The organism is Pseudidiomarina sp. (assembly GCF_033722695.1).
GTDB lineage: Bacteria > Pseudomonadota > Gammaproteobacteria > Enterobacterales > Alteromonadaceae > Pseudidiomarina.
Genome location: NZ_JAWVYM010000007.1, coordinates 1 through 55,071, shown reverse-complemented (window position 1 = coordinate 55,071; position 55,071 = coordinate 1). Strand labels below are relative to the sequence as shown.

General features: G+C 51.0%; 67 protein-coding genes (1 of these 67 only partly in view). 22 read left to right on the top strand and 45 right to left on the bottom strand.

Going from position 1 to position 55,071, the window contains the following annotated elements:
• Together hemH and R3196_RS04610 are read right to left on the bottom strand one after the other, a co-directional pair.
• Positions 1-704 carry the 5' portion of a ferrochelatase gene (gene hemH / locus R3196_RS04615; RefSeq protein WP_318935483.1) on the bottom strand. It extends 400 nt beyond the left edge of the window, so only the first 704 of its 1,104 coding nucleotides appear in the window; the start codon lies at positions 702-704; the stop codon falls past the left edge of the window.
• A gap of 10 nt (positions 705-714) precedes the next feature.
• Positions 715-1,782 (bottom strand): alpha/beta hydrolase, encoded by a 1,068-nt coding sequence (locus R3196_RS04610; protein ID WP_318935482.1) that lies wholly within the window; start codon positions 1,780-1,782, stop codon positions 715-717.
• Positions 1,783-1,950: 168 nt separating this feature from the next.
• On the opposite strand from R3196_RS04610, the gene xthA reads away from it, so the two are divergent.
• On the top strand, positions 1,951-2,763 hold the full coding sequence (gene xthA / locus R3196_RS04605) for an exodeoxyribonuclease III (protein WP_318935481.1): 813 nt from the start codon (positions 1,951-1,953) through the stop codon (positions 2,761-2,763).
• A gap of 27 nt (positions 2,764-2,790) precedes the next feature.
• Here xthA and yfbV read toward each other — a convergent pair whose 3' ends face one another.
• Complete coding sequence (gene yfbV, locus R3196_RS04600; RefSeq protein ID WP_318935480.1) at positions 2,791-3,204, bottom strand: terminus macrodomain insulation protein YfbV; 414 nt, start codon at positions 3,202-3,204, stop codon at positions 2,791-2,793.
• A gap of 182 nt (positions 3,205-3,386) precedes the next feature.
• Here yfbV and R3196_RS04595 point away from each other — a divergent pair, with 182 nt between their 5' ends.
• From R3196_RS04595 to R3196_RS04580, 4 genes are read left to right on the top strand one after another with little or no spacing between them, the layout of a single operon-like run.
• A complete protein-coding gene (locus R3196_RS04595) occupies positions 3,387-3,743 on the top strand; it encodes a Spx/MgsR family RNA polymerase-binding regulatory protein (protein WP_318935479.1) in 357 nt (118 codons plus the stop codon).
• Complete coding sequence (gene dapE / locus R3196_RS04590) at positions 3,740-4,876, top strand: succinyl-diaminopimelate desuccinylase (RefSeq protein ID WP_318935478.1); 1,137 nt, start codon at positions 3,740-3,742, stop codon at positions 4,874-4,876. Before R3196_RS04595 ends, dapE begins: the two co-directional genes overlap by 4 nt.
• Complete coding sequence (locus R3196_RS04585) at positions 4,870-5,595, top strand: M15 family metallopeptidase (protein ID WP_318935477.1); 726 nt, start codon at positions 4,870-4,872, stop codon at positions 5,593-5,595. Before dapE ends, R3196_RS04585 begins: the two co-directional genes overlap by 7 nt.
• Complete coding sequence (locus tag R3196_RS04580; RefSeq protein ID WP_318935476.1) at positions 5,583-5,738, top strand: DUF2897 family protein; 156 nt, start codon at positions 5,583-5,585, stop codon at positions 5,736-5,738. The genes R3196_RS04585 and R3196_RS04580 overlap by 13 nt, the downstream gene beginning before the upstream one ends.
• On the opposite strand, the gene purC is transcribed toward R3196_RS04580, so the two are convergent.
• From purC to dapA, 3 genes are read right to left on the bottom strand one after another with little or no spacing between them, the layout of a single operon-like run.
• Positions 5,735-6,448 carry a phosphoribosylaminoimidazolesuccinocarboxamide synthase gene (gene purC / locus R3196_RS04575; protein WP_318935475.1) on the bottom strand — a complete coding sequence of 238 codons (714 nt, stop codon included), beginning with the start codon at positions 6,446-6,448 and terminating at the stop codon, positions 5,735-5,737. The two genes, R3196_RS04580 and purC, sit on opposite strands and share 4 nt — an antisense overlap.
• A 38-nt stretch (positions 6,449-6,486) precedes the next feature.
• Positions 6,487-7,554, bottom strand: coding sequence for an outer membrane protein assembly factor BamC (gene bamC, locus R3196_RS04570; protein ID WP_318935474.1), 1,068 nt, complete (start codon positions 7,552-7,554; stop codon positions 6,487-6,489).
• 13 nt (positions 7,555-7,567) lie between these two features.
• On the bottom strand, positions 7,568-8,443 hold the full coding sequence (gene dapA / locus R3196_RS04565) for a 4-hydroxy-tetrahydrodipicolinate synthase (protein WP_318935473.1): 876 nt from the start codon (positions 8,441-8,443) through the stop codon (positions 7,568-7,570).
• 163 nt (positions 8,444-8,606) lie between these two features.
• Here dapA and bcp point away from each other — a divergent pair, with 163 nt between their 5' ends.
• Positions 8,607-9,074 carry a thioredoxin-dependent thiol peroxidase gene (gene bcp, locus R3196_RS04560; RefSeq protein WP_318935472.1) on the top strand — a complete coding sequence of 156 codons (468 nt, stop codon included), beginning with the start codon at positions 8,607-8,609 and terminating at the stop codon, positions 9,072-9,074.
• A gap of 10 nt (positions 9,075-9,084) precedes the next feature.
• On the opposite strand, the gene R3196_RS04555 is transcribed toward bcp, so the two are convergent.
• Positions 9,085-10,158 (bottom strand): AI-2E family transporter, encoded by a 1,074-nt coding sequence (locus R3196_RS04555; RefSeq protein WP_318935471.1) that lies wholly within the window; start codon positions 10,156-10,158, stop codon positions 9,085-9,087.
• Between the two features lie 141 nt (positions 10,159-10,299).
• On the opposite strand from R3196_RS04555, the gene R3196_RS04550 reads away from it, so the two are divergent.
• Positions 10,300-11,736, top strand: a complete 1,437-nt coding sequence (locus tag R3196_RS04550; protein WP_318935470.1) for a M48 family metalloprotease — start codon at positions 10,300-10,302, stop codon at positions 11,734-11,736.
• On the opposite strand, the gene R3196_RS04545 is transcribed toward R3196_RS04550, so the two are convergent.
• Positions 11,737-12,201 (bottom strand): TlpA disulfide reductase family protein, encoded by a 465-nt coding sequence (locus R3196_RS04545; protein ID WP_318935469.1) that lies wholly within the window; start codon positions 12,199-12,201, stop codon positions 11,737-11,739. It abuts the gene before it with no gap.
• Between the two features lie 46 nt (positions 12,202-12,247).
• On the opposite strand from R3196_RS04545, the gene arsC reads away from it, so the two are divergent.
• The 3 genes from arsC to R3196_RS04530 are packed head-to-tail and all read left to right on the top strand — an operon-like array spanning position 12,248 to position 13,568.
• Entirely contained in the window at positions 12,248-12,601 is a 354-nt protein-coding gene (gene arsC, locus R3196_RS04540; protein ID WP_318935468.1) for an arsenate reductase (glutaredoxin), read from the top strand.
• The gene (gene wrbA, locus R3196_RS04535; protein WP_318935467.1) at positions 12,598-13,173 is read left to right on the top strand and encodes an NAD(P)H:quinone oxidoreductase; all 576 of its coding nucleotides are present in this window, start codon (positions 12,598-12,600) and stop codon (positions 13,171-13,173) included. The genes arsC and wrbA overlap by 4 nt, the downstream gene beginning before the upstream one ends.
• A gap of 38 nt (positions 13,174-13,211) precedes the next feature.
• Positions 13,212-13,568 carry a DUF2069 domain-containing protein gene (locus tag R3196_RS04530; RefSeq protein ID WP_413242897.1) on the top strand — a complete coding sequence of 119 codons (357 nt, stop codon included), beginning with the start codon at positions 13,212-13,214 and terminating at the stop codon, positions 13,566-13,568.
• Here R3196_RS04530 and hda read toward each other — a convergent pair.
• Both hda and R3196_RS04520 read right to left on the bottom strand, forming a co-directional pair.
• Positions 13,565-14,242, bottom strand: coding sequence for a DnaA regulatory inactivator Hda (gene hda, locus R3196_RS04525; RefSeq protein ID WP_318935465.1), 678 nt, complete (start codon positions 14,240-14,242; stop codon positions 13,565-13,567). The genes R3196_RS04530 and hda overlap by 4 nt on opposite strands.
• Positions 14,239-15,309, bottom strand: coding sequence for a DUF2066 domain-containing protein (locus R3196_RS04520; RefSeq protein ID WP_318935464.1), 1,071 nt, complete (start codon positions 15,307-15,309; stop codon positions 14,239-14,241). Before R3196_RS04520 ends, hda begins: the two co-directional genes overlap by 4 nt.
• Before the next feature lie 149 nt (positions 15,310-15,458).
• On the opposite strand from R3196_RS04520, the gene R3196_RS04515 reads away from it, so the two are divergent.
• Positions 15,459-16,754: an MFS transporter gene (locus R3196_RS04515; protein ID WP_318935463.1), complete on the top strand. Its 1,296-nt coding sequence runs from the start codon at positions 15,459-15,461 to the stop codon at positions 16,752-16,754.
• A gap of 19 nt (positions 16,755-16,773) precedes the next feature.
• Here the strand turns inward: R3196_RS04515 and pgm are convergent, their stop codons facing one another.
• Complete coding sequence (pgm, locus tag R3196_RS04510) at positions 16,774-18,414, bottom strand: phosphoglucomutase (alpha-D-glucose-1,6-bisphosphate-dependent) (RefSeq protein WP_318935462.1); 1,641 nt, start codon at positions 18,412-18,414, stop codon at positions 16,774-16,776.
• Positions 18,414-18,935 (bottom strand): replication initiation regulator SeqA, encoded by a 522-nt coding sequence (locus tag R3196_RS04505; RefSeq protein ID WP_318935461.1) that lies wholly within the window; start codon positions 18,933-18,935, stop codon positions 18,414-18,416. Before R3196_RS04505 ends, pgm begins: the two co-directional genes overlap by 1 nt.
• An 81-nt stretch (positions 18,936-19,016) precedes the next feature.
• Here R3196_RS04505 and R3196_RS04500 point away from each other — a divergent pair, with 81 nt between their 5' ends.
• The 5 genes from R3196_RS04500 (at position 19,017) to R3196_RS04480 (ending at position 22,549) form a co-directional block, all read left to right on the top strand.
• On the top strand, positions 19,017-19,802 hold the full coding sequence (locus R3196_RS04500; RefSeq protein WP_318935460.1) for an alpha/beta fold hydrolase: 786 nt from the start codon (positions 19,017-19,019) through the stop codon (positions 19,800-19,802).
• A 44-nt stretch (positions 19,803-19,846) separates the two neighbouring features.
• Complete coding sequence (locus R3196_RS04495; protein ID WP_318935459.1) at positions 19,847-20,062, top strand: DUF2788 domain-containing protein; 216 nt, start codon at positions 19,847-19,849, stop codon at positions 20,060-20,062.
• Positions 20,063-20,091: 29 nt separating this feature from the next.
• Positions 20,092-20,616, top strand: coding sequence for a flavodoxin FldA (gene fldA, locus R3196_RS04490; protein ID WP_318935458.1), 525 nt, complete (start codon positions 20,092-20,094; stop codon positions 20,614-20,616).
• 80 nt (positions 20,617-20,696) lie between these two features.
• The gene (fur, locus tag R3196_RS04485; RefSeq protein ID WP_318935457.1) at positions 20,697-21,143 is read left to right on the top strand and encodes a ferric iron uptake transcriptional regulator; all 447 of its coding nucleotides are present in this window, start codon (positions 20,697-20,699) and stop codon (positions 21,141-21,143) included.
• A 122-nt stretch (positions 21,144-21,265) separates the two neighbouring features.
• The gene (locus R3196_RS04480; RefSeq protein WP_318935456.1) at positions 21,266-22,549 is read left to right on the top strand and encodes a DEAD/DEAH box helicase; all 1,284 of its coding nucleotides are present in this window, start codon (positions 21,266-21,268) and stop codon (positions 22,547-22,549) included.
• Between the two features lie 21 nt (positions 22,550-22,570).
• On the opposite strand, the gene glnS is transcribed toward R3196_RS04480, so the two are convergent.
• The 7 genes from glnS to R3196_RS04445 all read right to left on the bottom strand — a co-directional run bounded on the left by glnS (position 22,571) and on the right by R3196_RS04445 (position 27,612).
• Positions 22,571-24,232, bottom strand: a complete 1,662-nt coding sequence (glnS, locus tag R3196_RS04475; protein ID WP_318935455.1) for a glutamine--tRNA ligase — start codon at positions 24,230-24,232, stop codon at positions 22,571-22,573.
• Positions 24,233-24,308: 76 nt separating this feature from the next.
• On the bottom strand, positions 24,309-25,262 hold the full coding sequence (locus R3196_RS04470; protein WP_318935454.1) for a biotin-dependent carboxyltransferase family protein: 954 nt from the start codon (positions 25,260-25,262) through the stop codon (positions 24,309-24,311).
• Complete coding sequence (locus R3196_RS04465; protein WP_318935453.1) at positions 25,259-25,939, bottom strand: allophanate hydrolase subunit 1; 681 nt, start codon at positions 25,937-25,939, stop codon at positions 25,259-25,261. The genes R3196_RS04470 and R3196_RS04465 overlap by 4 nt, the downstream gene beginning before the upstream one ends.
• Positions 25,936-26,712, bottom strand: coding sequence for a 5-oxoprolinase subunit PxpA (locus tag R3196_RS04460; protein WP_318935452.1), 777 nt, complete (start codon positions 26,710-26,712; stop codon positions 25,936-25,938). The genes R3196_RS04465 and R3196_RS04460 overlap by 4 nt, the downstream gene beginning before the upstream one ends.
• A gap of 10 nt (positions 26,713-26,722) precedes the next feature.
• Positions 26,723-27,127: a hypothetical protein gene (locus R3196_RS04455; protein ID WP_318935451.1), complete on the bottom strand. Its 405-nt coding sequence runs from the start codon at positions 27,125-27,127 to the stop codon at positions 26,723-26,725.
• A gap of 28 nt (positions 27,128-27,155) precedes the next feature.
• On the bottom strand, positions 27,156-27,443 hold the full coding sequence (locus tag R3196_RS04450) for a hypothetical protein (protein ID WP_318935450.1): 288 nt from the start codon (positions 27,441-27,443) through the stop codon (positions 27,156-27,158).
• Entirely contained in the window at positions 27,433-27,612 is a 180-nt protein-coding gene (locus R3196_RS04445) for a hypothetical protein (protein WP_318935449.1), read from the bottom strand. Before R3196_RS04445 ends, R3196_RS04450 begins: the two co-directional genes overlap by 11 nt.
• 137 nt (positions 27,613-27,749) lie before the next feature.
• Between R3196_RS04445 and R3196_RS04440 the strand changes: the two genes are divergently transcribed.
• Positions 27,750-28,691 carry a pirin family protein gene (locus R3196_RS04440; protein ID WP_318935448.1) on the top strand — a complete coding sequence of 314 codons (942 nt, stop codon included), beginning with the start codon at positions 27,750-27,752 and terminating at the stop codon, positions 28,689-28,691.
• The gene (locus R3196_RS04435) at positions 28,688-29,176 is read left to right on the top strand and encodes a hypothetical protein (RefSeq protein ID WP_318935447.1); all 489 of its coding nucleotides are present in this window, start codon (positions 28,688-28,690) and stop codon (positions 29,174-29,176) included. Before R3196_RS04440 ends, R3196_RS04435 begins: the two co-directional genes overlap by 4 nt.
• Positions 29,177-29,184: 8 nt before the next feature.
• On the opposite strand, the gene R3196_RS04430 is transcribed toward R3196_RS04435, so the two are convergent.
• From R3196_RS04430 to R3196_RS04415, 4 genes are all read right to left on the bottom strand, one after another.
• A complete protein-coding gene (locus R3196_RS04430) occupies positions 29,185-29,949 on the bottom strand; it encodes an SDR family oxidoreductase (RefSeq protein WP_318935446.1) in 765 nt (254 codons plus the stop codon).
• Positions 29,949-31,025, bottom strand: coding sequence for a phosphotransferase family protein (locus R3196_RS04425; RefSeq protein WP_318935445.1), 1,077 nt, complete (start codon positions 31,023-31,025; stop codon positions 29,949-29,951). The genes R3196_RS04430 and R3196_RS04425 overlap by 1 nt, the downstream gene beginning before the upstream one ends.
• Positions 31,022-32,269 (bottom strand): acyl-CoA dehydrogenase family protein, encoded by a 1,248-nt coding sequence (locus R3196_RS04420; RefSeq protein WP_318935444.1) that lies wholly within the window; start codon positions 32,267-32,269, stop codon positions 31,022-31,024. Before R3196_RS04420 ends, R3196_RS04425 begins: the two co-directional genes overlap by 4 nt.
• A gap of 136 nt (positions 32,270-32,405) precedes the next feature.
• Entirely contained in the window at positions 32,406-33,353 is a 948-nt protein-coding gene (locus R3196_RS04415) for an MBL fold metallo-hydrolase (protein WP_318935443.1), read from the bottom strand.
• 171 nt (positions 33,354-33,524) lie between these two features.
• Between R3196_RS04415 and R3196_RS04410 the strand changes: the two genes are divergently transcribed.
• Both R3196_RS04410 and R3196_RS04405 read left to right on the top strand, forming a co-directional pair.
• Positions 33,525-33,869: a PadR family transcriptional regulator gene (locus R3196_RS04410; protein ID WP_318935442.1), complete on the top strand. Its 345-nt coding sequence runs from the start codon at positions 33,525-33,527 to the stop codon at positions 33,867-33,869.
• Positions 33,856-34,791, top strand: coding sequence for a hypothetical protein (locus tag R3196_RS04405; protein ID WP_318935441.1), 936 nt, complete (start codon positions 33,856-33,858; stop codon positions 34,789-34,791). The genes R3196_RS04410 and R3196_RS04405 overlap by 14 nt, the downstream gene beginning before the upstream one ends.
• A gap of 12 nt (positions 34,792-34,803) precedes the next feature.
• Here R3196_RS04405 and R3196_RS04400 read toward each other — a convergent pair whose 3' ends face one another.
• From R3196_RS04400 to R3196_RS04375, 6 genes are read right to left on the bottom strand one after another with little or no spacing between them, the layout of a single operon-like run.
• On the bottom strand, positions 34,804-36,078 hold the full coding sequence (locus R3196_RS04400; protein ID WP_318935440.1) for a hypothetical protein: 1,275 nt from the start codon (positions 36,076-36,078) through the stop codon (positions 34,804-34,806).
• A 26-nt stretch (positions 36,079-36,104) separates the two neighbouring features.
• On the bottom strand, positions 36,105-36,470 hold the full coding sequence (locus tag R3196_RS04395; protein WP_318935439.1) for a hypothetical protein: 366 nt from the start codon (positions 36,468-36,470) through the stop codon (positions 36,105-36,107).
• Between the two features lie 51 nt (positions 36,471-36,521).
• Entirely contained in the window at positions 36,522-37,091 is a 570-nt protein-coding gene (locus R3196_RS04390) for an HdeD family acid-resistance protein (protein ID WP_318935438.1), read from the bottom strand.
• 31 nt (positions 37,092-37,122) lie between these two features.
• Positions 37,123-37,794, bottom strand: coding sequence for an SDR family oxidoreductase (locus tag R3196_RS04385; protein WP_318935437.1), 672 nt, complete (start codon positions 37,792-37,794; stop codon positions 37,123-37,125).
• Between the two features lie 59 nt (positions 37,795-37,853).
• Positions 37,854-38,162 carry an excalibur calcium-binding domain-containing protein gene (locus tag R3196_RS04380; protein WP_318935436.1) on the bottom strand — a complete coding sequence of 103 codons (309 nt, stop codon included), beginning with the start codon at positions 38,160-38,162 and terminating at the stop codon, positions 37,854-37,856.
• A gap of 31 nt (positions 38,163-38,193) precedes the next feature.
• Complete coding sequence (locus R3196_RS04375) at positions 38,194-38,412, bottom strand: hypothetical protein (protein ID WP_318935435.1); 219 nt, start codon at positions 38,410-38,412, stop codon at positions 38,194-38,196.
• A 177-nt stretch (positions 38,413-38,589) separates the two neighbouring features.
• Between R3196_RS04375 and R3196_RS04370 the strand changes: the two genes are divergently transcribed.
• Positions 38,590-39,222, top strand: coding sequence for a hypothetical protein (locus R3196_RS04370; protein WP_318935434.1), 633 nt, complete (start codon positions 38,590-38,592; stop codon positions 39,220-39,222).
• A gap of 62 nt (positions 39,223-39,284) precedes the next feature.
• On the opposite strand, the gene R3196_RS04365 is transcribed toward R3196_RS04370, so the two are convergent.
• From R3196_RS04365 to sdhC, 16 genes are all read right to left on the bottom strand, one after another.
• The gene (locus tag R3196_RS04365; RefSeq protein ID WP_318935433.1) at positions 39,285-39,659 is read right to left on the bottom strand and encodes an STAS/SEC14 domain-containing protein; all 375 of its coding nucleotides are present in this window, start codon (positions 39,657-39,659) and stop codon (positions 39,285-39,287) included.
• A gap of 126 nt (positions 39,660-39,785) precedes the next feature.
• Complete coding sequence (locus R3196_RS04360; protein ID WP_318935432.1) at positions 39,786-40,649, bottom strand: hypothetical protein; 864 nt, start codon at positions 40,647-40,649, stop codon at positions 39,786-39,788.
• A 182-nt stretch (positions 40,650-40,831) separates the two neighbouring features.
• Complete coding sequence (locus R3196_RS04355; RefSeq protein ID WP_318935431.1) at positions 40,832-41,791, bottom strand: calcium/sodium antiporter; 960 nt, start codon at positions 41,789-41,791, stop codon at positions 40,832-40,834.
• 67 nt (positions 41,792-41,858) lie between these two features.
• Positions 41,859-42,215 carry a DUF488 domain-containing protein gene (locus R3196_RS04350; protein WP_318935430.1) on the bottom strand — a complete coding sequence of 119 codons (357 nt, stop codon included), beginning with the start codon at positions 42,213-42,215 and terminating at the stop codon, positions 41,859-41,861.
• A complete protein-coding gene (locus R3196_RS10935) occupies positions 42,215-42,505 on the bottom strand; it encodes a CPBP family intramembrane glutamic endopeptidase (RefSeq protein WP_413242898.1) in 291 nt (96 codons plus the stop codon). The genes R3196_RS04350 and R3196_RS10935 overlap by 1 nt, the downstream gene beginning before the upstream one ends.
• A complete protein-coding gene (locus R3196_RS04345) occupies positions 42,402-42,860 on the bottom strand; it encodes a hypothetical protein (protein WP_318935429.1) in 459 nt (152 codons plus the stop codon). The genes R3196_RS10935 and R3196_RS04345 overlap by 104 nt, the downstream gene beginning before the upstream one ends.
• A gap of 83 nt (positions 42,861-42,943) precedes the next feature.
• Positions 42,944-43,615 (bottom strand): response regulator transcription factor, encoded by a 672-nt coding sequence (locus tag R3196_RS04340; protein WP_318935428.1) that lies wholly within the window; start codon positions 43,613-43,615, stop codon positions 42,944-42,946.
• Positions 43,602-44,471, bottom strand: coding sequence for a DMT family transporter (locus R3196_RS04335; protein WP_318935427.1), 870 nt, complete (start codon positions 44,469-44,471; stop codon positions 43,602-43,604). Before R3196_RS04335 ends, R3196_RS04340 begins: the two co-directional genes overlap by 14 nt.
• Before the next feature lie 130 nt (positions 44,472-44,601).
• Positions 44,602-45,474 carry a succinate--CoA ligase subunit alpha gene (gene sucD, locus R3196_RS04330; RefSeq protein WP_034774748.1) on the bottom strand — a complete coding sequence of 291 codons (873 nt, stop codon included), beginning with the start codon at positions 45,472-45,474 and terminating at the stop codon, positions 44,602-44,604.
• Positions 45,474-46,640: an ADP-forming succinate--CoA ligase subunit beta gene (gene sucC / locus R3196_RS04325; protein ID WP_318935426.1), complete on the bottom strand. Its 1,167-nt coding sequence runs from the start codon at positions 46,638-46,640 to the stop codon at positions 45,474-45,476. Before sucC ends, sucD begins: the two co-directional genes overlap by 1 nt.
• Positions 46,641-46,699: 59 nt before the next feature.
• Positions 46,700-48,319: a 2-oxoglutarate dehydrogenase complex dihydrolipoyllysine-residue succinyltransferase gene (gene odhB / locus R3196_RS04320; protein WP_318935425.1), complete on the bottom strand. Its 1,620-nt coding sequence runs from the start codon at positions 48,317-48,319 to the stop codon at positions 46,700-46,702.
• A gap of 12 nt (positions 48,320-48,331) precedes the next feature.
• Positions 48,332-51,136 carry a 2-oxoglutarate dehydrogenase E1 component gene (locus R3196_RS04315; protein ID WP_318935424.1) on the bottom strand — a complete coding sequence of 935 codons (2,805 nt, stop codon included), beginning with the start codon at positions 51,134-51,136 and terminating at the stop codon, positions 48,332-48,334.
• Positions 51,137-51,236: 100 nt separating this feature from the next.
• A complete protein-coding gene (locus R3196_RS04310; protein WP_318935423.1) occupies positions 51,237-51,950 on the bottom strand; it encodes a succinate dehydrogenase iron-sulfur subunit in 714 nt (237 codons plus the stop codon).
• Between the two features lie 15 nt (positions 51,951-51,965).
• Positions 51,966-53,732, bottom strand: coding sequence for a succinate dehydrogenase flavoprotein subunit (sdhA, locus tag R3196_RS04305; RefSeq protein WP_318935422.1), 1,767 nt, complete (start codon positions 53,730-53,732; stop codon positions 51,966-51,968).
• A 1-nt stretch (position 53,733) separates the two neighbouring features.
• A complete protein-coding gene (gene sdhD / locus R3196_RS04300; RefSeq protein WP_318935421.1) occupies positions 53,734-54,090 on the bottom strand; it encodes a succinate dehydrogenase, hydrophobic membrane anchor protein in 357 nt (118 codons plus the stop codon).
• The gene (gene sdhC / locus R3196_RS04295; protein ID WP_318935420.1) at positions 54,084-54,458 is read right to left on the bottom strand and encodes a succinate dehydrogenase, cytochrome b556 subunit; all 375 of its coding nucleotides are present in this window, start codon (positions 54,456-54,458) and stop codon (positions 54,084-54,086) included. Before sdhC ends, sdhD begins: the two co-directional genes overlap by 7 nt.
• A gap of 329 nt (positions 54,459-54,787) precedes the next feature.
• On the opposite strand from sdhC, the gene R3196_RS04290 reads away from it, so the two are divergent.
• Positions 54,788-55,071: citrate/2-methylcitrate synthase (locus R3196_RS04290; RefSeq protein WP_318935419.1), on the top strand; the 284-nt coding region annotated here is incomplete at its 3' end.

Sequence of the window (55,071 nt, the reverse complement as noted above, 5' to 3'; positions counted from 1 at the left end):
GCAATCAGCCGCGTCGTTTTATGACACTCACAATGATAAGGATCGCCCTTGAGCAGGAACTTTTTGGGTACCCCATGGTAAGAAAACAGCAATTTCTGCGGTTTCCCGTGCTGCTCCCAGAAACGCAAGATACGTTGGGCGCAAGCCTCAATATAAGGTTCATAATCATGGTAATGGCTTATAAAGCGAAGGTCAGGCACCCATCGCCGCTTGGTAAAGTCCCGCGCCACCGCATCGAACGTAGAAGCGGTAGTCGCACCACAGTATTGCGGATACAAAGGCAATATCACCAACTTACGGGCGCCTTCATCAAATAACTGCTGCAGGCCGGCAGCTATGCTTGGCTGACCATAACGCATGGCAAAACGGACGATAACATCCTCTCCGTGCTGCTGCCGTAACGACTTTTGCAGCGCCTGAGCCTGGTCTTCTGTATAAAACAGCAGCGGCGAGCCGCGATCGGTCCAGACCGTTTTGTATGCTGCCGCTGAGCGGCGCGGTCTTATTCTCAGGATGACCCCGTTCAGGATCAGCCACCAGAGCACCCGTGGCACTTCTACCACCCGCGGATCAGATAGAAATTCACGCAGGTAGGTGCGCAGTGCCGGCGCTGTTGGTTGCTGCGGCGTGCCTAAGTTGGTGATCAATACACCAACGCGATCAGGTTGCTTATGGCTGAAACTGGGGCTACCACGAAATTCCATTAACTAAACCTTATTTCCAGAGGCGAACTTTCTCGCGAATTTTATTTGTTTCGATCCACTCGTGGAGCTGATCGGCCATACGTTTGCCTTGTTCTACCGCCTGCAACCAGTATTTCTGACGTTCAGTAGCAGACAAATTGGAAAAATCTTTGCGATCAGGGATCTTTCCGTAAGGAAGCGCCTCAATAAATTCGTCTGTCGGCGTCAACAGGATCACTTTAGGCCATACTTTTCCTTCAGTGCGACGCCAGCGCAGACTTTTATCAAACCAGCCCGGAACCACTTCCTGGTGAAAGTGCGGATACAGGACCAGGCCGTCTACAGCGCTCAGATCCGCATCGAAGTGATAGTCGGTGATGCCGCCATCCCGGTAAATCCCGGGGGGCGCACCGGGAATATCCCGCACGCCCTCAATCACCATAGGGATAGAACCCGTTGCCAGCAATGCCGACTTGAAATTAGCCGTCGATAATTTCACATGATGGGTCGGAAATTCGTTCCAGTTACGGGTAAATGCCGCGTCAGACTTCGGGTGATGGAATATAACCCGGTCGTAAAAACGGCCTAACCAACGTCGGTTGATCGCATTTGCCGCAGCGGAGCCAAGTAACCCCATTAACTGAGCGCGACCATCTTTGGCAGCCAGCCCCCGACAGCGCGTAACAATAAAGTGGTGGCGGAATTTGTCCTGCTCCAGGATGTCCGCCACCGCAGTATCAGGAATGTATTCATGGAGCAGCTTACGCGCTTCGTCGGTGATTTCTCGAACATCAGGCTTTTCACTGTAAGTCTGATGACTGTACAGGCGACAAAACAAATCACTTGCGGCTACCGGATCTCGCTGGCCTAGACTGGCAAAACGCCAGGCGCCCGCCGAGGTACCCAACATATCGAGAGGCTGTTTACGCCCCGCCAGAAAATCACCAAATAAATACCGATCCAGACCTTGTAGAATAAACCATTTCGGACCGCCCGATGCGCCCATCAGTAACCCGATGTCGGCCGGCTTAAGTCCTTGTTCCTGAATATGCAACCACGCTTCGCGCCCTGCCCGAATTTGAAGCCAGTCGGCAGCCATGAAGAAGTTTTCCTGCTTTTATGAATGATTTATCTCGTCAGTATACTGCAAAAACGATGCTACAACAGCCTGACACCCACGCCCAATTATCGCACCACAAAGCCGACCATGCTATGCTACTTCGGTCTTGAATTTATTAGCAAAAAATCTAAGTGGAAGCACCTATTCATGAAAGTCATTTCTTTTAATATCAACGGTATTCGCGCGCGTCTCCATCAGCTTGAGGCCCTTATCGCCAAACATCAGCCGGATGTGATTGGCCTGCAGGAAACTAAAGTCCACGACGACCAGTTTCCCCAGGAAGCCGTCGAAGCCCTTGGCTACCACGTTATTTTTCATGGGCAAAAAGGCCACTACGGGGTAGCGCTACTGAGCAAAAAGCCTTTGGCTAATCCGCAATACGGTTTCCCTACGGATGTGGACGATGCCCAGCGCCGGATGATTATGGGCGATTACATTACTGAGAGCGGTGACAGCGTTCGTATTCTGAACGGCTATTTCCCTCAGGGTGAAAGCCGTGACCATGCCATCAAGTTTCCAGCTAAACGGCAGTTTTACGCAGATCTGATGACCTATCTCGAAACCAGTCTGGATCCACAACAACCGGTTATTGTCATGGGCGACGTTAATATCTCCCATCAGGACTGTGATATCGGCATCGGCGAAGATAATGCCAAGCGCTGGCTCCGCACCGGTAAATGTAGCTTCCTTCCGGAAGAGCGCGAATGGCTGAATAAGCTGCTGGACTGGGGTTTGGTAGATACATACCGCATCCAGAACGCTGAACTAACCGACCAATTTAGCTGGTTTGACTATCGTTCGAGGGGCTTTGACGATAACCGCGGGCTGCGTATTGACTTGATCCTTGCTACCGACAAACTGGCAGAACACTGCCTCGAGAGTGGCATCGATTACGAACTGCGTGCCATCGAAAAACCATCTGATCACGCCCCGGTCTGGAGCACCTTCTCACTTAACTAAGTTGATTTAGTCAAACTACAATTGCCGTCAGTGTTCATCTGGCGGCAACTCCCGCAACGCCTTACGTAACATCAAGGCTAAATCCATATAGTTAGGCTGTTTGCGCGGCTCTGTCTGTAGTTTACTGGCCAGTTGCAGGTACCAGTGTTTAAGTTGCGGGGGCAACTGACTATTGGAACGCCGGCCAAGCCAATACCAGCCCTGAAGCGGTAACGACAAAATAAACAACGACGTCACTATTGCCTGGGGCAACAAATTCTCGCCCTGCCACTGCCATTGGACAACAAAATTAAAGACTGCCACCGGCGGCAGCCAGCGCGCCGCAAAATTTACTGCAGGCACTACGGCGGACTCAGTCATAGCAGCCACGACCGCATGGCGCGGCCAAATGCGGGCATAACGCTGGCCATCCCGAAAGATCTTAAAAATTGATTTTCGCATAGTTAATAGACAACCTGCGCACTCTTCAACCAGAGTGCTAATTTGTTTTAATTCAAAAGGTTAGACAGTTCAAACCAGCTAACCCACAGAGTTATCCACATAAAATGTGGAGAAATCACAGTTGATTTGTCACAATGACAACACCTACCCAATAATCACTCAAAATCAGGTCAAACGAGCCCATGTCAGTGTCTGTCTACGGAATTTCAAATTGCGATACCGTGCGTAAAGCACGAAACTGGTTAACCCAGAATAACATCACTCATGAGTTTTGTGATATCAGGAAAACACCCCTAGCGCCAGAGCTTCTGCAAAGCTGGCTAGCGACCGCTGGCAGCGCGGCGCTAATCAACAAGCGCTCGACGACCTGGCGCCAATTGAGCCAGGCAGAACAACAGGCCACAACCACTGCCGATGTGGTTAGCTTGTTACAGACTTATCCTACCCTATTAAAACGACCGGTACTGACTACAGGCACTACCCTGCTAGTCGGCTTTAAACAACAAGAGTGGCAGCAGCAACTGGAGACCGTAAAATGAGCGAAAACAGCCCGGTTATTGCCCTGGCCAGCGAGCTGATCAGTCGCCCTTCGGTAACGCCCGCCGATGAAGACTGTCAGTTAATCATTGGTCAGCGTCTCGCAGCTCTTGGATTCGATCTGGAACCCATGATTTTCTCCGACACAACCAATATGTGGGCACGCCGCGGTAATCAGGGTCCGGTATTCTGCTTTGCCGGGCATACCGATGTGGTGCCTGCGGGCGCTGAACACGCCTGGACCTTTCCACCCTTTGAGCCAACCCTCAGTGGTAGCTACTTACATGGCCGGGGTGCGGCTGATATGAAAGGCAGTTTAGCCGCCATGGTGGTGGCTACTGAGCGCTTTATCGCTGAACATCCCGATCATCGCGGCAGTATAGCCTTTCTGATCACCAGTGACGAAGAAGGGCCGTTTATTAACGGCACGCCGAAAGTGGTTGAGACCCTTGAAGCAAGAAACGAAAAAATCACCTGGTGCCTGGTTGGTGAACCCTCAAGCACTGAAACTCTCGGTGATGTAGTTAAAAACGGACGACGCGGCAGCCTTACCGGCGATTTGACGGTATTTGGTATTCAGGGTCATGTGGCCTACCCGCATCTGGCGGAAAATCCCGTTCATAAGGCAGCGCCGGCAATTTCTGAGTTAAGCGCTATGACCTGGGATCAAGGCAATTCATTTTTTCCGCCAACCAGCTTTCAGATTTCCAACGTCCATGCCGGCACCGGTGCCGGTAATGTAATCCCCGGTGAACTGCTGGTACAGTTTAACTTCCGCTTCAGCACCGAAACCACTGCCGACCTGATAAAAACTGAAGTCACAAATCTGCTGGATCGTCATCAATTGGATTACAATATCAGTTGGAAACTCAATGGTGATCCGTTCTTAACTGCCGACGGCGATTTGGTCGCGGCGACCATAGCGGCGATAAAGGCTCAGACTGGCCGGGCGCCAGTACTGTCAACCGCGGGCGGTACTTCAGATGGCCGATTCATTGCGCCCACCGGCGCGCAGGTCATAGAACTCGGCCCGGTCAATGCCACCATACATAAGGTAAACGAACGGGTCCGTGCCGATGATTTGGACGCCCTTGCGGATATTTACCAAAGGATTCTGGAACGACTGTTATGTTAACGCCTAATCAACTGACCGGCCGCAGCGCAGCGCATGTGACCACTTCACCCGGACTAAGCGACAAGCTTCGTCTGCAGGAAACGGTATGGGGCGCTTTTTTGCTGATGCGCAAAGCGGCCTGCGACGACGGTATCGATATCGCTATTGCTTCAGCCTTCCGCGATTTTGATCGGCAGTTGCTGATCTGGAATAAGAAGTTTAACGGTGAATTACCGCTCTATAGTGATCGGGGCGAGCGACTCGAGCCGCAGCAGCTATCAGCTGCGGAAAAAATCCAGGCAATACTAACCTGGTCGGCGTTACCCGGCGCCAGCCGCCATCATTGGGGTACTGATTTCGACGTCTATGACCCGCGCCCTTTTGCGCACGGTTCGCGGCAACTTGAGCTGGTTGCAGCAGAATATCAGGATGGCGGCCCCTGCTTTAATTTATACACCTGGTTACAGCAACACGCTGCCAGCTATGGCTTCTTCTTTCCGTATGCCCGTTATCAGGGTGGTGTCGCGGCTGAACCCTGGCACCTTAGCTATGCTGATCTGGCGCAGCCCGCCTCCAGCCATTTGACTACCGACCTGCTGCACCAGACCCTCGCAGCTATTGACGAAGAAGAGCTGGCTGGCAAACAGCTGATTCTGGAACAGCTGCCTGAGATTAAACGCAGCTATATAGACAACATTTGCCCGCCCGGTCCACCCGGAGAAACTATATGGTTTGGCTAGCACTGGCACTGGTGTTCGGGGTCGTTATCGGGAACCTGTTACTACTTAAGCATACGGCAAAAATGAAAATGCCGTCGCTTAAGCAACGGCATTCAGACGAGCATCAACAACCCGAAACAAAATCGGATAATAAACCGGACTAAAGTTTCAGGCCTAAACGTGAAGCGACTTCTTCGTAGGCTTCAACAACTCCACCAAGGCCCTGACGGAAGCGATCCTTATCAAGTTTCTTGCCGGTTTCTTTGTCCCAAAGCCGGCAACCATCAGGGCTGAATTCATCTCCCAGCACCAGATTACCTTCAGCATCAGTACCAAATTCGAGTTTAAAGTCGACCAACATCATATCGGCATCATCAAACAGCTTGCGTAAGACATTATTAACCTTCATGGTTAATGCTTTCATTTTTGCCAGTTGGTCAGCTGTAGCCCACCCGAAAGTCTCGGCATGCGACTCGTTAATCATCGGATCATGCAGTGCATCATTCTTGAGAAATAATTCGAAAGTCGCTGGCTCAAGTGCCTGACCTTCTTTGACTCCCAGCCGTCGTGATAACGAACCCGCCGCATAATTTCGCACCACGCATTCAACCGGGATCATCGTCAGCCGTTTTACCAGGGTTTCGGTATCACTGAGCACTTTATCCAGCTGTGTAGGCACACCGGCTTGCTCCAGCGTGGTCATGATGAAGTTATTAAACTTATTGTTCACCATACCCTTGCGATCAAGCTGCTCTACCTTTTCGCCATCAAATGCAGAGGTGTCGTTACGAAAAAGTAATATCAAACGCTCCGGATCATCGGTGGTGTAGACCGTTTTCGCTTTACCCCGATAAAGTTCAGTACGTTTCTCCATGAGCAGCATAATCTCCAGCTAGTAAAAAAATAAAAGATTTAACGTTCGTTCTGACGCCGTATTTCAGCGGCAACAGGACCATAAATGCGGTTAAGCTGCGCAGCCGATAAGGGCTGTCCATCAAAGAAGAAGGTTATTGTTGTCAGGTTCCGATCACCGTTTACATTGATCTCGTATTCGCCTTCAGGAATATCCAACTTACCTTCCACTGAGTCGCGCCAGAAAGCCAGTTTTGACAGGCCACGCTTACCTTTTTCATAAGTCGTGTAGTAATTACCGGCCGATTGGTTTAAATCGTCGATGGTGAAACCCAGCTCCGGTAAAACCGCCCCCATCAGCCCCCAGCTATTCTGGAAGCTGGTATCTAGCGTTAGCGCAGGATATCCGTCATCATTGAAACCAGCGGTCACATCGATATCAGTGCCCGTCGCAACAATGCCCTGCATGTTATTCTGACGTATCGCGATTTCGTTAATAACTCCGTTAAGTAAACGGGTTTCTGCATTGCGATCCGCCACCAGCCCGGGATTGAAATCCTGGCCTGGCCCAGACTGCTGCTTGTCAATCATGTTTACGGTCAATGAAGTGGTTCGACCGTGGTCCGGTGTTGCCATAATAAATTCAAAGCGGCGCTCACTGCGCACCCGCAGCTCCTCTTCGCCAACTTCCCGTTCGTGAACTACCCAGCCAGTCTCCAAACGTTGTTGCGGTTGCTCGCTGGCTACCTCAATTTGCCGGGCTGACAACTCTGCCAGCATACCGGTCCAGACAAACTCAGCTAAGTTGCTCATTCCTTCGATTTCATCAAAGTAAACTTTTACTTCATCCTGAGTTTCTTCAACACGGCTGCCCGCGGCTGTTGCCCATACTAACGTTGGTGACTTTATATTGACGCTTTTCCCAACTGGTTTATTAGCAGGGACAGGCGGCACCTGGTAGAAGGTGCTCGCTTCCGGCACCTTTAAGCCGGGCGCTGGCTTCAGGCCATCATGCAGGCTCGTTTTGGTATAGCTAAAATCGCCTTCTGCTTGTTCCTGAGGAGTAAAACTACATCCTCCGATTACTGCAACACTCAGACAGGTCAGACTGACTACAAAAGATTTCATTCGCACTCCGGGCTCAGATTAATCCAGCTTGTTGTAATGTTTGTTCGATATGTTGTTGCTGTTTAAGTTCCGGCTCTGTCATAGGTAACCGATAATTAGGTTTCAGTTTATTCATCAGGCTGAGAGCCCATTTCACCGGAATTGGGTTGGCCTGAACAAACATAGCTTCGTGCACCGCTGCCATCTGTTTATCCAGTTCCTCAGCACGATCGCGCTCGCCAGCCAGTGCTGCAGTAACCATTGCTTTCATAGTTGCCGGCATCACATTGGCAGTCACACTAATAACCCCATTCCCACCGGCTAAGATGAAGTCACAGCCAGTCGGGTCATCACCGCTCAGTAAAATAAAATCGTCGCCGCAAAGTTCACGCAGACGGCTTACCCGGGCAACATCGCCGGTCGCTTCCTTAATACCAACGATGTTTGGAATTTCAGCCAGTTCAGCCACCTGCTCCGGCAGCAAATCTGCGGCAGTGCGACCGGGCACATTATACAGTAACTGCGGAATATCGCTTACTTCAGCACAAGCGCGATAATGCGCGATGAGTCCGCGTTGTGAGGGCTTATTGTAATACGGGTTAACATTCAGAAAGCCAGCCAGTTTAAGATGGCTCATGCGCTCTGTCAGATGCACAGCCTCAGAGGTTGAATTTGAACCGTTGCCGGCAATGACGGCGATCCGCCCTGCTGCAAGTTCAGCCACCGCGCTGACGACCAGAATATGCTCGTCATGGCTCATTGTTGCTGACTCGCCAGTGGTACCCATAGCAACAATAGCGTCGGTACCCTGCTCACAGTGCCAGTTAACTAATTCTTCAAGTTGCGCGTAGTCCACATTGCCATGCGCTGTGAATGGAGTCACCAGTGCGACAATACTGCCTGTTAACATGCTTGCTCCCCGTTTTTCACTAAGTAGACAATGGTACTTTTAGTACTTATTAAACACAAGGATAATAGCTTTTTTGCAGATTCAATCTGCTTCCCATACCATGATAAACAGCTTCATTATGAAATTACCCCTTAAAGCAACCAGAAGTAACTAAGGAACAATCATGAAAACCTTGAAAACCGGCGAAAAAGCGCCAGCCTTCGAACTTCCCGATGCTGACAATAAATCCGTAGCTCTTGCCGACTTACTGAAAGATGGCCAGGTACTGGTTTATTTTTACCCGAAGGCGATGACTCCCGGCTGCACTGTGCAGGCCCAGCAGCTGCGCGATCATCAGTCCGAGCTCGCTGCCTTGCGTGTTCGTACCGTTGGTATCAGCCCGGATGCGCCGAAACGACTGGCTAAATTTACTGAGCGCGATAACCTTAACTTTTCGCTGTTAAGCGATGAGGATCACGAGGTTGCTGAAGCTTTTGGAGTTTGGGGCCCGAAAAAATTTATGGGAAAAGAGTACGATGGCATCCACCGTATCAGCTTTCTAATCAACCAGGACGGTACCATTGCCAGGGTCTTTGATAAATTCAAAACGAAAGATCACCACCAGGTAGTGCTGGACGCCCTGTCCGACTAATACTTAATATCTATCCGTCAGCGGGCATTATCGGTTCGTCAGGAGCCGATAATGCCGTTAGCACCGCCTTCACCAGGCTTGCCAGGGGGATTGCGAAAAACACCCCCCAAAATCCCCAGAGAGCGCCAAACACCAGCACCGCCGCGATAATGTAAACCGGATTAAGGCTCACAGCCTCCGAGAACAGCAAAGGCACCAGCAAATTACCGTCCAGTGCCTGGATAACGAGATAAGTTATCATCACGTAGGCAAACATCGAGCTCCATCCAAACTGAAATAGCGCCACCAGAAACACCGGAATAGTTGCTACCGCAGCACCGATATAGGGAATGAGTACCGACAGCCCCACCAGCACAGCCAGCAGCACCGCATACCGCAGATCGAACAAGGCAAAACCGATATAGGTGACGACGCCGACGATGACTACTTCCAATGCTTTGCCGCGGATGTAATTCATAATCTGCAGGTTCATTTCATCGCCAACCTGCGAGATCAGGCGGCGGTTGTTTGGCAGAACGCTACCGAGATGCGCCAGCAGTAGGCGCTTATCTTTTAACATAAAGAAGATCAGCAATGGCACCACAATTAAATAGATTAGCAACGCCATAATGCCAACCAGGCGGTGCAGCGACTGGCTCAGAAACATTTCACTAAGCAACAGTCCGCGCTGGGTCATCGATTCGATAAATCGGTTAATGTTGTCCTGACTGACATAATCAGGAAACATCTCCGGCAACCGATCCAGTAACACGCGGGTTTGTGTGAACATCTGTGGCAGTTCATTGAACAGCGCCACACTCTGTTGCCAGATAACCGGGACCAGAAATATAAGTAAGGCGACGTTAATCGCAATAAACAACAGAAACACGATTATCACTGCAACGAGACGCGAAAGCCCCGCTTGCTGTAGTCGCTGTGCCGGCCAATCAAGCAAATAGGCCAGCACAATAGCGACCAGAATCGGCGCCAGAATGTTACTGAACAAAATAATTAGCGTAAACGTAACAGCTAATAGCAAAAAAAGAGTAATCGCGTCGGGGTCGGAGAATTTTCGGTTATACCAGTTTTTTAGATACTCCCACATATGCGGGTAAACTCCATGCTTGATCTATTAGCGACATCATAGACCTGAATGCCTTTTAGTTACAGTTTAAACTGGTCATAATGGGGAACCTTTGAGCACATTGTTTATCCTAGTCAGCAGTACCCAAGAATGGTAGTAATCATGCAATTTCCCAGAATTTCAGTAATGTTGGCGGCGACGGTGCTTAGTTTCATGTTCGCCAACGCCAGCGCGCAGAGCCGGTTGCCTGAAATTGGCACCACTGGCGCCAGTGTCATGTCCATCGAAAAAGAACAGACTTTTGGTGACTTATATATGCGCCAGGTGCGAGCGACTGCGCCCATCGCTGGTGATCCCGTTCTCAATGAATACCTGAAAGACTTGGGCAACCGTCTCGTGCGCGAGGCCGATGATGTGCGTTTTCCTTTCACTTTTTTCTGGGTCAACCAGGATCAGATTAACGCCTTCGCATTTTTCGGTGGCTACATTGGCATTAACACCGGTCTGATAGCAGAAACCCAAACTGAGTCGGAGTTGGCATCTGTGGTTGCCCACGAGGTCGCCCATGTATCTCAGCGTCACCTGGTGCGCAATATGGGAAGTATGCAGAATGCCGGCCCCGCCACTATCGCTGCCGTGGTTGGTTCGTTATTGCTGTCCATGGTCAGCCCGGACCTGGGGATGGCAGCAATGTCCGGAGCGCTCGCGGGCGTCCAGCAAGCCAGCATCAATTATACCCGGATGTATGAGCAGGAAGCCGATCGCATTGGTCTGAACATGATGGCTCGCGCAGGCTTCGACCCGCAGGGAGCGCCTGACTTCTTTGGCCGCATGGCAGAAAAATATCGTTATGCCAGTAAGGTGCCCGCCATGTTACAGACTCACCCTGTCAGCGAAGCGCGAATTGCCGATACCCGCCAGCGTGCGGAGCAAATGCCACGACCATTGGTTCGTGATCAGAGCCGTTACTGGCTGGCTAAATATCGTGTGCAAACCCGCCACCTCAAGCAACTGAACAAAGCCGCACTGACTAATGCTATGGCAAACGCTAATAATAATATCGCACAGGCAGCGCGGTATGGTCTGGCAATACTGCAGCTCGATCAGGGCCAGCCGGAACAGGCTTTAACTACGCTGCAGCCCCTGCTGCAACGCGATCCTATGAACGCATTTTACCTTGATGTGCAAACAGACATTCTGCTGGCGCTCAAGCGATATGAAGACGCTCTGAAAATGCTGGAGAAAGCCTATATTCGCGAGCCAAACGAACAGACCATCACACTGAACTTCGCCAATGCAGCGCTCGAAGCAGGCCAATATGACCTGGCGACCCGGTTGCTGCGTGATTATCTGACACGGGATGATGACAATGTACTGGCTATCGACTTGCTTATAGATGCCTACCGTCGCAAAGGTGACCCCAGTTCAATGTTTGAATATCAGTCACGCTTATACGCGCTTTATGGGGACTTTGATGAAGCAATCAACAGTTTGCACCGGGCCCATAAACAAAGCAGTAGCGAACTTGAACAGCGTCGTCTGCAGGCTCGGGTTGAGCAACTCATGGAACAAAAACGGCAATTGGAAGCGCTCAGGTAGTTAGCCGTTTTGCGCCGTTGCCCGATGCAATGACTCAATGGTTTGCTCACCGAGCAACGGACCTTTCACTTCTCCCTCCGGAGTAATGATATAAGTCGCAGGCAACATCTGTGGCGTAGTAAAAGGTAGATTGGGCAGCGGTTGATTCTGAATCAGCGGAAAACGAATATCATACCGTTCGCGCAAGGATGCCAGTGCCTCGTTATTGAGCCCGTCAAAACTAACACCAAATAGCTGAATTTTTTCACCAGCCTCTTCATAAAAGGCATTCAGTTCGGGTAACTCCCGCAGACAGGGCGCACACCATTCAGCAAAATAGTTTACCACCACGTAGTTGCCACGCAGTTCATTCCAGCGCATCGGACCCTGAGTATCAGTGTGAAAATCAGCCGCTGGCGAACAACCGCCCAACATCATAACTGCCAGCAGCGCGCTGCTGAGCGCCTGTAAAAATCGACAACGCATAGAGGATCCCTTAAGCTATATTTATAATTTCAAATGAGGTATTCGCATGTCTGAAGTATCAATCTACCACAACCCCCGTTGCTCCAAAAGCCGCCAGACGCTGCAGTTACTTGAACAACATGATATTCAGCCAGAGATTATTGATTACCTGAATAATCCGCCCTCGGTTAAGGACATCAGGGAGCTCCTGCACCAGTTAGGCTTCGTTTCAGCGCGCGAACTGATGCGTTCTAAAGAAACGATTTATAAAGAGATGGATCTGGCATCAGTGACCGACGAAAACGAATTATTAGCTGCCATGGCCGCCCACCCCAAACTCATCGAAAGGCCTGTTGTGATTTGTAATAACCGCGCACGGCTTGGTCGCCCGCCTGAAGCTGTGCTGGATATTCTGCCGTGAGCACTCGTATTCTGGTGCTCTATTACAGTCGCACCGGCGCGACCCGGAAACTCGCTGATATCATTGCGCAGGGAATCACCAGTGCGGGCGGCGAGGCTGTTATGCGCACCGTACAAACTGAAGGTGACCCGGCCAGCGCCCGGGATATGATTGTCAGTGAAGATGATCTGCGCAATTGTGATGGGCTTATCATGGGCAGCCCGACCCGTTTCGGGCATATGAGCAGCGCTTTACAGAAGTTCTGGGAAACGACCTCAGCGGTCTGGGTGCGCGGCAGCCTGGTCGATAAGCCGGCCGCGGTTTTTACCTCTAGCAGTTCGATGCACGGAGGCCAGGAAACAACCCTATTGTCCATGGCTGTTCCTTTATTACATCAGGGAATGGTTTTATGTGGCATCCCATACACCGAGCCGGCAATTCAGAATACCGATGCCGGCGGCACCCCTTATGGAGCCAGCCACGTCGATCACGTTGCTGGCAGCAACCTGAACCGTTCGGAAAAAGATGCGGCAATTACACTTGGTGAACGCGTTACGCGAATAGCCACTCATTTACGCTCAGCTAACGCATAAAAAGGCAGTTTATGAATTCTGGTATCCGGTTATTTCGCATGCTTGCTTTAACGGCCTACCTGGCCCTGCTGGCCCTGATGTTGGTCTGGCAGCTTCAGTGGAGCCAAACCAGCGAGCTCAGCCCGCTATTCCGTGTGTTATTGTGGGTCGTGCCGCTGCTGTTTCCATTGGTGGGAATTATCCGCGGAAAGCCCTACACCCATGCCTGGGCCAATTTTATTTTGATGTGGTACTTTCTGCATAGTCTGACTTTGCTGTACGTTGCGCCTGAACAACGGCACCTGGCAATTGGCGAGCTACTGCTCACCACGCTGGCCTTTATTGGCTGTACCGGCTATGCCCGGAATCAGGGGCGGGCCCTGGGGTTAGGTCTGAAAAAACTGAAGAAAGATTAAATACCCAGTATCCGTTTTACAAACGGCGTCGTTAACCGCCGCTGCTCGGTAATTGAGGCGCGATCAAGTTGTGCCAGACATTGCATCAGTTCACCTAAATCACGGCCCAGTCGCTGCACCATAAACTGTGCCGTATCATCCCGCAGCACCAATCCAAGAGTCCGCGCACGACGCTGCAAAGCGCGGGCCTTATCGGTATCACTCAAAGGCTTTAAATGAAACGAAACGCCCCATTGCAATCGTGACCTCAAATCGGCCACCGCGACATCAATATGGACCGCCGAACCTGCAGCGGTAACGATCATCTGTCCACGACCGGCATCGTGAATCCGGTTAAATAACGCAAAGAGTTCGAAACACCAGGCCTCGTTGTCGGTTACCGCATCAATATCATCAATACAAATCAGATCGTAAACTTCAATGCCGCGTAGCATCTCGGGTTGCATGGCCGCCAGTTCCGCCATCGGCAAATAAATGACGGTGCCCTGCTCTGCTGCGCACAGGGCGTAAAGCAAATGGCTTTTACCCACACCGGCGCTACCCCATAAGTAGACAAAAGGCTGCCGGGTTTGCCGCAAGATGTTAGCTATTTCGCGGTTATCGCCCACCACAAAAGTAGCAAAGGTCTGATCGTCTGGCAGCTGAAGCTCCAGCGGTAACTGCGGTGAACTCATTCGGACTGAACCCACCGGTAACTTGGCGTATGCTTTTCTGCAGTGCTGTTTTCAGGCGCGGAGATCGGGCGCATTTGCTTGCTCAGATCGATTGCCTGCATTATTCGCGCCGGCTCAGCCTTTAAGCTGAGTTCAAATTCTGCTCTGTTTCGGCCGAAGGTGACAAGCTGCACAGAGTTGACTGACGGTAGTGAACTAAGCAACTGTTCCGCCCGAATCACCTGAATCAAATCAGCCAGATCATAAACCTGTATACGCCAGGAACTGATTTTCTCAACCTCAGCGCCGATACGGTAGCGCTTGGCCAAACGGGTACTTAAGTCGGCAATAAGCTTAGCGCCAAGGCCACTACGGTCCATGCCGGTCACTTCGCCGCGCCAGCGCAACTCGCCCAGCTGCAACGTCCAGTCCAGCATCCAACGGTCCGTGGTCACTGCCGAGTCGGCCTGAAATACCCGTGCTATAACCATGCCATCAGGGCTATAACGGATACTGGCAAACTCTAACTGATGTTCAAATCGCCCCCACACATCCAAAACCGATATGCTCATGTTGTCGTTAAGGTCCAGTAATGGCAGTTTAATCGGCAGTCCGCGGCTGGCGGCAGCATTCCTAAGCTGTTGGACGAAAACGGTCTCATCACCGCTGGCGATCAATTGACGTTGCAGTGACTCGTCTTCTATCGCTAACCAAATCAATATTTCGGGTCGCAGATTGCTCCATATCCCGGAGCCCGCTTGCTGAATCAGCTGGTTCACTTTTTCCCGGTCGAACTGGGCCCACAACAGCAGTTCATCTTCCTGGCGGTACCCGTACTGCACGACATAATCACGAACGCTGCGAAGGGCCTGCTGTACAGATGGTTGTTCAAATAGCGAATCATCGCCGGAGATCTTCAGCAGCGCCTGCCGCAAGGCTGCCTGCAAGGCTTGGTTCCGTTCATTGGCAGCCTGAGAGCTAACAGCTACGCTGCTTTGGTAGAGTTGTTGAAGCTCGACGGCAGCATGGGCCGGGCTTGCTATCAGGGCAAGCGTAAGCCAACCACAACATAAAAGAACAAAACGCATATAAACCCCAATTTTTATCGTTAGCAACATAATAAACACCCGTCTCCCCCGGGGCAAGCCAGATACGGCACGAATCTGCCCATACCGTTTCGGCACGTGGGCTAACGTGCTAAACTTTTCAGCAGAATCAGACCAAGGACCCATCAGGCATGCTCAAGCAACAACTCCGCGCTATCAGTTCACTCTTAAGCAGCATTACGCTAATTGGTATCTGCGTCGGCATGACCAGTACCCTGCTGAGTCTGAGAGCAACGATTGAAGATTTCGGCACCCTGACCACGGGTGTCATTATGTCGGCCTATTTTATCGGCTTTCTGTTTGGCACCACCCGTGCCCCTAAGGACATTAAACGAGTCGGTTACATTCGCGCTTTTGGCGGACTAACAGCCTTAGCCGCCGTTTCTATTCTGATGCAGGCAATCTGGGTCGACCCGACTGTCTGGTTTGTTATGCGGTTCTTAACCGGCTTCGCTATCTCGGGCATTTTCGTGATCGTCGAGAGCTGGCTAAATACTATGGCCGATAACAAAAATCGCGGAACCTTGCTCTCAGTTTATCTGGTACTTATTTATGGTGGCCTGGTGGCTGGCCAGCTCGTTCTCGGCGTTGCCGACCCATCAGGCTTTATTGCTTTTGGCATCGCGGCCCTGCTGCTCAATCTGGCGCTGATCCCCATTTTAATTAGCGTTACTGTAGAGCCCACCACCCATGAGACCCGCAAGGTACCCATCCTGAGCCTGCTGAAACTGGTGCCGCTGGGTATAGTAAACGCCTTTATCATGCAGGCTTGTTATGCCATGTTTTACGCCATTGGACCTATGTATGCCACTTATATCGGGCTAAGTGTCATGCAGGTCGTTATTTTTATGGCGTCGTTTATTTTGGGCGGCATGCTTGCTCAGGCACCCGTAGGATTGCTGTCGGATCGTTATGATCGGCGAATGATTATGGCTGCCTGCGCCGGCTCCGCAGCCCTTATGGCGCTGATTTTATCGCAGCTAGGGCCGTCGGTAGTCTGGCTTATTTATGTCTGTGTCGCGCTCTTTGGCGCCGCGGCATTGCCGCTTTATTCACTGGGCATGGCGCACACCAATGACTTCCTGGAAAAAGACCAGATGGTGGGTGCCACTGGTGCCATTATTAAGGTTGGCGGCATCGGCTCAATTATTGGTGCGCCGGCGGTAGCAGCGCTAATGCAATTCGGTGCCGTTCATTATTTCTTCCTGCTCATTATGCTGCTAACGATGATCGTCTGCGGCTATTCGTTATTCCGCATTACCCGCAGAGCCAAGCCCGAAGATCAGGCACACTCAAGCTTTGCCATGCTCGGGCCGTCACAGACTTCAGAGGAGTTGCTGACCACCCTCTCGGCGGAACAGGAATATATTGACGAACTCGCCAGCCAGGATGCAGAAACGGCAACGGACACTCAGGATAAAACCTGATCCGGTGCCCGGTTGCAGGCTAGCCCTGCAACCACTGATTGACCAACTGTTCGGCTTCGGCGGCCAGTTGCTGCAAATGTTCAGCGCTGACAAAGCTCTCAGAGTAAATTTTATAGACCGGCTCAGTGCCCGACGGCCGGGCGGCAAACCAACCATTCGCGGTTGTCACTTTTACTCCCCCGATGAGCGCATCGTTGGCCGGGGCCTTGGTCATTACTGCTGTCACTTCATCACCTGCCAGCGATTCCAGCTTCAGTTTATAGGCTCGGATTGAGCCAAAGGCAGCGTTAAGCTCAGCTGAGCTCGGTACATCAACCCGTTGGTAATACGAAGTCCCGTGCTGACGGCAAAGTTCGTCGTAATATTCGCCAGGGTTTTTGCCCGTGGTCGCGCAGATCTCAGCCGCCAGTAACGCCAGAATGATCCCATCTTTATCCGTTGACCAGGGCTGCCCCTGGCGATCCAGAAAGGTCGCGCCGGCGCTTTCTTCGCCTGCAAAAGCAGTAATGCCCTGATGCAGTTCCTGCGCGAACCATTTAAAACCAACCGGCATTTCACGCAATTTGCGGTTATTTGCCGTCACTACCCGGTCTATCATGGCGCTGGAAACCAGCGTCTTGCCGATCGCAAGATCGTTATGCCAGTCTCGATGACGGCATAAATAATCGATCGCCACCGCCAGATAGTGGTTCGGATTCAGTAACCCATGGGTGGGTGTGACGATGCCATGGCGGTCATAGTCAGGATCATTGCCAACGGCCACCGCATAGTGCTCTTTAAGCTTGAGAAGCGACGCCATCGCATAAGGAGAGGAACAATCCATACGGATTTTTCCATCTTTATCCAATGTCATAAACCGAAAGCTCGCATCAACTTCCTGATGATGCACCTCAATATTCAAATCATATTGGCGAGCGATAATATCCCAATAGCTGGCACCGGCACCGCCGAGTGCGTCAACACCAATGCGAATATCTGCCTTAGCGATACTCTCCATGTCGATGACTTCAGCCAGGCTGTCGATATAGGCCTGACGCCAATCCACTTCGCGGCACAGTTTACTACCGCGGGCTTCGCCATAGGACACCGCCTGCACGCCTGCCAGTTCGGACGTTAGTAGGGCATTAGCATACTTTTCAATAACCTTGGTCGCATCCGTATCGGCTGGCCCGCCATGAGGTGGATTGTATTTAAACCCCCCGTCAGCCGGAGGATTATGTGATGGCGTAATCACCACGCCGTCACACAGGTCGCTGCTACGACCTCGGTTGTAACGTAAAATAGCGTGACTGATCACCGGGGTTGGCGTATAACCGTCCTCAGACTGGATATGCACTTCAATATCATTACCGATAAAAACTTCCAGCGCAGTCATAAAAGCCGCTTCCGAAAGCGCATGAGTATCCTTGCCGAGCAGCAACGGCCCGGTAATGTGCTGCTCTTCGCGGTACGCAACCAGTGCCTGACTCATCGCCAGAATATGGGCTTCATTAAAGGAGTTTTGTAAGGCCGAGCCGCGGTGCCCTGAGGTGCCGAACTTAACTTGTTCGGCGGGATTGCGTGGATCCACTTCGTTGACAAAATAAGCGCTGATCAACTGGGCGATGTTGGTTAGATCCTGCGCTTGCGCCGGCTGCCCGGCCCGTTCATGTAATGCCATCAGAGAAAGTCCCTTATCTTTTCAGCTTCTGCCTCAGTGTAACCAAGTTCTTGCGCTACCTGAGTGAGTATTGATTTTTTACGGGTGGTATTATTATTGGTCACGACAAAATATGGCGAACCCGGAATCTGTTTCGGGTTGGTACTGGAACCATGGGCCTCGAGCTCAGCAACACTAGCAGCAAAATACTGCCGATCACGACCACTGATTTTAAACACCCGTGCGAAATCGTCACCATGACAGTGATACAACATCCCCAGAATATAAAGAAAGCGGGCAACAGCGCTGCGCTGACCGGCCAGATCGGCGCGGGTCATGTTATCAAAGATACTGCGGCTGCCCCGCTCGCTGGCCGTTGCGGCAACAGTTACCGCAACAAGAGGCTCTGAGCGCGGTGGCTCATCGGCAGTTTCCAGGTTCAGCAACCGACGTAAAATTGACGAAGCACTTTCGCCGATATGCTGGGTATGTCCTGCGATAAAACGGTATAACTCGTCATCAATTTCAATGCGTTTGCTCATTACCCTACACTTCTTCTGGTTTATGGCCTAGCCCATTTCAGCTATTATACCCAAGCACACTTGCGGGTACAGGAAATCAATATGAGCAAAGCACAGCTTCTGAATTATGAAACAGCCGGCAGCGGCGAACCCGTCGTGCTAATACATGGCCTGTTCGGCGATCTAGATAACCTCAAGGGCCTCGGCCGCGATCTGCAGCAGGACTTTCAGGTTATCATGGTTGATGTCCGCAATCATGGCGACTCCTTTCACGCTGATACCATGAATTATGCAGATATGGCAGACGATGTGGCGCGGGTTCTGGAACATCTTGAACTTGAACAGGTTCATATTGTCGGTCATTCGATGGGTGGCAAGCTTGCCATGGAATTTGCTCTGGCTAACCCAGATCGAGTCACCAGCCTGATCGTGGCAGATATCGCTCCGGTGGCCTACGACACCAGGCACCGGAATATTCTTGATGCCCTGGAAGATCTCGATTTAAGCAAAGTCAGTAGCCGTAAAGACGCGGATCAGCTTCTAGCTAAACATATCGACGGCCATAACGTACGTCAGTTTTTGCTGAAGAATCTGGAGCGGCGCGAAGACAACAGCTACGAATGGCGATTAAATTTGCCGGTAATTGATGCCTGTTACGGAGAACTCTCGGACGCGGTCCGCGAAGGCACTTATGACGGCCCGGTATTGTTTATAAAAGGCGGCGAATCGGATTATTTAACGACAGAATATGAAGATGCTGTCCGCGCACGCTTCAGTAACGTGGATCTTAAAGTTATCGAAGGTGCGGGACACTGGCTTCACGCTGAAAAACCACGCATTTTTAACCGTACAGCCCGCAGCTTTCTGGAGCAACATTCTCGCACCTGAGCAGTGCGCATGTTATACTTCGCGCCTAAATACAGAGGTCTGTAATGCTGTCAGAACATTTTGAGTTAATTGAAACGCTGGGCACCAATTTCGCCATAGCGATTCTGTTCATCCTGATCGGATTAGCGATTCACGATGTATTAAAAACTGGCAATGTCCCGAAATTTGGCCGTTGGTTTGTATGGCTGGTATTATTTCTTGGTTGCGTAGGATTCATTGCCAAAGGCATTATTCAGGCATTTCTGGAACCAGGTCTTTAAACTTTCATCAGGCAGGTAGTAACGACGTTATGGCAAGTGTTGGTATTTTCTTTGGTAGTGACACCGGCAACACAGAAGCTGTTGCACAAATGATCCAGAAAGAACTGGGCAAACAGCTCATCGATGTTTTTGACATTGCCAAATCGAGCAAAGAAGACATCGCATCCTACGATTTACTGATGTTTGGTATTCCGACATGGTATTACGGCGAAGCTCAGTGTGACTGGGACGATTTTTTTCCGGATCTTGAAGAGATTGATTTCAACAATAAGCTGGTTGCCATTTTTGGTTGTGGCGACCAGGAAGACTATTCCGAGTATTTCCTTGATGCCATGGGCACCGTGCGCGACATCGTTGAAGCCCGTGGCGGCATTATCGTAGGCCACTGGCCAACCGCAGGCTATGATTTTGATGCCTCCCGCGCTTTAGTGGACGATGATCACTTTGTCGGCTTAGGTATTGATGAAGATCGCCAGCCTGAATTAACCAAAGAGCGTGTGCAGGGCTGGTGCGCTCAACTACGTGACGAACTGGCATTGGATCAGCTAAGTTAATAAAGCATTCCAAAGCTTTCAGTGATGTGTCTATAATGGCGCGGTAACCTGACTATTTTAATAAAAGCGGCGACAGTATAATGAGCAGCAAAGACGAGCTACAACTAAAAAAAGCAGGCCTGAAAGTCACCTCTCCGCGAGTTAAAATCCTGGAGATACTGAAGAATCCTGCCAATCAACATGTCAGCGCTGAAGATGTGTATAAGATCCTGCTGGAAAAAAATGAAGAAATTGGCTTAGCGACTGTTTATCGGGTATTAAACCAGTTTGATGATGCCGGCATCGTTAGCCGTCACCATTTCGAAGGAGGCCGCTCGGTCTTCGAACTCAGCAATAAAGAGCATCACGATCACCTGGTCTGCCTGACTTGTGGGCATGTATTTGAATTTGAAGACAATGTCATTGAGGATCGTCAGGTTCAGATCGCCGAAGCCAATGATATCAAGCTCACCAACCACAGCTTATATCTTTATGGCGAGTGCCAGAAAGCCGATCATTGCGAGCACAATCAGGCCGAACAAGAGTAAGGCTTTTTGCTCCGGTTAGAGAACTCCTGTATGCTTACCCGATATTAACCACCTTTTTCGCAGCATAGGCACATCCCTGCCTGTGCTGCCTTATCCGCACAAACAAGAGATACCCCCAATACATGAGTTTTAACGATTTAGGTTTATCAAAGCCCGTACTTGCTGTACTTGCAGAACAAGGTTACAGCACTCCTACTCCGATTCAGCAGCAAGCCATTCCAGCCGTTTTAGCGGGCCGCGATGTCATGGCCGCAGCCCAAACCGGCACCGGTAAAACAGCTGGTTTTACGCTGCCAATGCTTGAGCTGATGAAAGAAGGCCAGCGCGCCAGTCCGAATCACGTTCGCGCCCTTATTCTTACTCCAACCCGTGAGCTCGCTGCTCAGGTTGCTGAGAGCGTCGCCACTTATGGCCGCGATATTAAACTATCGTCAGCGGTGGTTTTCGGCGGCGTTGGTATTAACCCGCAAATGATGAAACTCCGTAAGGGTGTAGACATTCTGATTGCGACCCCGGGTCGCTTGCTGGATCTTTACCAGCAAAACGCGGTTAAATTTAAAGAGCTTGAAATACTGGTGCTGGATGAAGCTGACCGGATGCTCGATATGGGCTTTATCCACGATATCAAGCGCATCCTTAAGTTATTACCGGCACAGCGGCAGAACTTACTGTTCTCGGCGACCTTCTCTGACGACATCAGAGCCCTGGCTAAGGGCCTGGTTAATAACCCGGTAGAAGTATCCGTAGCACCACCAAACACTACTGCGGAGCGCGTTGAGCAATCTCTTTATGGTGTGGAACAGTCGCAGAAAACGGCCCTGCTGTGCCAGCTACTTCGGGCTCGCGGTACCCCACAGGTACTGGTATTTACCCGCACTAAGCATGGCGCCAACCGGCTGGTGCGACAGCTGGAAGCCAATAGCTTCCTGGCCGCAGCCATTCACGGCAATAAGAGTCAGGGCGCCCGTACCAAAGCCCTTGATGACTTTAAAAAGGGCCGGGTTAATGTGCTGGTCGCAACGGATATCGCTGCCCGCGGCATCGATATTGATCTGTTACCCCTGGTCGTTAATTACGATTTGCCGAACGTTTCCGAAGACTACGTACACCGCATTGGTCGCACCGCCCGTGCTGGTGCCAGTGGCCATGCGTTATCGCTGGTGAGTCCGGAAGAAGTTAAACAGCTACGGGGCATTGAAAAGCTCATTGATCAGAAAATCGAACGGCTTGAAGCTGAAGGCTTCATCCCGGTGGATTTAGTACGGGGGCGCCCGGCACCAGCCAAGCAACAACAGAATCGTGGCGGTGGACGAGATGGTAACCGTGGTAGCGGAGGTCGCGGACGCGACAATAGCCAGCGTGGACGTGATGGCGGTCGAGGCCAGAGCTCCGGCCGCAACCGCTAATAGAACCGACTGACGGGGCTATCAGGCCTCGTCAGTCCAGGTATCGCGCAGTCCCACAGTCTGATTGAATACCAGCTTATCGGCTGAACTATCTTTGCTATCCGCGCAGAAATATCCAATCCGCTCAAACTGATAAGCCTCGTCCGGCTTAGCTGCCTGCAGGCTTGGTTCAACAAAGCCCTGATGCACCAGCAATGATGACGGGTTCAGGGTACTGAAAAAGTCCTGTTCAGCGGCCGGATTAGGCACCTGGAATAAGCGATCATATAACCGGAACTCTGCTGGCAGCGCATGGCAGGCAGACACCCAGTGAATTACGCCCTTCACTTTACGGCCGTCGGCCGGGTCCTGGCCCAGGGTGTCAGGGTCATAGGTACAGTAAATAGTACGCACCAGCCCCGCATCGTCTTTCTCAACCCGCTCTGCTTTAATTACGTACGCATTGCGCAGACGAACTTCCTTGCCTAATACCAGTCGTTTAAATTTCTTATTGGCTTCTTCGCGGAAATCATCCGCTTCAATAAAAATTTCGCGGCTAAAGGGCACTGGGCGGGTACCCATAGCGTCATCGTTCGGATGATTCGGTGCCTGTAATTCTTCGCTGCTGTCATCCGGGTAGTTCTCGATAACCAGTTTAACCGGATTAATAACGGCCAGTGCCCGCGGCGCGTGCACGTTTAATTCATCGCGGATACAGGACTCGAGCATGCTCATCTCGACCTGGTTATCCATTTTGGTCACGCCAATGCGATGACAGAACTCTCGAATTGAATTCGGGGTATAGCCGCGCCGACGTAAGCCAGCGATGGTTGGCATACGCGGGTCATCCCAGCCGCTCACCCGCCCTTCTTCAACCAGTTCGTTCAGCTTACGCTTACTCATCACGGTGTACTGCAGATTCAGGCGTGAAAACTCTATCTGTTGCGGATGGCAATCCACTGAAATATTCTCCAGCACCCAGTCGTACAAGCGACGGTTGTCCTGAAACTCCAGCGTACAAAGTGAGTGGGTGATACCTTCGAGCGCATCCGAGATACAGTGTGTAAAGTCATACATCGGATACACGCACCACTTATCGCCGGTCTGGTGGTGATGCGCAAAACGGACCCGGTAGATAACCGGATCACGCAGCACCATAAACGACGATGCCATATCAATCTTCGCCCGCAGGCTGGCCTCACCTTCCTGATACTTCCCGTCTCGCATATCTTCGAAGTGTTTCAAATTCTCAGCCACTGATGTATCGCGGTACGGGCTGTTCACGCCCGGCTCTTTCAGGGTGCCCCGCATTTCGCGCATCTGTTCCTGGGTCGAAAAATCGACGTAGGCCAGACCTTTTTCAATCAGTTCCACCGCGAAGCCATAGAGTTTGTCAAAGTAGTCAGATGAATAGCGTGGCTTACCTTCCCACTCATAACCCATCCAGCGCACGTCTTCCTGAATCGAGTTGATGTAATCAACCTTTTCTTTAAGCGGGTTGGTGTCATCAAAACGCAGATTACAGGTTCCCTGGTAGTCCTGGGCAATGCCAAAGTTCAACACGATCGATTTAGCGTGCCCGATATGCAAATAGCCATTGGGCTCAGGCGGAAAACGCGTATGCACTTGATCATGCTTACCGCTGGCCAGATCTTTATCAATGAGTTGGCGGATAAAATTACTACGGGGCGCTTCTGCTGCCATGGGTGCAAGGTCTCCGGTGTTTCACCTGAAAAATGGCCGTTATGATCGCAGTTTCCGCCGCCACTGGCAAGGGTTGTTAACGACTGGTGAGTACGTTAAAAAAGCAATAAGCACTGCGTTGCTGACGCTGCGCTTCAGTCAGATCAATCCAGCGAAATTGGAGTTTTGTGCCGGCGGTTGCTTGGGCCAGCATAGCGCGGGAGCGCCAGCTTAGCTGACCAATTTTAGGATAGCCGCCAAGAGTCTGCCGATCGTTCAGCATGATGATCGGTTGCCCGTCCGGTGGGATCTGAATCGCGCCCACGGGTAACGGCTCAGAAATAAGCTGTGGACCTTGCCAGCGCACCGGGGCTGACGCTTTTAGTCGTGCGCCCATGCGATCCTGGGCGGTCGTCATTTCAAATTGCTGCGTACTGAAGGCGTCCCGGGCCGCTGCGGTAAACTGTTCTGCCTGTGCTACCGGTATCACTTCAAGCTGCAAACTGGCTACGCCAGGATCGCTGACAAAGCGACTCTGTGGGCGCCGCGGTAGAGCTTGATTACTGGCGGGCACAGCTGGGCCAGACAACAGATCACCTGCCCTCAGCGGCGCCCCATCACCGCGCAAACCACCTAAACCGTCACGCTGCACCGTTGCCACGCTGCCCATCGTCAGCGGCGCAGCAAACCCACCAGCTACGGCTAGATAAGCCCGTAAGCCATGCTGTGGCGGATTGATCTGGAGCTGATCGCCGATATTACCGGTAAATACCTGCCAGTTCGGCTGCACCTTGCCATTGACCAGCACTTCAACCTGGGCACCGGTAGTAACCCATTGTGTAGTTTGTTTTAACCGGGCTTTAAAGCCTCCCAGGGTGATTTCGATTTGTGCGGCATTATAATGATTACTGAGCAGACGGTTAGCCCATAAGAACGCGTGCTCATCTACTGGCCCGCCGGTAGTTATGCCCTGCGCCAGATAACCGTAGCGGCCAAAATCCTGCAGACTCGCCAACAAACCCGGTTGTTCAACTTCCAGTAATGGCTTCATTTCGGTTCCCGATTAAACTCCGCAAGCGAAATAGCAACAAACTTAACCTGATCGCCCGGCTGTAACTGAGGAAGCTTCCGTACCCGACCGATAATCCGCCAGCCCCCCGGCGACTGACGCGGATAGATGGCGGTCTGTTGATTCGCGATGGCGACACTACCAGCAGGGACTTTCTGCCGCGGGGTATCTAAACGGGGTAATCGCAGGCGTTCCGGCACATCCCCCATGTAAGCAAAGCCTGGTGCAAATCCCAGCGCATAGACCAGATAATCCGGAGTAGTATGCAGGCGGATGACCTCGTCAATACTGCAACCCGATAAGTCCGCCACCGCTTCTATGTCTAAAGCGACCTGAGGATCGTAACAAACTTCGACCGATACGACTGCGCCGGCATCGGCGATGGCCTCAGGCTCGCCCTGCAGTTGCTGCAGCCCTTCGTTAATCAACTGACGCACCGCGGCCTCGCTCGATAGCGCAATATCGTAATACACCATCAGGGTTCGATATGCCGGTACCAGCTCCGCAATAGCACCCTCTTGGTTTTGCCCAAGCCAGGCCTTCAGAGCGTGCACCTGCCGGTTTACCCGCGGGCAAATGACCGCATCAAATTCGACCATTACCGCATCAACTGCCGCGCTGACGATGCGCACTTCATCACTATTATTCAGGCTGCTCATAGCGCTGGCTTACCATCGGCTTGCTTGGTTGTGCCTTGCAAAGCATCACGGATGGCGGCAACGGTGGCGATGGATTCCGGGTTATCGCCGTGAACACAAAGCGTGTCCGCCGCCAGGGTTAGCTTACTGCCATCACTTGCGGTTATCGGCTCGCCCCGGGCAAAGCTTACTGCCTGCTGCAAAATATCCGCACGCTTGGTGAGTACCGCATCAGCATGCTCGCGTGAGCGCAGGCTGCCATCGGGGTCATAGCGGCGATCAGCGAAAACCTCGCGTAATAACTGCACCTCAAACTTAGCCGCTATGTCTTCCTGCCAGCGATTATCCACTTTAGCTAAAGTCACCAGCTGCAAGGCCGGTTCGCGGTGCCGATTCATCTCGGCAATAGTCCTGACTATGGTCTCAAAAAGTTCAGGCTGCTTTTGCTTATCGTTGTATAAGGCGCCATGAGGCTTAACATAACGCAGTACCACGCCATTGGCGCGGCATAGCGCATCAAGCGCGCCGATCTGGTAAAGCAGAATGGCGCGCAGGTCACTGGCACTGAATTGCATTGAGCGGCGTCCGAAATGAGCGAGGTCAGGATATCCGGGGTGGGCTCCAATCTGCACCTGGCGGGATTTTGCCAGGCAAATTGTGGCTTGCATGATGGCTGGTTCGCCAGCATGAAAGCCGCAGGCAATACTAGCCATGTCAATATAAGGCATCACCGCCGCGTCATCGCCGACTGGCCAGGCCTCGCAACGTTCGCCCATGTCACAGTTGAGCAGCATGTTTTACAACCTAATCTTCGCGTTTGCTGTGGTTTTTTCTGGCGCTGGCCGCATTAAATCGCGCATAACTGTACCCGAACAGATAAATGCCCAGGCCTGTGGCAGCGAGTTGCATTGGCGGTAACATCAAACCGGCGATCTGGTGCGCAGCAAATACTGCAGCACTGCCGGTCAGCCCCAGGGTTAACAGCGATAGTGCGATAAAGGTAACAGGCTCCAGCCAGCGCTCAAACGAGCGTAACCCGACTAAGCTCACCAGCGCACCCAGAATAACGCCCCAGGCTAACGGAGTACCCAGTTTATACCAGCTTAACTGGTAATTGACTATCGCAGCCCAGAGTTGCGCTTCAGTCGCGTTATAAAACAACAATCCGACCAGGCCCGCCAGAATCACCAGACGTTTGGTTAACGACATGCGCACTATTCCTATGCTATTAGATTGATTAATACAGTAGTGACAATAAGAAGAGCACGACAATGAGCACCGGTACCCAGAGAATCGCTGACTGATACCATTTCATTACCGGCGCTTCATAAGGTTCAGCTTCACCTTTAATACGGCGTGGCGGACGACGTTGGTTGAATAACCAGATCACCCCAAAAATAATCAGGGCCACACCAAAAAATTTCCAGCTCGTTGAGTTGCCTCCAGCCGGTGTCAGTACGCCAAGCAACAGGCCGACAATAATAACGGCGAGTGCGGAAATACGCTTTATTATGCTACTGTTCATCTTTGTTTATGCGTCCTTCTTTAGCGGCTTTACGCCAGCTCAGATAGAAACTAATCCAACCGGCAATTACTAATACTATACCTGTAAAAATAGTTACCATGTTCTGCTCCCAGGCTCCGCTTAACAGAGCCACGAAGCCAATAATTATGACTAACGAAGCAATTAACATTATAACCTCCCTGGTTGCTTAACTTACCATAACCAATCCGCGCGCTTTAGAAAAGTGCCTACCGTGCTTATTCGACTATTATACTAAGCGGTGGCATACTCATTTGCATTGATTTATCTGTAGCGGAGAGCCGGCGCATGACCCGAACCAGACAAGACAACGAATTGCAGACGTGTGAGTCAGAGTACCTGCAACGCGATGCCACCTTGTTTCCGGCTTCACCACGCCAGTTGACACCAAAACTGAAAGTGCAGCGCGTTATGCCGCAGCGCCAGCTAAAGATGATTGGGCCCTGGTGCTTTCTTGATCATTTTGGCCCGGTAGCACCGGCTGATTACCGTCAGTTTGATGTGCCTCCTCACCCCCATATAGGTCTGCAGACTATTACCTGGTTATTTTCTGGCCAGCTGCTCCATAAAGACAGTCTGGGCTACGAGCAGTCATTGCGCCGCGGCGAGCTTAACCTGATGACTGCCGGCAGCGGAATCAGCCATGCGGAGATTGCCGACGAACAGCTACGCGATCCTCTGCATGGACTGCAACTCTGGGCCGCCTTACCGCCCGCCCATGAGCAAACCAAGCCCCGTTTTGATCATTATCAACAGGTTCCACAATTTAGTATAGGTAACTGCCTGGCAACCTTAATAAGCGGGGTCTACGCGGGCAAAAAGTCGACCCACGAGTCGCCCGCAGTCAGTTTTCATCCTGGCGTCGCCATGATTCTGCAGAGCCCATTATCGACTGTCATCAGCTTAAATCTGGAAACCGAGTTCGAATATGGCATCTACGTTTGTGAGGGCCGCATCGACATTGAGGGGCAGACGGTGCGCAAGCACGTATTAATCAACCTCGGCAGTAACCGCAGCCACCTTGAACTTGAGATGGGGGCTGACACCACCTTGATAATGCTCGGCGGCGAAGCCTTTGATCAACCAATTAAAATGTGGTGGAACTTCGTCAGCAGCAATGCTGATCGTATCCAACATGCTCAACAACAATGGAACGCTGGTGATTCGCGTTTTGGTGAGGTCAAAGGCTATCAGGGTGACCGCCTGATGGCGCCGGAGATGCCAATATGAGTTTGCTATTTACGCTCAGAGAATTTAGCCGTCGCGTGGGGCTCTGGTTCATTGCCGCGGGAATAACCCTGGCGTTGCTCTTCACCTCTGTGCTTATTTATAAATGGACGGTGTACGAACCTGATCCACCAACGGTCGCGCAATGTCAGTCACTGCAGATCCTGCTTGCAGCTGATGGCGCGGCGGAAGCACATTTGTATCAATGTCAGCGTGGCGAAGAAGGCAACTGGCAAGGCTATGAAGTGTGGCTATATGAGCCTTATACGCGAGAATGGCAGCGTATTCTTACCGCGGCCAGTAACGATGCCGCCACCGCTTGCATGAGCCTTGCCTGGCGTCAGGATAAGTCGCTGCAGGTATACCACAGCCAAAGCCGTGGCGACCTGAACGTCGCCCACAATTCGGTCATTTATTATGACCAACAGGGGCTGCCTGGAACTATATCAGTTAACACTGAGCGCCAGGATATCTGTCCGATGCCCTAGCGCTGCGGTTAGCCCAGTTTCATGACCATTTTCAGTGGCAAGCGTTTCATCAGAAAACCAATTAGCGCCCATGGCCAACCCGGCACATAAGCCTTTACCGGCTCTTTTTCGATAGCTTTAACTAAGGCCTTACAGCCCGTTTCGGTGTCCACCATAAAGGGCGTATTCTTCACTTTCTCGTTTATTTCAGAGCGAATGAAGCCCGGTAATATGGCACTGGTCTTAATAGGCGACCCGGAACGAATCAAATCGGCCCGAATGCCTTCTGTCAGCGATAACAGACCTGCCTTGGTGGCAGCATAAACAGTCATCGCGCGCGGCATGCCGCGTAAGGCACTGATGGAACTGATGGTTACCAGGTGGCCAGCATTCTGTTCCCGGAAAATCTCCAGGGCGGCTTCACATTGCGCCAGCGCCGCGACAAAGTTGGTCTGCGCAGTCTGCACATTAGCATGGAAATAACCGGTGCCCAGCGAGGCGCCCTTACCCATACCGGCATTCACAATAATGCGGTCAATCAGGCCAAATTCAGCTTTAAATTCCTTAAAGACCTCAAATACCCGGGCATGGTCATTAACATCCAGCGCCCGCACACTGACTTTACAATTAGGGTAAGTCGATTCAAGTTCAGTCTTTAAGGTCTCGAGCCGCTCGGTTCTGCGGGCGCACAGCGCCAGGTTTCGGCCTTTTGCTGCAAACTGCCGCGCCATTCCCTCACCGAGTCCGGAACTTGCGCCTGTTATGAGTATTGTTTTTCGAATGTTGTTTGGCATTAAGTATGTTCCTGTTTAATTAACTTCCGGGCCCGCCAGTGCAGGTAATTCACCAAAAACCAGAAGTTTTTAAAAGCTGGATTACGGGTCTGCTTGTGATGATAGCGATAGTAAATCTGCTGGGCGATAACGCTCAGACGAAATAGCCCGAAGACCTCATAAAATTTAAAATCGGTGACATTAACCTGCATTTTCTCGCAGTAGTAATCAATAACCTCGGCTCGCGTTAACATGCCCTTTAAGTGGGTTGGCTGGCGACGTGTCGACTGGGCGATGCGATCATCATCAGCCTGAATCCAGTAAGCAAGGCTGTTACCTAGATCCATAAGCGGATTACCCAGGGTAGCCAGTTCCCAGTCCAGCACACCAATAATCCGGGTCGGCTGATCCGGATCCAACACCAGATTATCAAAGCGAAAATCGTTATGGGTCATACAAATGGTCTCGCTGGCTGGCATATTATCCTGCAGCCAGCTGATAATCCCTTTCCCGGAAGGCACATTCCAGGTCTTCGCCCTGCGGTAGCGCTCGCTCCAGCCGGTGACCTGGCGTTCGGTATAGCCTTCGCCTTTTGCCAGCCCGGTCAGATTAGCGGCATCGATATCAACCTGATGCAACTCAATCAGGCAATCAAGCGCGTTTTTACAGAGTTCACGAGTCTCACCTTCGCTTAGCTGCAGGCCACGGGGCATATTTTTTCGTGGAATTATCCCGGCGACTCGATCCATGATATAGAACTCGGCGCCGATAATGCTTTCATCATCAGTATAAAGGTGCATTTGTGGTACATAGGGATAAACCGGCTTAAGTGCCTGCTGTAGCCGGAATTCACGGCCCATGTCGTGCGCTGACTTTGCCTTAGTACCCGCCGGTGGCCGTCGCAATATTAAGTCCGCGTTGTCAAACTCAAGCCGGTAAGTCCAGTTGGAAGCGCCACCGGCATACTGAGTGACCTTCATAGCGCCTTCCAGATACGGCAGCTGTTCACGTAACCAGGTACTGAGGTCTGCCTCGGGCAACTGTTCGCCGGCGCGTACTTCGCCGGCTTTGTCTTCCAGTTTAGTCGCAGTACTCATGCCGGATCCCGCACGTTAGGATGATCGCGGTACTTGGCCAGCTCAACTTTGGCGATGGTAGCCCGGTGCACCGCATCGGGACCATCAGCGATGCGCAGCGCCCGTGCCATGGCATAAAGGGCTGTTAGCGGTACATCATGGCTCATGCCGGCACCGCCATAGAGCTGAATCGTTTCGTCCACAACTTTCTGCAGCACATTAGGTGCCGCGACTTTAATCGCTGAGATTTCGCTCAGGGCTTTCATGGCTCCGACCTGATCAATCTTCCAGGCGGCAAAAAAGGTCAGCAAACGCGCCTGGTCGATCGCAATACGCATATCAGCCACCCGCTCCATATTGCCGCCTAGCTGCAACAGCGGTTTGCCAAACGCGACGCGATCCTGACCCCGCTGCATAAACAGCTGCAGGGCTTTTTCGGCAGCGCCCAGCGCCCGCATGCAGTGATGGATACGGCCTGGCCCTAAACGTCCCTGAGCAATTTTAAAACCATCGCCCAGCCCGCCAATCAAATTGGTTTTCGGCACCCGTACATTGTCAAATAGCACTTCACCATGGCCATAAGGGGCATCGTATTCACCAAAAGCTGGTAGCATCCGTTCAATGACTACCCCCTCTGCATCCAGCGGTACCAGCACCATGCTATGACGCTGGTGCTTAGCCGCGCCGGCATCCGTTAGGCCCATAACAATGGCAAAACGCGCATCAGGATGCCCTAATCCGGTTGACCACCATTTACGGCCGCGAATGACCACCTCGTCACCGTCAGCCACAATGCTAGCTTGCATGTTGGTCGCATCGGAAGAAGCCACATCAGGCTCTGTCATACAAAACACCGAGCGGATCTCACCCTTTAGCAGTGGCTTTAGCCATTGCTCCTGCTGCTCGCTGGTACCAAAATGGTAAAGCACTTCCATATTACCTGTGTCCGGCGCGTTGCAGTTGAATACTTCAGGCGCTAACAGGCTGTGCCCCATCACCTCTGCCAGTGGCGCATATTCGAGTGTGGTCAGACCGGCGCCGAGCTTTTCATCGGGTAAGAATAAATTCCACAGGCCAGCGGCTTTCGCTTTCTCTTTGAGTTCGCTGACCATTGGCGGCACCTGCCACTCACGCCAGTTACCGTCTGGGTTCAACCGCCGGTTTTCTTTCTGATAGTTGGCTTCGGCTGGCTCAATATGCTCCCGCATAAAAGCAATGAGTCGTTTCCGATAATCGAGAGTTCTGGGGCTGGGTGTAAAATCCATTAGCTACCTTCCTGATAAGACTGCTCTGTTGCACAAGTTCAAACGCTTGTTTAAATGATTGTAAACCAATTAAAGTCGCCGGTTAACCAGAAACCGGCTGCTTTATCCTTAAAATTTATCACTATGGTGGGTTTGCTTAGTCAAGCTGGGTTGTATAATTCGCCGGTATCCAGCGGTAGCCTTTATCCTGCGTGGCTAAGTGACCGATGCCGGGAAAGGATACGTGCGCTCCGGCGGCCCAGTAACCTTCACTGGCAACCGAACTGAATACCCCTTTGCGAACCTTTTCAGCAACCGCACTGTCAGTATCGAAGTCGATAGTTACCCCCGGATCAGCAAACTGAATGGCCGCGACATGGATCACATCGCCCCAGAACACCATCGTCTGTTCAGCGTTAGTGACATGATAACCGCTATGCCCCGGGGTATGACCAACCGTCGGATGCGCGACAACGCCGGGTAGGATTTCAGTCACGCCGGTGAAGGTGTTCAGCTGGCCACTCTCCTGATAGGGTTTCAGTGCGGTCATGGCACCGCGAAAAAAGTCTTTCTGACCTTCGGGAGCGGCTTCAAGATGCGCCTTATCTAACCAGAAACTGGCGTCATCTGTGTGTACATAAACTTTGGCATTCGGATAAAGCCGCTCTCCCTCCTGCACCAGTCCGCCGACATGATCAGGGTGCATATGAGTGATCAGGATCACATCGATATCATCCGTCTGGTAACCCGCTGCCTGCAGGTTCTCTGGTAATTTACCCAGGGTCGGGCCAAACATACTGCCAGCGCCCGTATCGACCAGTACCAGCTGGTCGCCGGTGTCTACCAGAAAGCCATTTAGCGAGGTTTCCAGTGGGCTCTCAAGGTAGTCTTTCGCCAGGCGCTGCTGAACCTCAGCAGCATCCAGATGCAATAAATCGTGCATCGGGAGATCCACGGTGCCGTCAGAAAGCGCCGTGATTATAAAGTCGCCAAGGGGCATGCGGTAATAGCCAGGAGCCTGGCTGCTATCTTCCGGTGCTGCCTGCAGTGCAGTGCCGGCAAACATCAGGCCTACCGTCAGCATAACTGTCATTGCCTTGTTCATCTGAACCTCCGTCTTCTGCAACTAACTGCTGTTAATACTAGCTGAGGCCTTACCCAAATCAATAAAAAAGCTTCTGTTCAAACATTAACCTTGACTTAGATGCTGTGTGGCGCATAGTATGCAATTACTGTGTGCTACACAGTAGGTAATACGAATTTCAACAGGTGGCGTATGGCTAACGATAAGTTCGACAAAATCAAACTGGAGTTGCGACGGGGAATTCTGGTGCTGGCGGTGCTGCAGTCGCTGCAACAGCCGCACTACGGTTACTCGCTTCGCAAACAACTCAATGAAGCAGGCCTTGATATTGATGAAGGTACCCTGTACCCGCTGATTCGCCGCCTGGCGGAACAAGGTCTGCTGGAAAGTGAGTGGCAGCAGGCAGAGCAGCGCAAGCGTCGCTACTACCAGCTCTCTGATGAAGGCCGGTCGGTGCTGCAACTACTGATAACCGAGTGGCAACAACTCAATACTACCCTTCAGGCTTTAATGGAGACGTCACATGAATCTCATTGATCGATATATCTTTGCTGTACAGCAGTACACACCAGCGGCACAACAACAGAGTGTTGCTGATGACCTGCGGGATCATCTTGAAAACGAAGTTGATGCCTTAAGCGATGGCCAGCCAACTGAACAAGAAGTTGCCGGGCTGCTACGGCGGTTTGGCTCACCCGAGCAGGTCGCCCAACGTTATGCTCCCCGTCCGCAGCCAGTGAAACCGGAACAGATGCCTAAATATATGCTGGTATTACGGTACGTCATTGCCATCGCTTTTGGGCTGACCCTGATTAAGAGTTACTTCACCGTAATCGCCAGCGAGAGCTTTCATCTCTCGCAGTTTATCAGCCAGTTTATAGTTCGGTTTATTGATTTAGGCTTGTTTGGGTTCGCCGTGGTAACGCTCATTTTCTGGGCGCTTAATCTTCGCCCCCAACCGCAAGATCAATGGGATCCACAAAGTCTTCCTGAAGCTGGCCGGCCATGGCAGCGTATTAGTTTGTCAGATATCGTCAGTGATATTGCCGAAGGGATCTTTATCCTGCTGTTGCTCTGGTACAACGTCTGGGGGCCTGAAGTACTTAGTGCTTACAACGACTCAGTGATGATTGCCCCGGCACTGGCCGACTGGCGTATTGGTCTGAGCGTTCTGGTGGTGGTAGCTATTGCCAAACAGATCTGGTTATTGCGTACGCCCTATTGGACTGCCCGGCTACTCAGGATCAATCTGTTTATAAGTGCTATTTACGTTGTGGTTTTCGGCTACCTGGCAAGTCTGTCGGAATTTATAATTTTCGGTAGCCAGGCAACACTTTGGCTTTCGCCGGATTGGATTAACCAGCTTATCCGCGGCCTGCTTGCGCTGGTAGCGGTTATTTATCTGGTGAAAATAGTTCGTGACGGCCGCCGCCTTTGGCTGCTGCGGCAATCAACATAAAGCAGGAGGCTGTCAATGACTGAACTGGTGCTCCAGGTAGTTTTGTATGCTGGCAGCAAACCGTTTTGACGTCAGTTCGGCGAGGATTCGGAAATAGGTGTCAGCCCCCTCCTCGCCGGGATTCTTTTCAATCTGCAGTTGGTAAAGCTCCCAGAGCCTGAATAGCCCGATGGGGTAGTCGCTCTTCAGCTCTTGATCGATACGCTCAGCAACCACCAGACCACAGGCATAGTGCTTAGCGAACTGCTCATCAGTAAGAGGTTGCTCACATAACGTCAGAGCGGTCTCCAGCCGCTGGCTCAGAAAGTTGTCGCTTACGCCCTGATTATGAAGGTATTCATAGGCCATAAATTCTGCGGCACCTTCATGAATCCAGGCATTATCATTATCAAACAAATTGCCCTGAAACAGATGGGCAACTTCGTGGGCAAAGAACCACAGGGTTTCGTTGACAAATTCAGTGCTTTGCATGCGCTCATAAAGGCTATGCCCATACCAGTGTACAAATAACTGCGAACCGATAACGCCGCCCTGCTGCCCGTAACGTCCGTCATCAGTACTGCTGAACGACGCCATCACCATTGGCCGCACGGTCAACTCACCCAGCCGCGCCGAGAAATAATTCATTATGGGAGGCAAATCCTGTTGCAGGCTGCTTTGCAGAGCCTGTGGCAGGCCAGGATCAATAATGCTTTGCAGACCATTCACGGAGGGGGCCTGGGGGCCCACATAAACCATCACACCATCATCGGCTGATTCTTGCCAGTTAGCGCTCTGCCGGGCATTCTGTCCGGGCAGCCGGATATAATCTAGTGGCTCGGCCTGCATATGAAAGTCATAGGTCAGCCGCATCGCATCATCGCAGGTCAGCGGGCAAACCTTAAACCGACCGGAGAACCAGCCCATGCCCCCGTCAGTAAAGGGCGAAAAAGGCGCGTAATCCTTCAGCAAGGGGGTGTAGGTGGGTGTAAGTCCGATATTGACTTCACTAAATGGCTGGCCATCCCGGCGGCTGATAAATTCCTGTCCAGTGGCCGTATCCACCGCCACCATGAAGTAATCCGAAACAGGCTGCCAGCGCTCAACCCGGGTATGATCAGGATTACGCACAAAAGCCAGTCGTTGCGTTGGCTTTTCCAGCTGATACAGCACCGACCATTCCGTGCCGTTCTGTTTTTGCATCGTGACACTGATATCTTCAGTGGTTGAAGCGCTGTAATACTGCGCTGCCACCCAGATTGCGGCAGCGCCCGCGGCCAATCCCAACAACAGCTTTTTGCTACTCATCGGTTATTCCCGGGCGCATCATGGTCTTAATAGGCCTTACCAAGGCTGCCCGCCATAAATCCGATAAATACCAGCAGCAAGCCAGCAGCAGCGACGCCCATACCGATCATCGGCAGTAAGCTATAGCGCAATGCGGTCGGGAAATTGTCCGCTGAAAAGCGCTTATTCATCACCAGATAAGTGACCGCAGAAACCCAGATGATCAGACAGAACCCTGAAACCAGCAGGTATATCCAACCCCCTTCACTACCATATTCAGCGGCCGGCCCCAGCAACCACAACATTATTGCAGCCAGGCCCACCGGCAGATAAGCCAGGGCATCAAACATTGCGACCAGCCAGGCGATACCCAGGTAGTTACGTTTCTTTTTCTCAGTGTCAAATTTCAGCACTACGATGCTCCTCATTATCGAACATATGAATTAATAGCATAGCTGACTTGATTATAAACTGACTGATTCGCGGCCAAAGGAGCGCGCTTTAAAGGCCAGAAATATCATGACCAGACCGAATAAGACCGCATATGCGCCGAGCAGCCAGAGCAACGCCAGAATACCAACGCCAGGCTGGGCTATAAGTAAAATACCCAGCAGTACTGAAGCGATCCCGCCGACAATCAGCAACCACTCGCCGGTAATTTCCTTACGCAAGCGAATGGCTGCGACCAGTTGCAGTACGCCAGTTGCGATAGCCCAGATGGCAATGTAAAACAGTAGCGCCAGGGCCGTTATATCAGGCGCTAAAAAAGCAAGAATACCGATACCTATGCCAATCAATCCCCAGAGCAACCAGACCCACCAGTCATCGTCAGTCTGACGTCCGGCCAGCGCCGTCCAAACACCTAGGATGCCGTCAGCAAAGATAAAAATACCAAATACCAGAATCAGTACGGTCAGTGAGATATCTGGCTGAACGAAAATAAAAAGACCGAAGGCCAGCGCGATCAGCCCCCGCAACAGTAGAGTCCACCAGTTCCGAGCAATAGCACCTGTGAGGCTTACATCATTATTCATAAGATTCTCCTGAGGTTATCATTAATGGTTGTCAGCGATTAATCCAGCCTCCCGTAACCGGGAATACCTGAGCAACAAAACAATCGGCTTTATCACTGCACAAATAAGCGGCAAAAGCGGCATCCTCGGCCGCCGAAACCAGCCGGCCCAGCGGCACTTCACGTTTTAGCCTTGCCTGGAAGCGCGGATCAGACTGCACTTCCGCCGGAAAATAAGTCGGATTATCGACAAAATTCTGTGCAATCGCATTGATCTGAATATAGTGTGGCGCCATTTCAATTGCCGCAGCCTGCATATAGGCAAGCTGCGCACCGCGAGCGGCGCTATAAGTGGAGGTGCGTTTCATACCACGTAACGCCGCGGCACTGCCCATTAGCAGTATTTTTCCGCGCTGCCGCTCAATCATCGCCGGCAATACGGCTTTAAACAGCCTTGGTAAGGGATCGACCAGCGCAGCGAATACGCTTTTCCATTCATCGCTGTCGACCTCCGTCAGGCGTGTAGCAGGTGCAGTAATCGCCAGGTTCACCACTAATACATCAATATCACCGGCCTCATTTATAACCTTTTTCACTGCATCCGAGGTCTGCAAGTCGTTGTTATCGGCAATCACCGTTGCACCTTGGCGCCTGAATTCATCCACCAGGGCCGGCCCCATAAAACGCTCAGCATGGGTAACTAATATCCGTTTATCAGTGAGCATTCCCGACTCCATGCGTATCTACCTCAATGACTAACTGGCCGTATTTATTATAATTAAGTCTAGAAGCGCGAATCATTTTCGCAAGGCATACCGTCGTTATCGCCGTCCATTTTGACGTCCGGACAATGCTGAACGAAAAATTCTGCCTCTGCGCGGGACTTCATCTGGCTACAATACTGGCGCCCGTCACAGCGGAACGCAGAGTCTTTTGCAGCGTATCGTGGCGCTTTACCCGTGAGGACTCTGTTGAGGGTGTCGGGCTGGGTATATTGGCTCACCGTTTGTTTCACGTTGACCCGCTGCGTCTCGGTCAGGTAATAATTCCAGGCCGCAGCAACCAGTAGAATAAGTAAGATAACTTTTTTCATGGCCGGACTCCGCAACGCGTCTAAGGGCTGATCAGGCGATAGGTGATTGTGGCTCGCTTACATCTCGTTTCAGTACCAGAATGGCCAGGTAAATAACTCCAAACAATGGTATCAGCGATAATATAAACCCGATAACGCCCGCAATAACAGGATTAGTTGTTTTTCTTCTGCCAAGGTAATAGCTCAATAACCCAAAAATTACCGCGATAATCAGAAATCCCTGCCCAATGAGCGTCATGTTGATATTCATTTAAATCATCCTTGTTTTAACTAGCTTCTGCTTGATAATAAAAATTAATGTAACAGCAAAGCATCTACCCAACAAGGCGCCTTCGCCCCCCCTAATTTGACAGCCTGAGCGAGACTAGCCTATGTTTATAAGGCTAGTTAACTCATTTTCAGCTAGTTAAAACAAAAGGAGGAAACTGTGTATACCAGCAAATTTGTTGCAGTAATTTCCAGTGTTTTACTTACCGCTCCGGCATGGAGCCAGAACCCGTATCAGCAACCTGATGATACCTGGATACAGATTAGCGGTACGGTAGAGTCTGTATCACCAGACAGCTTTATTCTTAATTACGGTAACGGCACTATCAGCGTCGAAATGACGGACGGTGACCGCGATGCCGACGCATACAAGCTGTTGCCCGACGATAAAGTAACGGTTTCAGGTCTTATCGACGACGACTTTTTCGAAACCACCTCCATCGACGCCAGTAGTGTGTACGTAGAAAACATCGGTACTTACTTCTATGCCAGTGCTATTGATGAAGACGAGCGTATGTACACCTTCACTGTGCCCATTGTGGTTTCAGAAGCAACCATTCGCGGTACCGTATCAGCGGTTGATCCCGTCGCCGGTGAATTTACTATCAATACTGGCAGCCGCTTAGTGACTGTTGAAACCGATGAAATGCCTTACGATCCGCTGGATGACGAAGGCTATCAGCAAGTCAGCATTAACGATGTAGTTAGCGTTACCGGCCAGATCGATAACGATCTCTTTGAAGGCCAGGTCTTTGAAGCGGATTATGTCACTACCCTGTACGACCATCCGTAATGGCAGGTGCTCCAAAGGCAATATCCAAGGGGAATAAAAAAGGCGCTTTAAAAGCGCCTTTTTTATTCCCCTTGTTCGGCAAGAATCCAGGACTTCGCCTGTTCAAGTTCGTCGTATGAGAATGTCTTAATCTTGGCATCTACCAATCCCCCGCCCACTTTTTCGGCTAGGCCTGCCAGCGATGAGTCGGTAACAACGGCCACGTGCGAAATCTTTTTATGATGGTCTTTTACAAAATTGACCTGCTCCGATAAAGCAGAGAATGAATCCCAGCCCGGAAACTCTTTACTACGAATAATAATGCCCTTTAACCCACCTGATTTTTCTACATAAGGATCGATAACCTCGGAAGCAAACTTAAAATCTGCCTCTGACAGCTGGCCTTTAGGTTCGAGAATCGCGATAGCATCGGTATCCAGCAAGTTAATATTCAACACGCATTTTCTCCTCGTTGTGCAAGAGCTTACAGTCAGCTTAGCAAACAAATCCAAAAAAAACCGGGGACACCTGAAGTGGCCCCGGCTTGCAAAAATCCAGTTTAGCTTTAACTGCTCATTGCTAAATTACTTGCTGCGAGCAGCAGCGCTCTGGATTTTACCTTTTTCTTTACCAGATATAACACCAGCATCTTTCAGGCTGTTGGTTACATCAGATACACAGCTGACAAACTGACCATGATTCTGGCCTTCAACACGACAAGCGTTGATTTCGTCGGTAATAGTACAACCGCTGGCATTCAGATGATTGGTCACACCTGAATCATTAGTACCTACCACCACAGTGTCGCTCAGATCAGACGCCGGGCAAAAATCCAGATCATCGTTGATGCCATCGCCATCAGTATCCGTGATTTCCGGCGTGATGCTCAAGATCCGACCATAACCATTCAGATACTCTGAGGCGGAACTGAAATAAAACTGAAAATATCCGTTTGTCGGAGCTTCATTAAACACCGGATAAGGGTCAAAGGACGTTATCAGGTCGCCATGTATAGGACTGTATAAATAAACGTAGCTGTAGTCGTAGTAGTACCAACCTTGCGAGTTACTACTCAGCCAATAAGCGACATCGCCATAGCTATAATAATTTTGGTTGGTAAATAAATAGCGATTGTAATCGCCCGGGGCTACCTGCTTTTCGCGGGTTAAAACTTCATCGCCGTTAGCATCATATACACTTACACTATAAGAGACGACTGCGGGCGGCTCATAATAGTAGTAGCTGTAAACCAGAGGAGTGCCATCGTCGTATGTCGCTGTAGCGGTATAAGTCATAGCCGTATTAGCATAACCGCCGTTGAGGTAAACATGTCCGCCAACAAAGTCGCCTTTAATAACCACTGTTTTCTCTTCTGCGCTAACAGGAGAAGCCAACATCAAAAAAGGTATAGCAAATAAAGAAAGGAAGTATTTTTTATTATTTTTCATGACAAGGCCTAATTTTATTGTGAAAAGTTACGTAACTTTTGCGGCCTGAAAGTCAGGCCGCTACACAAGATAGGCCAATGATTAATAAGTGATCAATAAATATAACAAAACAGATAGAATGGCGAATTTAGACTATTTTGTTAACACTCCTCTGCAAGCCTTTAGAATCAATAAGCCGTTGTTTAAAAGCCATAAAAACTTAGCAGTATATACCCTACGTAAGCGCTGAATAGTATGCTTCCTTCGAGCCGACTTAGCCGGCGGCCGGTATATAAAAATACCAATAGAAGCACTGCGGTACCTAACAGTACCCACTGATCGAACTGCACGATACGAGCCGCGACAGGCAGTGGTTGCAGCAGCGCGGAAATGCCCAGAATACCGAGCAGGTTAAAGATGTTACTGCCCAGGATATTTCCCACTGCTACGTCGGCATGACGGCGAAATGCCGCAATCACGGAGATCGCAAGTTCAGGTAACGAGGTGCCCACAGCAACCAGGGTCAGCCCAATAACCGCTTCTGATACGCCAAAATCTTCAGCAATAGATACGGCGCCATGCAACAGAATGCGCGCACCACCAATCAACAGGGCCAGACCAAGCAACACCGCGCCCGTGGTAAACCATACGGACTCAGGCACGGCTTTAATCTCTTCAGCTTCAGCCTGATACACTTCACCCGAGGGCAAATTGTGACCACGCTCAGTCCAGTAAGCCCATACCAGGTAAGCAGCTAAGCCCAGTAATAAAATAAAAGCATCCGGTCGGGCTAAGGCGCTGCCAGCAACCAGCACCATAAATAATACACTGGCACCAACCACGGTAATGGCGTCGCGACGCAGCGCCAGGGGTTTAACCGCCATCGGCGAAATCATCGCGCATAGCCCTAAAATCAGCAGGATATTGCCGATATTACTGCCAACCACGTTGCCTATAGCGATATCAGGCTGGTTGTTAATTGCTGCATCAATAGAAACGACCAGTTCCGGCGAGGAGGTACCGAAACCAACAATAACCAGGCCGCTCAGTAAAGGCGACACGTTGAGCCGTTTAGCCGCGCCCAATGCGCCACGGATCAGAACTTCACCGCCGCCTGTCAGCAAAGCCACTCCGATAAGCACAAACAATAAATCCATCGCCATAACTCGTCCTCACATTCTAAAAAAGTTTTCCACCGCGCTATTGTATATTGGAACCAGGTCGTTCGGATCAGTTAGCCTCTAGCATTTTCAAATAATCTTTCAGCACCATGGCGTTATTGTGTTGCTCGTCCTTTGAACTGAAGAGCAAGGTCACTTTGTCGTCCTTACAGAGGCCAATTAATTGCTGTAATTCATTGCGACATTGTTTTAGTTCTTCCATATAGGCATTGCGGAACTCTCCCCAGCTCCGTTCGCCCTCATGAAACTCCTGACGTAATTGATCTGATGGAGCGATGTCCTTCATCCATTCATCAACCTGCACTTCGTCTTTGGACAGTCCGCGCGGCCAGATGCGGTCAACCAGTATGCGGCGGCCATCATCGTCTGCGGGGTCGTCATATACGCGTTTCAGCTTAATTTCCATTAACCAACCTCCAGTAACGGGATAAATAGGTTACCACTAACGGATAGCAGGTTACTGACGATATGACAAACAATCGGCGGCCACAGCGACTTACTGGCGACAAATAAATATGTGATTAACAAAGACATTATTGCAGCGCTTATGGTCTGTGGCGGAATAATATGCGAGGCGCCGAACATCACCGAACTAATCAGCGCGGCTAACCACAAACGGTGCCGGCTGGCCATCCACTGAAACAAGAAGCCGCGGAAGAAAATCTCCTCGACCACTGGGGTGATCAGCACCGTCATGAGCAGAAAGAGGATGAGGTGCAGCGCGCTGGTGCCGGAAAGCTGAATCGGCGCTGCCGCGAAGGCCGCCCAGTCTGGCACGGCAAAAACCAAGAGCCGTCCAGGATACCTGATAACGTTTGAGTGCCAGCGGCCAGATCACCGCCAGAATAACCAAAGCCTTAAGCAACTGGCTTAATGTCAGCAGCATAGCCGGTGGATATTTGCTGTCGCCCCAGAACTCTGCAAAGCCAATGGTGTATTTTACCGCCAGCATACTCAGCCATGACAGGCCAAAGTAAATAACCACAAAACTAATTAATATGACGAAGCCCTGCCCCCGGCTCCACGGCCCTGCTAACTTGCTGCTCAGCATGATATGTCCCCCTTACCTGCAGTTGTTTTTTGCAGCATAAAGGGCTTGGGCAGGGATTTCCCGGGCGCTGATGTCAGTTGATGTCAGTTAACATCATAGAGGCCGAGCCGCCAGGCCTGAGCTACTGCCGCCTTGCGAGTGGTTACCGACAGTTTGCGGTACAGGTTTGAATTATAGGTGCGGATGGTAGTGGGGTTGAGCCCCAGCTCACGGGCGATGAGCTTATCGGACTGACCATCGCGCATCAGCCTGAGTATAGCGATTTCCTGTTCACTGAATTCGACACCGGTGTCGGCCCTGACCTTACCGGTATCTAGTTTCTGCACCGATAATAAGGTGTCGGAATGACAGGCGTAACGCACCAGCACTTTTTTACCAAGATAAAGATCACTAACCGACAGCCCGTCGACGTTAAATGACAGCCCATCAAGGGTGAATTCCTGGCGTGGCGGCGCAAACAAACGAAAGCCGGGCTTGGGATGTAGCACGCCAGCGCCAATGACAGTTTCAACCCGGCGCGAAATGAGGTCGCGGCGGATCTGATAAACACGCAGCGGAAACTTTCTCAATAAAATGGTCCAGATCAACAACAGCGGCAAGATCAGAAATAGCTGGCCGCGGTCCAGAAAGCCTGGTTGCTGCCATTTAAACCACACCAGCACTGCTGCTACACCAATAACCAGATTAAGGGCTGTAGCGCCCAGTATGGCGCGTCTGTAGGCCCAGCGCAGGCGGCGGTACTCAGCTTCCTTCACGGGCCACCATCCTGGCGTGACGGTAACGACTCATCACCACGATAAAAATACCACCCAGTACCAGCACTGCTGCCAGTGACATCCGTATACTGATGAGTTCACCAGCAAAAATAACGCCCCCTGCTGCAGCGATCAGCGGTACTGATAATTGACCGACTGCTGCGACGGTCACCGATAGGTTACGCAGTGCTATATACCAGAGCGCGTAGCCAATACCGGAAGTCACCGCACCTGATGCCACTGCCAGCAGTAAGCCAGTTTGCGACCAGTACGCTCCGTCGAGGGTGAGCAATGCCAGCACCAGAACAAAAGGGATGGTCCGGAAGAAGTTATAGGCGGTGTCGTTAATCGCGCCCCTGGAGCCGCGCCCTTTAAGCGAATAAAGCCCCCAGGCGATTCCGGCCAGGGTCATCAGCGCCACGCCTGCGCCTGATTCTGGCACAGCAAGTCGTGGCTGAATCAGGTAGACAAAGCCAGCAAAAGCCATAACAAGCCCGGCCCACTCCGGATAACGGATTTTGTTGCCGGTCGCCAGACCAATCAGAATCATCGTCAGTTGCACAGCACCAAACAGAATCAGGGCACCAACACCGGTATCCAGTGATACATAAGCATATGAAAAGCCCAGCGCGTAGACGAACAACATGGCGGCACCGGCCCAGCTGCCCTTCTGCCCATCGGCAGCAGGCGGACGGTTAAACAGGATAATGATCGCCAGTATAAGCGCGCCCGAGATCAGCCGAATCATGGTAAAACTGGCCGGATCAATAGCGCCCTCAGCAAGTGCCAGCCGGCACAATACCGAGTTACCCGCAAAGGCGATGAGTGCGAGCACAGGAAAAATAAGGGTTTTCATGTCGTTAAGCCGGCTACTTTGTCGGTTCGATAATTACCGACAATAAGGGTTAACATTTTTTGGTTCAAGCAATAAAAAAGGCCACTCATCACTGAGCGGCCTTTCAGATGTTCGATTACCAGCGGTTACATTACCAGCCAGTTTTCTCACGCAGTGCTTTACCGATATCAGCAAGGCTACGTACAGTCTTAACGCCAGCAGCTTCAAGGGCAGCGAACTTCTCGTCCGCAGTACCTTTACCACCAGAGATAATCGCACCGGCGTGGCCCATGCGCTTACCCGGAGGTGCGGTAACACCGGCGATGTAAGATACAACAGGCTTGCTGATGTTTTCTTTGATGTACTCTGCAGCTTCTTCTTCTGCAGTACCGCCGATTTCACCGATCATCACAATCGCTTCAGTTTCCGGATCTTTTTCGAATAACTTCAGAATATCAATGAAGTTAGAACCCGGAATCGGGTCGCCGCCAATACCAACACAAGTAGACTGGCCGAAACCTTCGTCTGTGGTTTGCTTAACTGCTTCATAAGTTAAGGTACCTGAACGTGAAACAATGCCCACCTTCCCTTTCTTATGGATGTGGCCAGGCATGATACCAATTTTGCATTCATCAGGAGTAATAACGCCCGGGCAGTTTGGTCCAATCATGCGTACGCCTTTATGTGTCAGATACTCTTTCACATACAGCATATCAAGCGTTGGCACGCCTTCAGTAATACAGATAATCAGTTCGATACCGGCATCAGCCGCTTCGATGATTGAATCTTTACAGAATGGCGCTGGTACATAGATTACCGATGCGGTTGCGCCAGTTTGCTCAACGGCTTCACGGACGGTATTAAATACCGGTAAGCCCAGGTGCTCCTGGCCGCCTTTGCCTGGCGTTACACCGCCAACCATTTGCGTTCCGTAAGCGATAGCTTGCTCAGAGTGGAAAGTACCCTGACCGCCAGTAAAACCCTGGCAAATAACTTTGGTGTTCTTATCGATCAAGATGCTCATTATTGACCTCCTGCCGCAGCAACCACTTTATCAGCCGCATCAGACAAACTCTCAGCTGCGATGATGTTCAGGCCACTCTCTTTTAACTTATCCCGACCTTTCTCTGCGTTGTTCCCTTCCAGGCGCACAACCACGGGTACTTTAACGCCAACTTCTTCGATAGCACCGATAATACCTTCTGCGATCATATCGCAACGAACGATACCACCGAAGATGTTAACCAGAACCGCTTTCACAGCGTCGTCAGAAAGAATGATTTTGAATGCTTCAGATACGCGCTCTTTGGTCGCGCCGCCACCAACGTCCAGGAAGTTCGCCGGCTCGCCGCCAGACAGCTTCACGATGTCCATGGTACCCATGGCCAGGCCAGCACCGTTAACCATACAACCGATGTTGCCATCAAGGGCTACATAGTTCAGTTCCCACTTAGCAGCACGGGCTTCACGCTCATCATCCTGTGACGGATCGTGCATTTCTTTAATCTTCGGCTGGCGGTATAACGCGTTGCCGTCGATGTTGATTTTGCCGTCTAAGCAATGCAGGTTGCCTTGCTCAGTGATAACCAGCGGGTTGATTTCCAGCAGTGCGAAATCATACTGCTCGAACATCTTCGCCAGGCCCATAAAGATTTTGGTAAATTGCTTAACCTGATCCTGGTTCAGACCCAGTTTAAAACCAAGCTCACGGCCTTGGTACGGCTGCGCGCCAACAGTCGGGTCGATAATGGCTTTCAGAATTTTTTCTGGGGTTTCTTCAGCAACTTTCTCAATTTCCACGCCGCCTTCAGTAGACGCCATGAACACAATCTTACGTGTCGCACGGTCAACTACCGCGCCCAGGTACAGTTCTGAGTCGATATCAGTCAGGCTTTCTACCAGAATTTTTGCAACTGGTTGCCCGTTTTCGTCAGTTTGATAGGTGACCAGGTTTTTACCGATCCAGTTATTAGCAAAATTGCGTACTTCTTCGAGGCTGGATACCAGTTTTACGCCGCCCGCTTTACCGCGGCCGCCTGCGTGAACCTGAGTTTTAACTACCCAGCGGTCACCGCCAATTTTCTTGGCCGCTTCTACCGCTTCATCAGCAGTGTCAACTGCGTAACCTTCAGATACTGGCAAACCAAACTCTCTGAATAGTTGTTTGGCTTGATACTCATGCAAGTTCATGATGTTTTTCCAATTCGTTTGAACATTTAAAGCAGCCCGGCGGGCTGCTTACCCAAGAGTTAAATATCCAGCAGCATGCGCTGCGGATCTTCTAACAATTCTTTGATGGCCACTAAGAAGCCAACCGACTCTTTACCGTCAATGATGCGGTGATCATATGACAATGCCAGGTACATCATCGGCAGGATTTCCACCTTACCGTCAACCGCCATAGGCCGATCCTGAATTTTGTGCATACCCAGGATTGCGCTTTGTGGTGGGTTGAGAATTGGTGTCGACAGCAGCGAGCCAAATACTCCGCCATTGGTAATGGTGAAGTTGCCGCCTTGCATGTCATCCATGGTCAGCTTGCCATCCCGTCCTTTCTCAGCCAATTCTCTGATGTTCTTCTCGATATCAGCCATGCTCATCTTATCGGTGTCACGTAGTACCGGAGTAACCAGTCCACGTGGGGTAGATACCGCAATGCTGATGTCAAAATAGTTGTGATAAACGATGTCATCGCCGTCCAGTGAAGCATTCACTTCAGGGAACCGCTTCAGCGCTTCAGTTACTGCTTTTACATAGAAGCACATAAAGCCTAAACGGGTGTCATGACGCTCTTCGAATTCTTTCTTGTATTTCGAGCGCAGATCCATGATTGGCTTCATGTTGACTTCGTTGAATGTCGTCAGCATGGCAGTCGCGTTTTTCGCTTCCAGCAGACGTTTTGCAATGGTCTTACGCAGACGAGTCATAGGAACCCGTTTCTGGTCACGATCGCCCGCAGTCGCCGGGGTTTCTTTCTTAGCCGCTTCTTTCTTACCGCTGTCTTTTTTGCTGTCTTGCTCTTTCACGTGTTTCTCGACGTCTTCTTTCGTGACACGGCCACCTTTACCGGTGCCTTTCACATCACTGACACTCAGGTTATGCTCAGACAGCAGGCGACGAACCGCAGGGCCAGCAACTTCTTTGTCGCTGTCGTCCGATTCATCTGACTCTTTGTCCTTGCGCTCAGATTTGCCTTCTGACTTGTCTTCAGATTTATCTTCTTCGCCGTTACCGGTATCACCGGTTTCAACGATACCAATCACGTCTTCAGCGCCGACAGTGTCGCCTTCATCGTGCTTGATTTCAGCCAGTACGCCATCAGCCGGAGCCACAACTTCAAGTACAACCTTATCGGTTTCAATATCAACCAGGTTTTGGTCACGGGTTACTTTATCACCCGCTTTAACATGCCAGGTGGCAATGGTTGCATCCGATACAGACTCAGGCAGCGTCGGCACTTTCACTTCAAGCTTTTCGCCGCCAGATGATTTCTTATCTGCGGTTTTTTTCTCTTTTTTATCTTTTTTCTCGTCGCCGTTATCGCTGTCTTTGTCTTCTTTCTCTTTATCGTCTTTGTTCTCTTTCTTTTCTTTTTTATCAGACGAGTCTGAGTCATCAGACGAGTCATCACCGCCTTTCTTCATCTTACCGATGACTTCTTCAGCATTTACCGTAGTCCCTTCGTCAGCAATGATTTCATCAATCACGCCATCTTCAGGAGCGACAACCTCCAACACCACCTTATCGGTTTCAATATCGACCAGATTCTGGTCGCGTGAAACTTTATCACCCGGCTTCACATGCCAGGTCGCTACTGTTGCATCTGCAACAGATTCAGGGAGTTGGGGAACTTTAATCTCTATAGCCATGGTCAATATCACCTATTTAATGGTTAGTGCGTCATCGACTAATCGTTGCTGCTGTTTATTATGCTCAGACAAATAACCGACTGCAGGGGCGGCTGACGCCTCACGGCCTGCATAAGTCAGATCTGCGCCCTTCGGAATGGCACCGCGGAAATGATGCTGGCTGCTATACCAAGCGCCCTGGTTCTGCGGCTCTTCCTGACACCAGACAAAGTCCTTAACATGCTGATAATCTTTCAAAATCTCAGAAACTTCTTCAGCGGGAAACGGATAAAGCTGCTCAATCCGCACGATCGCGACGTCATCCTGCTCGCGCTTACGGCGTTCCTGCAATAAATCGTAGAAAACCTTGCCTGAACAGAATATCACGCGCTTCACTTTTTTCGGTTTCAATGAATCGATTTCACCAATCGCATTCTGAAATACGCCGGTGGTCAGCTCATCCAAATCCGAAACCGCCAATTGATGCCGCAGGAGCGATTTTGGTGTCATCACAATCAGCGGCCGGCGGACCGGACGCAGTTGTTGACGACGGATCATATGAAAAACCTGGGCGGGGGTGGTTGGTACACAGACCGACCAGTTGTGATCAGCTGATAACTGTAAGAAGCGCTCGAGCCGTGCCGAACTATGCTCCGGGCCCTGCCCTTCATAACCGTGCGGCAGCAATAACGTCAGGCCACACAGACGGCCCCACTTCTGCTCACCGGAACTCAGGAACTGGTCTATAACGACCTGGGCGCCGTTCACGAAATCACCAAACTGGGCTTCCCACATCACTAACGCTTTTGGTTCTGCCGTTGCGTAACCATACTCGAAAGCGACAACCGCAGCTTCTGACAGTACCGAGTCATAAATTTCAATCTGGCCCTGATCAGCATGGATATTGTTCAGCGGCATATAGGTCGACGCGTCGTCCTGATTATGCAGCACCGCGTGACGGTGGAAGAAAGTACCACGACCACTGTCCTGACCGGTCAGGCGAATATGATAGCCGTCATCAACCAGGCTGGCATAAGCAAGTGTTTCAGCGAAGCCCCAGTCAGCCAGTTTTTCACCTCGCGCCATTTTCATGCGCTCGTCATATACTTTCTGAACGCGTGAATGCAGCGGCACACTATCAGGCACCGAGCTCATCGCTTCGCCCAGTTGTTTCAATCTGTCTTTGCTGATTTTAGCGTCATAGTCGACATCCCACTCGTTGCCGATATAAGGCGACCAGTCGACTGAATGTGCTTTCATTTCACGGAATTCAGGCAACACTATTTCGCCTTTATCCAGCTGATCACGATAGTCGCTGATCAAATCTTCAGCATAATCGTCTTCAATCACACCAGCTTTTTTCAGGCGCTCTGCGTAAATCTCACGGGCAACCGGATGCTGACGGATTTTTGAATACATGACCGGCTGGGTAGCACTTGGCTCGTCTGCTTCGTTATGGCCGTGACGACGGTAACAGACCAGGTCGATCATCACGTCGCGCTTAAAGGTATTGCGATAATCCAGTGCCAGCTCACAGACAAACAGAACGGCTTCAGGATCATCTGCATTGACGTGGAAAATCGGCGCCTGCACCATCTTGGCGATATCGGTACAATATTGCGTTGAACGGGCATCTTCGCGCTTAGACGTGGTAAAACCAACCTGGTTATTGACCACGATACGAATCGAACCACCGACCTGATAGGCGCGGGTTTTCGACATGTTGAAAGTTTCCTGCACAATCCCCTGGCCAGCTATGGCTGCATCGCCGTGAATGGTAATTGGCATCACTTTAGAACCGTCTTTATCGTCCAGGCGATCCATTCGCGCGCGCACTGAGCCCATCACGACCGGGTTAACAATTTCCAGATGCGACGGGTTAAAGGCCAGGGCCAGATGCACGTTACCGCCTGGGGTAGCGAAATCAGACGAGAAGCCCATGTGGTACTTCACATCGCCAGAACCTTTGCTGGCGCCATGTTTACCGGCGAACTCATCGAACAATTCCTGTGGCTTCTTACCCAGTACGTTCACCAATACATTCAACCGGCCACGGTGAGCCATACCGATGACAACTTCTTTGCCACCCTGCTCGCCAGCACGGCTGATCAGATGCTTCAACATAGGCACCAGGCTGTCACCGCCTTCCAGCGAAAAGCGCTTAGCACCCGGGAATTTCGAGCCCAGATATTTTTCGAGGCCGTCGGCGGCAGTCAGTTCGCGAAGAATCTTGCGTTGCTGTTCTGCTTTAAAAGTCGGGGTGCCACGAACGCCTTCCAGACGCTGTTGAATCCAGCGTTTTTCTTTGGTTGAAACAATGTGCATGTACTCAGCACCAATCGAATCACAGTAGATACGATCAAGTACATCACGTATTTCACCCAGCTTCATGGTCTCGCGGCCTACCGCCAGCGATCCCACGTTGAACTCAGTGTCAAAATCATCTTTCGAGAGATCGTGATGCGCAAGCGAGAGATCAGGGACTTCGGGCTGGCGCCAGAGGTTCAGCGGATCAAGATTGGCATGCTGGTGTCCGCGAAAACGGTACGCGTTAATCAACTGCAGCACTTTAACCTGTTTAAAGTCCGGCCCGGTTACGTTACCGCCCACCTGCTTCAGCTTGTTTTTAGCTGCTTCGCGAAATTCTTCACGGATAAGGCTGTGCTTAATATCACGACTGGAATCGTCGTGCGGAAGTTGATCGAAAAACTCTCTCCACTCATCACTGACGGAGGTGGGATCGTCGAGGTATAGCTCAAAGAGCTCCTCGATATAAGCCATATTACCACCGGCAAGGTGGGAGGATTCTAGCCAGGCTTGCATTACGCCATCTTGCATCGCTGTTCCTTCACACTTGTTTATAAAAAAATAGCCATCCGAGCTGGATGGCTATTTCGATACAGCTCGGCCACAACTATAGCAAATCAGAGCGATTATATTAAATCGCCCGAGTCAATAGCATGGATTTGATGTGTCCAATAGCCTTGGTTGGGTTTAATCCTTTCGGGCAAACGTCGACACAGTTCATGATGCCTTTGCAACGAAACACGCTGAATGCATCATCCAGATCGTCGAGTCGTTGCTCGGTCGCCGTATCGCGGCTATCGATCAGAAAACGGTATGCCTGCAGCAGACCAGCCGGACCAATGAACTTATCCGGGTTCCACCAGAATGACGGACAAGAGGTTGAGCAGCATGCACATAGGATACACTCGTACAGGCCGTCCAGCTTAGCACGCTCTTCCGGTGATTGAAGACGCTCGCGCGCTGGCGGCGTTTTTTCATCATTGATGAGATACGGCTTAATTTTCTCATACTGAGTATAGAACTGGCTCATATCGACGATAAGATCCCGGATAACCGGTAAGCCGGGTAACGGACGGATCACAATTTTGCTGCCTTTGAGCGCTGATAACGGGGTAATACATGCCAGGCCATTTTTGCCGTTCATGTTCAGACCATCAGAGCCACACACGCCTTCACGGCATGAACGGCGGTACGCCAATGTCGGATCCTGCTCTTTCAGTTTTTGCAGGACATCCAGCACCATCATGTCACGCCCTTCATCAACTTCCAGGGTGTAATCTTTCATATAGGGCGCATTATCAACGTCCGGATTATAACGATAAACTGATATGCTCAATTTCTTCATCGTTTTCACCTAACCTTAGTAAGTCCGCGCTTTGGGCGGGAATGCTTCGCGCAGCTTGGGCTGCATATTTACTTCACGTTTGATCATCGACTCATCGCCCGGACGGTAAACGCTGTGTACCAACCAGTTTTCATCATCACGATCAGGGAAGTCAGCCCGGCTATGCGCGCCGCGACTTTCAGTACGGAAGTTGGCCGCTACTGCTGTCGAATAAGCAGTTTCCATTAAGTTGTCCAGTTCCAGACACTCAATACGCTGGGTATTAAATTCTTTACTGGTGTCATCCAGACGCGCGTTTTTCAGGCGCTCGCGAATTTTCTTCAGCTCTTCCAGACCTTCTTTCATTGCTTCGCCTTCACGGAATACCGAGAAGTTCATCTGCATGCAGTTCTGTAGATCTTTGCGGATCTGAACCGGGTCTTCACCATCTTTATTACTTTCCCAGCGATTGAAACGCGCTAATGCTGCGTCGATATCATCCTGGCTGGCATCCCGAACATCGTTAGTTGCCGCCAGAACTTCACCCAGATGCAGGCCGGTTGCGCGGCCAAAGACCACCAGGTCGAGCAGTGAGTTACCTCCAAGACGGTTAGCACCGTGTACCGATACACAGGCAATTTCGCCACAGGCAAATAAGCCCGGTACAGCCGTCGCCTGTCCGTTATCATCAATGTACAGCGCCTGACCGTCTACATTGGTCGGAATGCCGCCCATCATGTAGTGGCAGGTTGGTACAACCGGAATCGGTTCTTCAGCAGGGTCAACGTGACCAAAGGTTTTCGCCAGGTCACAAACACCAGGCAGACGACTTTCCAGCACGTCACGGCCCAGGTGATCCAGCTTCAGCTTCAGATAAGGGCCTGAATCGCCTTTAAAGCCACGGCCTTCGCGAATTTCAGTCATCATCGACCGCGCTACCACATCACGAGACGCCAAATCTTTAGCGTTCGGCGCATAGCGCTCCATGAAGCGTTCGCCATCTTTATTCAGCAGGTAACCACCTTCACCACGGCAACCTTCGGTTACCAGGGTACCCGCACCGGCAATACCCGTTGGGTGGAACTGCCACATTTCCATATCCTGAACTGGTACACCCGCGCGCAGTGCCATACCAACGCCGTCGCCAGTATTGATGTGCGCGTTGGTAGTAGAGGAGTAAATCCGTCCTGCACCACCGGTGGCCAGTACCACTGCCTTAGCTTTTATGTAGAAAATTTCACCGGTTTCAATGTTTAATGCGGTGGTACCAACTACTGCTCCGTCCTGGTTTTTAACCAGATCCAGCGCGTACCACTCGGAGAAAATGGTGGTTTTGTTTTTAATATTCTGTTGGTACAAGAGGTGTAACAGCGCATGGCCAGTACGGTCAGCAGCAGCTGCGGTACGCGCTGCCTGCTCGCCACCAAAGGCTTTGGACTGACCACCGAATGGCCGCTGATAGACTTTGCCGTTTTCAAAACGGGAGAATGGCAGCCCCATATTTTCCATTTCGAGAATAGCTTCAGGACCAGCCTTACACATATATTCGATGGCATCCTGGTCACCAATGTAGTCAGACCCTTTTACCGTATCGAACATGTGCCATTCCCAGTTGTCTTCATGGGCGTTACCCAGGGCTACGGTGATACCGCCCTGCGCCGATACTGTATGGGAACGGGTGGGAAAAACTTTAGACATCAGCGCACAAGTAAGCCCTGATTCGGTAATTTGCAGCGCGGCACGCATGCCTGCACCACCAGCGCCGATAACAACGGCATCAAATTCGAGAGTTTGTACGCTCACTTCACACACCCTCCACAGGCCACACTACCAACAGACCGGCTAACCAGACAATGATAAGTGAAACACTGAAAACAAATTGAAGAAAAGCTCGTAAGCCGGTGATTTTTACGTAGTCCGTTAATACTTGCCAGGTCCCGATCCAGCCGTGGACGAGCACTGCAGTTAAGGCCAACAGGGTAAAGATCTTAACGCCCATACCAGCGAAAAAGTTGGTCCAGACCGCATAGGTCAGTTGATCTACGGAAACCAAAAAGCTCATCAGGAAAATGGCATACAATGCCAGAATAATGGCGCTGGCTCGCACCAGGATAAAATCATGAGGGCCGCTGCGGCCAAAGGTTCCAGCTGCTTTTACCATAACCAGACTCCTGCCAGAATCGAAAGAATAATCGCCAGCACAAACACCGAAATGGCGCTGATGCGGCCTGAGTCACGCTCTTCCCAGTAGCCCATATCCATCACCATATGACGGATACCAGCTAAAAGGTGATACGCCAGTGCGGTGAGAATACCCCAGGCGATAAATTTAGCGAACCAGCCAGAAAACAGCTCGTAGACGGTGTTAAAGCCTTCAGCCGACTGAAGGGACACAGCTAAAGCCCAAACCAGTAATACTACGGCAAACAGCATAATAACGCCGGAAGCACGATGAAGGATTGAACTGATGGCCGCTGCAGGTTGGCGGATGGTTAACAAGTTTAAATGTACAGGTCTTTGTTTTTTCACGATTGTTGTGCCTTTAGGAAAAGCATTATAAACATGCTCGGAACTTCAAACATCCTCCGGAAAGAGGACCCTGTGAGATCGCCGCCAAAGTATATAAGCCAATAGCACTAATTACAATTCTCTGGCGGCTCCTTTCCCCTTAAAAACGTAATTTTTTTGCAATTCGATCACTGCGGTAAAGTCAATTACAATAATCTATCCGACCTTAGTCTTATCCTGCTGGCTTAAACTGGTTTAAACGGCCGTTTGAATTGACAAACACCGTAAAAATGAAGTAAAACTAGCGCTCTTTTTAGTGATGAAGCAGACTCAAACAAGGAGATTTCCTTATGGCTGATCGTAAAGCCACCCTGCAGATTGACGGCCAATCCATTGAATTGCCAGTATTAACTGGTACAGCCGGCTATGATGTAGTTGACGTGCGTACTTTAGGCAAGCATGGTTACTTCACCTTCGACCCGGGCTTTTTAGCAACGGGCTCATGCGAATCAAAGATTACTTATATTGATGGTGATAAGGGTATTCTCCTGCATCGTGGGTATCCGATTGATCAGCTGGCAACTCAGGCAGACTACCTTGAAGTCTGTTACATGCTGTTGCACGGCGAAGCGCC

Bases quoted from the DNA above. Each gene is read 5' to 3' on its own strand.
- R3196_RS04430 (WP_318935446.1), bottom strand. From the start codon at position 29,949: ATGCCAAACAACATTCGAAAAACAATACTCATAACAGGCGCAAGTTCC.
- R3196_RS04410 (WP_318935442.1), top strand. From the start codon at position 33,525: ATGGCTAACGATAAGTTCGACAAAATCAAACTGGAGTTGCGACGGGGA.
- R3196_RS04400 (WP_318935440.1), bottom strand. From the start codon at position 36,078: ATGAGTAGCAAAAAGCTGTTGTTGGGATTGGCCGCGGGCGCTGCCGCA.
- R3196_RS04545 (WP_318935469.1), bottom strand. From the start codon at position 12,201: ATGCGTTGTCGATTTTTACAGGCGCTCAGCAGCGCGCTGCTGGCAGTT.
- xthA (WP_318935481.1), top strand. From the start codon at position 1,951: ATGAAAGTCATTTCTTTTAATATCAACGGTATTCGCGCGCGTCTCCAT.
- glnS (WP_318935455.1), bottom strand. From the start codon at position 24,232: ATGGCAGCAGAAGCGCCCCGTAGTAATTTTATCCGCCAACTCATTGAT.
- R3196_RS10935 (WP_413242898.1), bottom strand. From the start codon at position 42,505: ATGACGGTGCTGATCACCCCAGTGGTCGAGGAGATTTTCTTCCGCGGC.
- R3196_RS04310 (WP_318935423.1), bottom strand. From the start codon at position 51,950: ATGAAGAAATTGAGCATATCAGTTTATCGTTATAATCCGGACGTTGAT.
- R3196_RS04385 (WP_318935437.1), bottom strand. From the start codon at position 37,794: ATGCTCACTGATAAACGGATATTAGTTACCCATGCTGAGCGTTTTATG.
- R3196_RS04315 (WP_318935424.1), bottom strand. From the start codon at position 51,136: ATGCAAGATGGCGTAATGCAAGCCTGGCTAGAATCCTCCCACCTTGCC.
- R3196_RS04360 (WP_318935432.1), bottom strand. From the start codon at position 40,649: ATGAAAAATAATAAAAAATACTTCCTTTCTTTATTTGCTATACCTTTT.
- R3196_RS04345 (WP_318935429.1), bottom strand. From the start codon at position 42,860: ATGCTGAGCAGCAAGTTAGCAGGGCCGTGGAGCCGGGGGCAGGGCTTC.
- purC (WP_318935475.1), bottom strand. From the start codon at position 6,448: ATGGAGAAACGTACTGAACTTTATCGGGGTAAAGCGAAAACGGTCTAC.
- R3196_RS04495 (WP_318935459.1), top strand. From the start codon at position 19,847: ATGCTGTCAGAACATTTTGAGTTAATTGAAACGCTGGGCACCAATTTC.
- R3196_RS04470 (WP_318935454.1), bottom strand. From the start codon at position 25,262: ATGAAGCCATTACTGGAAGTTGAACAACCGGGTTTGTTGGCGAGTCTG.
- R3196_RS04390 (WP_318935438.1), bottom strand. From the start codon at position 37,091: ATGAATAATGATGTAAGCCTCACAGGTGCTATTGCTCGGAACTGGTGG.
- R3196_RS04355 (WP_318935431.1), bottom strand. From the start codon at position 41,791: ATGGCGATGGATTTATTGTTTGTGCTTATCGGAGTGGCTTTGCTGACA.
- R3196_RS04415 (WP_318935443.1), bottom strand. From the start codon at position 33,353: ATGAACAAGGCAATGACAGTTATGCTGACGGTAGGCCTGATGTTTGCC.
- yfbV (WP_318935480.1), bottom strand. From the start codon at position 3,204: ATGCGAAAATCAATTTTTAAGATCTTTCGGGATGGCCAGCGTTATGCC.
- R3196_RS04350 (WP_318935430.1), bottom strand. From the start codon at position 42,215: ATGGAAATTAAGCTGAAACGCGTATATGACGACCCCGCAGACGATGAT.
- R3196_RS04530 (WP_413242897.1), top strand. From the start codon at position 13,212: ATGCTTGCTTTAACGGCCTACCTGGCCCTGCTGGCCCTGATGTTGGTC.
- R3196_RS04460 (WP_318935452.1), bottom strand. From the start codon at position 26,712: ATGCTGCTCAACTGTGACATGGGCGAACGTTGCGAGGCCTGGCCAGTC.
- R3196_RS04405 (WP_318935441.1), top strand. From the start codon at position 33,856: ATGAATCTCATTGATCGATATATCTTTGCTGTACAGCAGTACACACCA.
- sucD (WP_034774748.1), bottom strand. From the start codon at position 45,474: ATGAGCATCTTGATCGATAAGAACACCAAAGTTATTTGCCAGGGTTTT.
- odhB (WP_318935425.1), bottom strand. From the start codon at position 48,319: ATGGCTATAGAGATTAAAGTTCCCCAACTCCCTGAATCTGTTGCAGAT.
- R3196_RS04550 (WP_318935470.1), top strand. From the start codon at position 10,300: ATGCAATTTCCCAGAATTTCAGTAATGTTGGCGGCGACGGTGCTTAGT.
- R3196_RS04580 (WP_318935476.1), top strand. From the start codon at position 5,583: ATGGTTTGGCTAGCACTGGCACTGGTGTTCGGGGTCGTTATCGGGAAC.
- R3196_RS04555 (WP_318935471.1), bottom strand. From the start codon at position 10,158: ATGTGGGAGTATCTAAAAAACTGGTATAACCGAAAATTCTCCGACCCC.
- R3196_RS04515 (WP_318935463.1), top strand. From the start codon at position 15,459: ATGCTCAAGCAACAACTCCGCGCTATCAGTTCACTCTTAAGCAGCATT.
- sdhD (WP_318935421.1), bottom strand. From the start codon at position 54,090: ATGGTAAAAGCAGCTGGAACCTTTGGCCGCAGCGGCCCTCATGATTTT.
- R3196_RS04505 (WP_318935461.1), bottom strand. From the start codon at position 18,935: ATGAGCAAACGCATTGAAATTGATGACGAGTTATACCGTTTTATCGCA.
- fur (WP_318935457.1), top strand. From the start codon at position 20,697: ATGAGCAGCAAAGACGAGCTACAACTAAAAAAAGCAGGCCTGAAAGTC.
- R3196_RS04520 (WP_318935464.1), bottom strand. From the start codon at position 15,309: ATGCGTTTTGTTCTTTTATGTTGTGGTTGGCTTACGCTTGCCCTGATA.
- R3196_RS04595 (WP_318935479.1), top strand. From the start codon at position 3,387: ATGTCAGTGTCTGTCTACGGAATTTCAAATTGCGATACCGTGCGTAAA.
- R3196_RS04500 (WP_318935460.1), top strand. From the start codon at position 19,017: ATGAGCAAAGCACAGCTTCTGAATTATGAAACAGCCGGCAGCGGCGAA.
- R3196_RS04335 (WP_318935427.1), bottom strand. From the start codon at position 44,471: ATGAAAACCCTTATTTTTCCTGTGCTCGCACTCATCGCCTTTGCGGGT.
- dapA (WP_318935473.1), bottom strand. From the start codon at position 8,443: ATGTTAACAGGCAGTATTGTCGCACTGGTGACTCCATTCACAGCGCAT.
- pgm (WP_318935462.1), bottom strand. From the start codon at position 18,414: ATGGCATTACATGAACGGGCCGGGCAGCCGGCGCAAGCGCAGGATCTA.
- R3196_RS04480 (WP_318935456.1), top strand. From the start codon at position 21,266: ATGAGTTTTAACGATTTAGGTTTATCAAAGCCCGTACTTGCTGTACTT.
- R3196_RS04375 (WP_318935435.1), bottom strand. From the start codon at position 38,412: ATGAATATCAACATGACGCTCATTGGGCAGGGATTTCTGATTATCGCG.
- hda (WP_318935465.1), bottom strand. From the start codon at position 14,242: ATGAGTTCACCGCAGTTACCGCTGGAGCTTCAGCTGCCAGACGATCAG.
- arsC (WP_318935468.1), top strand. From the start codon at position 12,248: ATGTCTGAAGTATCAATCTACCACAACCCCCGTTGCTCCAAAAGCCGC.
- bcp (WP_318935472.1), top strand. From the start codon at position 8,607: ATGAAAACCTTGAAAACCGGCGAAAAAGCGCCAGCCTTCGAACTTCCC.
- R3196_RS04465 (WP_318935453.1), bottom strand. From the start codon at position 25,939: ATGAGCAGCCTGAATAATAGTGATGAAGTGCGCATCGTCAGCGCGGCA.
- R3196_RS04425 (WP_318935445.1), bottom strand. From the start codon at position 31,025: ATGAGTACTGCGACTAAACTGGAAGACAAAGCCGGCGAAGTACGCGCC.
- R3196_RS04585 (WP_318935477.1), top strand. From the start codon at position 4,870: ATGTTAACGCCTAATCAACTGACCGGCCGCAGCGCAGCGCATGTGACC.
- R3196_RS04380 (WP_318935436.1), bottom strand. From the start codon at position 38,162: ATGAAAAAAGTTATCTTACTTATTCTACTGGTTGCTGCGGCCTGGAAT.
- R3196_RS04420 (WP_318935444.1), bottom strand. From the start codon at position 32,269: ATGGATTTTACACCCAGCCCCAGAACTCTCGATTATCGGAAACGACTC.
- R3196_RS04450 (WP_318935450.1), bottom strand. From the start codon at position 27,443: ATGAACAGTAGCATAATAAAGCGTATTTCCGCACTCGCCGTTATTATT.
- R3196_RS04610 (WP_318935482.1), bottom strand. From the start codon at position 1,782: ATGGCTGCCGACTGGCTTCAAATTCGGGCAGGGCGCGAAGCGTGGTTG.
- R3196_RS04445 (WP_318935449.1), bottom strand. From the start codon at position 27,612: ATGTTAATTGCTTCGTTAGTCATAATTATTGGCTTCGTGGCTCTGTTA.
- R3196_RS04455 (WP_318935451.1), bottom strand. From the start codon at position 27,127: ATGTCGTTAACCAAACGTCTGGTGATTCTGGCGGGCCTGGTCGGATTG.
- dapE (WP_318935478.1), top strand. From the start codon at position 3,740: ATGAGCGAAAACAGCCCGGTTATTGCCCTGGCCAGCGAGCTGATCAGT.
- R3196_RS04435 (WP_318935447.1), top strand. From the start codon at position 28,688: ATGAGTTTGCTATTTACGCTCAGAGAATTTAGCCGTCGCGTGGGGCTC.
- R3196_RS04440 (WP_318935448.1), top strand. From the start codon at position 27,750: ATGACCCGAACCAGACAAGACAACGAATTGCAGACGTGTGAGTCAGAG.
- bamC (WP_318935474.1), bottom strand. From the start codon at position 7,554: ATGAAATCTTTTGTAGTCAGTCTGACCTGTCTGAGTGTTGCAGTAATC.
- sucC (WP_318935426.1), bottom strand. From the start codon at position 46,640: ATGAACTTGCATGAGTATCAAGCCAAACAACTATTCAGAGAGTTTGGT.
- fldA (WP_318935458.1), top strand. From the start codon at position 20,092: ATGGCAAGTGTTGGTATTTTCTTTGGTAGTGACACCGGCAACACAGAA.